Origin of the sequence: Roseospira visakhapatnamensis (assembly GCF_014197915.1) — a bacterium.
GTDB lineage: Bacteria > Pseudomonadota > Alphaproteobacteria > Rhodospirillales > Rhodospirillaceae > Rhodospira > Rhodospira visakhapatnamensis.
In genome coordinates this window covers 1-57,671 of the sequence record NZ_JACIGK010000008.1, presented here as the reverse complement: position 1 = coordinate 57,671, position 57,671 = coordinate 1, and the positions used below count along the sequence as shown (strand labels likewise).

Below are 57,671 nucleotides of genomic sequence, written 5' to 3'. Positions count from 1 at the left end.
CGCGCGAATCCTCGGACGGATCGGGCCGGTGCGCGCGGACCTGACCCGGCGGTCCGGCACCTTGCCGGCCGACGACCCGCGCCGCGCGGACCTGCGCGAGGTGCTGGAGACGGTCGACAAGGCCGAAGCCAATCTGCGCGCCGCCCTCGGTCAGTATGACGGCCTGCGCCGGCAACTCGACTGGGCGATCTCGATGCTGGAAAAGGGGCAGGAGACCGGCAGCCAGTGGTCGCCCCGCGACGCCTCCCGCCAGGCGATCGCCGCCAGCGTCCAGGCCCGCCAGGGCGTGACCGGACTCAAGCTGGCCATGGGCCAGTTCGAGCAGGTCATGGGCCTGCGATCGGGCGGCGTGCGAGTGAGCGAGTGATACCAGCGGCGGATGAGTGTGACTCATCCGCCGAGCGACCACGGACGGCAACGGTCATTCTCAAGGGCCGTTGGAAGACACGGGCCGTTATCGCGTGGGGACGGGCGCCTCGCCGGAGTAGTCGTAGAATCCGCGTCCGGTCTTGCGGCCCAGCCAGCCGGCCTCGACGTACTTCACCAGCAGGGGGCAAGGCCGGTACTTGGTGTCCGCCAGGCCGTCATGCAGCACCTGGACGATGGCCAGGACGGTGTCCAGGCCCACGAAGTCGGCCAGTTCCAGCGGCCCCATGGGATGGTTGGCGCCGAGGCGCATGGCGGCGTCGATGGACTCGACGCTGCCCACGCCTTCATAGAGCGTATAGACCGCCTCGTTGATCATCGGCATCAGAAGGCGGTTGACGATGAAGGCCGGGAAGTCCTCGGCGGGAACCGGAGTCTTATTCAGCTTCTCGGCCACCACGCGGACAAGCTGGTAGGTCTCCTCGTCGGTGGCGATGCCCCGGATCAGCTCCACCAGCTTCATCAGCGGCACCGGATTCATGAAGTGCATGCCGATGAACTTGCCCGGACGGTCGGTGACCGCGCCCAGGCGCGTGATGGAAATCGAAGAGGTGTTGGAAGCCACCACGCAGTGCGCGTTCAACTCCGGGCACAGCGCGACCAGGATCTTCTTCTTGACCGCCTCGTCCTCGGTGGCGGCCTCGATCACAAGGTCGCGGTCGGCGAACCGGGACACCCCCATGCCGGCCCGAATGCGCGCCAGCCCGGCGTCGCGATCCGCCTCGGTAATCCGGCCGCGCGTCACCTGGCGGTCCATGTTGCGGGCGATCACGGACATGCCCCGCTCCAGGGCGTCCTCGCTCACGTCCGTCAGCGTCACGTCAAAGCCGGCCAGGGCGAACACATGGCAGATTCCGGTCCCCATCTGGCCGGCGCCGATCACGCCGATCTTGCTGATCATCCCTGGATCCTTGTGATTTGCGGGGTGCTCGCGGGGTGGTTCGCGGCGTGGTGGAACCAGCGCGGCCACCCCCGCCGTGATGACCGGCCGGGGGTGGCGGCTGGAGCGGTTTCGGGCCTCGCCCCGTTACTTGGCCAGTTCCGCTTCCAGGTCCGGCACGGCCTGGAACAGGTCGGCCACCAGGCCATAGTCGGCGACCTGGAAGATGGGCGCCTCCTCGTCCTTGTTGATGGCGACGATGACCTTGGAGTCCTTCATGCCGGCCAGATGCTGGATGGCTCCGGAGATGCCGACGGCCACATACAGCTCGGGCGCCACGATCTTGCCGGTCTGGCCGACCTGGAAGTCGTTGGGCGCGTAGCCCGCGTCCACCGCCGCGCGGCTGGCGCCGACCGCGCCGCCCAGGGCATCGGCCAGGGTCTCGATATGGTGGAAGTTCTCGGACGACCCCATGCCGCGCCCGCCGGAGATCACCACCCGGGCACTGGTCAACTCGGGACGCTCGGACGTGCTCAGTTCCTGGCCGACGAACGACGACAGGCCCGGATCGGCGCCCGGAGCCAGATCCTCGACCGAGGCGGCACCGGAGCCATGCGCCACCTTGTCGAACGAGGCCCCGCGCACGGTGACGATCTTGGGTGTGTCCGCCGTCTTGACCGTGGCCATGGCGTTGCCGGCGTAGATCGGGCGCACGAAGGTTTCGGCGTCGACCACACCGGCGATGTCGGAGACCTGGGCCACGTCCAGCAGGGCGGCCACGCGCGGCAGCACGTTCTTTCCGGCGGTGGTGGCCGGGGCCAGGATATGCTGGAAGTCGCCGGCGATGCCGACGATCAGCGCGGCCATGGGCTCGGCCAGGTGATGGGCGTAGAGCGCGTTGTCGCAGCACAACACCTTGGACACGCCCTCGATCTTGGCGGCGTCCTCGGCGGCGGCGCGGCAGCCGTCCCCGGCCACCAGCACGGTCACGTCGCCTCCGATCTGGCGCGCGGCGGTCATGGTGGCCAGGGTGCCCTGCCGGATGGTGGCGTTGTCGTGGTCGGCAATGACGAGAATGGCCATGATTCAGATCACCTTCGCTTCGTTGCGCAGCTTGTCCACCAGGGTGGCCACGTCGGGCACCATGACCCCGGCCTGGCGGGCGGGCGGTTCCTCGACCGTGACCGTGGTCAGGCGCGGCGCGATGTCGACCCCCAGCGAGGCCGCCTCGATGGTCTCGATAGGCTTCTTCTTGGCCTTCATGATGTTGGGCAGCGAGGCATAGCGCGGCGTGTTCAGGCGCAGGTCCACGGTGCCAACGCATGGCATGGTGACCGCAATGGTCTCCAGGCCGCCGTCGATCTCGCGGGTCATGGTGGCCTTGCCCTCGCCGATCTCGACCTTGGACAGGAACGTCGCCTGCGACCAGCCGAGCAGACCGGCCAGCATCTGTCCGGTCTGGTTGCTGTCGTCGTCGATGGCCTGCTTGCCCAGCAACACCAGATCGGGGCTTTCCTTGTCCACCAGGGCCTTGAACAGCTTGGCGACGGCCAGCGGCTGCAACTCATCCTCGGCCGTGACGAGGATACCGCGATCGGCGCCCATCGCCAGCGCCGTGCGGATGGTCTCCTGGCAGGCCTGGGGCCCCATGGACACGGCCACCACCTCGGTGGCGGTACCGGCTTCCTTGAGTCTCACGGCCTCCTCGACGGCGATTTCGTCGAAGGGATTCATGGACATTTTCACGTTCGCGGTCTCGACGCCCGTGCCGTCCGCCTTGACGCGGATCTTCACGTTATAGTCGACGACGCGCTTGACGGCGACCAGGACCTTCATGGCACTCCCTGTACGTTTCTGCGCAAGCGATCCAGGGGCCGGTCGGGCGGACGTCTGAACGAACCACGCGGGGTCGGCCGGGGATCAGGCTCGCGGACCTTGGAAGAGGACACCGGGCACAGGCCACCCCGGGGAGGCCGGACTGGCGGCCGGGGCCGCGACGGTGCTCCGGGTTGTGTGACGTGGCACACCGGTCGCGTCAAGAAGAAGACGCGACACGGCCGTTCGTGACGCGGGACACCCGGGCGACGTCCCGCTATTGCACCGCAAAATAGGGGGTCTCGCCGACGCTGTCAAACGGTGGCGTATGGAACGGCCCACGCGTCGCACGCCGACTCCGTGTGGTGGAGACCCGCGGTGGGGCGTCACGCCTCTACCAAGCGTGCTGATCTATCGATTCTGATTATAGCTCTTGACGAGTTCCGTCAGGGTGACTCCGATTTTGTCGCCCTCGGTGATGACCACCTCGCCGCGCGCGACAAGGATATCGTTGGCGTAGATTTCCACCGGTTCGTTCGTTTTCTGCTCAAGCTCCACAACGGCGCCGCGTCCCAACTTGAGCAACTGATTGACGCGCAGGTTCGACTTGCCCAGTACGACGGCAATCTCCACCGGGACATTGTAGACGGCCTGCTGCTGGCCCTTGGGCGTCGGTTCGGCGGGCATGGTGCGGTGTCCTGTCACACAGACGGGTCTGGCGCGTAGCGGGTCCGGAAACCCACCCGCCGTCACACACGGGCGGCGCGCCCGACCTGGCCCGGCGCGGAGTCCCATCCCTTCTTATACAGCCAAACGGTTAAGGTGGCCTTATCGAATGCGGCGCCGGACCCGTCCGATCGGGGCGACGGGCCGTGCCATCCGGGTCCGCATCCGCCATCACGGTCTCGCGAGGGGTCTGTGTCGCGGACCCTGCCTCGGGTGGCGGCGCGATCGCCAGCGTGTCCGAGGCGAGCGGCAGGTAGACGTTGAAGGTGCTGCCCTCGCCGACCATGCTCTCCGGCACCAGGGCCCCCCGGTGCCGGGTCAGGACATGCTTGGCGATGGCCAGCCCCAACCCGGTGCCCCCCATCTGCCGGGAGCGTGCCCGATCCACCCGATAGAAGCGTTCGGTGAGGCGCGGCAGATGCTCGCGCGCGATGCCCTCGCCATGATCGCGGACGGCCACGTGCAGACAGGGCCCCCGGCGCGACCCGGGCATGGACGCCGGGCCCTGCGCGACCACGCCGCCGGTGACGGTGACCGGGGTGCCGGCGCGCCCATACTTGACGGCATTGTCCAACAGGTTCTGGAACACCTGGCTCAACTGGTCGGCGTCGCCCCACACCGGCGGCAGCGCCGGGTCCAGGTCCACCGCGAGCGTGCATCCCTTGGCCTCGGCCTTCAGTTCCAGGCCATTGGCGATGCGACGGACCAGGTCCGGAATCGGCACGACGTCGGTGGGCGCGGAATGCTCGTTCATCTCGATGCGTGACAACGACAGCAGGTCCTCCACCAGGCGCTGCATGCGCTGGCCCTGCTCCAGCATCACCGGCAAGAACCGCTCGCGCGCCTCGGCGTCGTCGCGGGCCGGTCCCATCAAGGTCTCCACGAAGCCGAGCAGGCTGGACAGGGGCGTGCGCAACTCGTGGCTGGCGTTGGCGACGAAATCCGCGCGCATCCGCTCCATGCGCACCAGCTTGGTGACGTCATGGATGGTCAGCAGGACCTCGGCGCCATCGGTGTCCCGCTGCGAGAGCGGTGTCACGCGCGCCTCGCACTCGCGCTCGATGGCCCCGGGCAGGGTGATCTGAACCATGCGCCCCGCGCCACCCGTCAGCACGCTTTCCACCGCCTCCAGCACCGACGGCTCGCGCAGCAGCGCGCTCAGGGGCCGCCCCGCGCCATCGCGCCCGAACAAGGCCCGGGCACCGGCATTCACCCGGGTCACCGTTCCATGGCTGTCGATCAACAGGATGGGATCGGTCAGCGCGTCGACCACCAGGGCATTGGACTCGGCCCGCGCCGTCTGGTCGGCCAGGCGGTGCTCCAGGGCGCGCCGCATGTCCTGGACCGCGGTCATCTGCGCGCGCGCCATGCTGGAGTAGATGATCTCCGGGGTGCCCAGCGGACGCCCCCGGTTGCCGGCCATGTCCCGCGTGGCCTGTTCGACCATGGCCAGGTCGAGCAGATGCGGCCGCACCACGAGCACCGCGCCCGCCAGCATGGCCAGCACGGCCAGCGCCGCCGGTCCCGGGGACACGGCTCCGGTCAGAACCAGGACTCCCATGGTCGCCAGCGCCGGCGCGGTGATCGCCAGCGCGACGGCCGGCACGCGGCCGCGGCGCGGCTTGAGGCGGGGGGAGGCGTGTCGGACCATGGGGATCCTCTCCTTGCCGCGCATCCTCGCCGCGCGCCGGGACCACCGGGGTCGCGGCAACACCCATGCCCTGGGGGCGGCGACCCCGACCGGCCCCGGGGACACCGGTCCCGAGACCGGATGCCTTGCGCCATCCTGTGACGGGATCGGCCATGCCCCGACGACATGGTCTTGTGCGTCGTCTTGTGCGTCCGCCGAGCCGCGCACGCATCACCGCCGCGGGCACCCGAACCAGGATCGGGACAGCACGGGGCACGGGTACGGGGGCCCGCAAGACGGTCGGGACGGCCTCAGGTCTCCAGGGCCTGGTGCGCCGCCATGACCGCCATGTGGACGATGTCGGAGACCGTCGCGTCCATGGCCGTCATCTGCACGGGCCGGGACAACCCCAACAGCATCGGACCAATAACCGTTCCGCCGCCAAGTTTCTGGAGAAGCTTGTATGAAATGTTGGCCGAGTGCAGACCCGGCATGATCAATACGTTGGCTGGCCCCGACAGCCGCTGGAAGGGATACAAGGACATGAGGTCGGGATCCAGCGCCACATGGGCGCCCATTTCACCCTCGTACTCAAAGTCGGGATGCTCCTCGTCGAGGAGACGGATCGCCTCACGCATCACCGCCGGGGTACGTCCCTTGGGCGCGCCGAAGGTGGAATAGGCCAGCAGCGCCACCCGTGGCTCGTGTCCCAACTGGCGCGCCTTTCGCGCCGCCTGGCGGGCGATGGTGGCCATCTCGCGCGCCGAGGGGGCCTCGTGCACCGTGGTGTCGGCGATGAACACGGTGCGCCCGCGCGCCACCACCATGGTCAGCCCCATGAGCCGTTCGCCCGGGGTGGGATCGATGCACATGCGGATCTGGTCCAGCACATGGTGCTGGTGGCGGGTCAGGCCAGTGACCATGGCGTCCGCGTCCCCGTTGGCCACCATGCAGGCGCCGAACACGTTGCGGTCCTGGTTCACCCAACGCTGGACATCCCGATACAGGGCGCCCTGACGTCCCATGCGGGCGTACAGGGTGTCCGTGTAGCTCTGGTTATGGATGGACACGCGCGCGTTGTAGATCTCGATGCCCTCCAGGGAGCCCAGGCCCATGGCCTGGGTGACCTCCTCGATGCGATCCTCGCGGCCGACCAGAATGGGGATGCCGTAGCCGCCGTTGCGGAAGGCGATCGCCGCGCGCACGGACTTCTCCTCCTCGCCCTCGGCAAACACCACCCGCTTGGGATGACTGGCCACGGTGGCATGGATGGCCTGCAAGGTGGAGGCGGTGGGATCCAGGCGCGCCGAAAGCTGTTGCCGGTAGGCCGCCATGTCGACGATCGGCATGGTGGCGACACCCGAGGACATGGCCGCCAGGGCCACCGCCGGCGGAATGGCGTAGATCAGGCGCGGGTCGAAGGGCACCGGAATGATGTACTCGGGGCCATAGCGCAGCCGGCGGCCGGCGTAGGCGCGATCCACCTCGTCGGGCACGTCCTCGCGCGCCAACTGGGCGACGGCGCGGGCGGCGGCCTCCTTCATGGCCATGTTGATGGACCGGGCGCGCACGTCCAGCGCCCCACGGAAGATATAGGGAAAGCCCAGGACGTTGTTGATCTGGTTGGGATAGTCCGACCGTCCCGTGGCCATGATGGCGTCGGTGCGCACGGTCGCCACCTGCTCGGGCGTGATCTCCGGATCGGGATTGGCCATGGCGAAGATGATCGGCCGGTCGGCCATGCCCGCCACCATCTCCGGCGTCACCGCGCCCTTGACCGACAAGCCCAGGAAGACGTCGGCGCCGGCCAGGGCGTCGGTCAGGCTGCGATCCTCCGTGTCCACCGCGTGGCCCGACTTCCATTGGTTCAGGTCTTGTCGTCCGGTGTGGATCACGCCCTTGGTGTCGCACAGCAGCACGTTGTTGTGCGGCACGCCCATGAACTTGACCAGTTCGGCGCAGGCGACGCCGGCGGCGCCGGCGCCGTTGATGACGATGCGGATGTCATCGAAGGTGCGCCGCGTCAGGTGGCAGGCGTTGATCAGGCCGGCGGCGACGATGATGGCGGTGCCGTGCTGGTCGTCGTGGAACACCGGAATGGGCATCAGTTCCTGGAGCCGCTGCTCGATGATGAAGCACTCCGGCGCCTTGATGTCCTCCAGATTGATACCGCCGAAGCTGGGTCCCAGGAAGCGGACGCAATTGATGATCTCGTCGACGTCGTTGGTGTCCAGTTCCAGATCGATGGCGTCCACGTCGGCGAACTTCTTGAACAGGACCGCCTTGCCCTCCATCACCGGCTTCGAGGCCAGAGCGCCCAGGTTGCCGAGCCCCAGGACCGCCGTCCCGTTGGACACCACGGCCACCAGATTGCCGCGCGCCGTGTAGTCGTAGGCCGTGGCCGGGTCGCGCGCGATCTCCAGGCAGGGCGCCGCCACGCCGGGCGAGTACGCGAGCGCCAGATCCCGCTGGGTGGTCAGCGGCTTGGACGGCGTGATCTCGATCTTTCCGGGGCGCCCGCTGGCGTGCATCAGCAGGGCTTCGCGATCGAGGGCAGTCAACGGTCTGTCATCCATGGGCATGATGTCGTCATATATCTTCGTGTTTGACGGGAAGGACAAAGCAGCATGCCGCGCGCGGCGGTGCTTGCCCAGGGATATTTCGACGACGGGGCCGGTCTCATTTTGGCCGCCCCGGACTTGGCGGGTTCGGGACCCCCCACGGCCCGCCACGCCGCCCGACCCCTTGCCGTCGAAACCGGAGGCGTCCGGCGCGCGCAGCCGAGACCGAGAACGACGGGCGGGCGGGAAGAGGGCTGGGAAAACGCCGAGTGCTCTGCTAGGGTGTCGCCATCCTGGAGGGGAGGCCCCCGGGTGCAACGGAGCCGCGCCCCGCGCGAGACCCGTCGCCGGCCTGGACACAGGCGTTCCGCCATGCGGGCATTGCCCCCGCCGTCGGCAGGGCGTCCCGGGTGACTGCTCCCCTGCCATCGCATCGGATCAACAACACAGACCGTCCCCTGGACCGTGTCGCGGAGGAGAAACCCGAATGGCTGTTCGTGTTGGCATTAACGGCTTTGGGCGTATTGGACGCCTGGTACTGCGCTCGCTGCTGGAGAATGGCCGCAGCGACGTCGAGGTGGTGTCGGTGAACGATCTGGGCTCGCCCGCCGCCAACGCCCATTTGTTGAAGTACGACACCGTGCACGGCACCCTGCCCATGGACGTGTCGGCCACCGACGACGCCATCATCGTCGACGGCCGTCCGATCAAGGTGACCGTCGAGCGTGATCCCACCAAGCTGCCCTGGGGCGATCTGGGTGTGGACATCGTCATGGAATGCACGGGCATCTTCACCGCCCGCGACAAGGCCGCGCTGCATCTGCAAGGCGGCGCGAAGCGGGTGCTGGTGTCGGCGCCGGCCAGCGGCGCGGACCTGACCGTGGTCTACGGCGTCAACCACCAGAAGCTGACCGCCGAGCACGTGGTGGTCTCCAACGCCTCCTGCACCACCAACTGCCTGGCCCCGGTGGCCCAGGTGCTCCACAAGGAGTTCGGTGTGGTGCGTGGCTTCATGACCACCATCCACAGCTACACCGGCGACCAGTGCACCGTCGACACCCTGCACAAGGACCTGCGTCGGGCGCGCGGCGCCGCCGACAACATCATTCCAACCTCCACCGGCGCCGCCAAGGCGGTCGGCCTGGTGCTGCCGGAGCTGTCGGGCAAGCTGGACGGCGTCGCCATCCGCGTGCCGACGCCGAACGTCTCCCTGGTCGACCTGAAGGTCGAACTGGCCAAGGACGTGGACGTCGAGGCGATCAACGCCGCCATGACCGCCGCCGCCCAGGGTCCGCTCAAGGGCGTGCTGGATGTCAACACCGCGCCGCTGGTGTCCAGTGACTTCAACCACAGTGCCTTCAGCTCGGTGTTCGATGCCACCGGCACCAAGGTGATCGACGGCAACTTCGTGCGCGTCGTCAGCTGGTACGACAACGAATGGGGCTTCTCCACCCGCATGGCCGATACGGCGGTGGAGATGGCCAAGACCCTGTAGGGGGCAAGCCTCCCGCAGCGATGTAAGGATATCGACCGTAGAGGATCATGACCTCACCCACCCGTGGGCGGGGCGTCCGGGCTGGCTCCGGGCGTCCCGCGCGGGTCCGACCGTGGACCGTCCGCCCGGCTTGTCCCGTTTCGTGGCCGCGTGCCGCGCCGGGCGGGGGTCCGGCGGGCGCTTGTCTGTGTGTGCCGATGTGATGCCCCGGAACGCGGACACCGGCCGGACCCCAGTCCACCGATCTGGAGAAGGCCACCATGCCCGACTTCAAGACCATTGATGACCTGGATGTCCACGGCAAGCGCGTGCTGGTGCGTGCCGACCTGAATGTTCCCGTGCGTGACGGTGTCGTCACGGACACAACCCGTATCGACCGCTCCGCCGAGACCATCAGGGACCTGATGGCCAAGGGCGCCTGCGTGGTGGTGATGTGCCACTTCGGCCGCCCCAAGGGCCAGCGCGTGCCCGACATGTCGTTGCGGCCGATCGTCGAGCCCCTGTCCAAGGCCCTGGGCGGCGCGCCCGTGGCCTTCGCCGACGACTGCGTCGGTCCCGGCGCCGAGACGCTGGTCAACGGCTTGGCGCCTGGCGACGTGGCGCTGCTGGAGAACCTGCGCTTCCACGCCGGCGAGGAAAAGAACGACCCCGGATTCGCCCGCCAGTTGGCGGACCTGGGCGACATCTATGTGAACGACGCGTTTTCGGCCGCGCACCGCGCCCACGCCTCCACCGAGTTCCTGGCGCAACTGCTGCCGTCGGCCGCTGGCCGCCTGATGCAGGCTGAGTTGGAGGCCCTGGGGGTCGCGCTGGAAAACCCGGCTCGTCCGGTGGCGGCCATCGTCGGCGGCGCCAAGGTATCCACCAAGCTGGAACTGCTGGGCAACATGGTGTCCAAGGTGGACATGCTGGTGATCGGCGGCGGCATGGCCAACACCTTCCTGTTCGCCCAGGGCATCGAGGTGGGCGCCAGCCTGTGCGAGAAGGACATGGCCGATACCGCCCGGACGATCCTGGACAAGGCCAAGGCCGAGGGCTGCGATATCGTCCTGCCGGTGGACGCGGTGATCGCCGCCGAGTTCAAGGAAGGGGCCGAGAATGCCGTGGTGCCGGTGGATCAGGTGCCGGCGGACCGCATGATCCTGGACGTCGGTCCGGACTCGGTGAAGACCGTGGTCGCGAAGCTGGCTGGCTGCAAGACGCTGGTGTGGAACGGCCCCATGGGTGCCTTCGAGATCAGGCCGTTCGACATGGCCACCAACGCCGTGGCCCAGGCGGCGGCGGCCCTGACCGGCGAGAGCAAGCTGGTGACCGTCGCCGGTGGCGGTGACACCGTCGCGGCGCTGATCAACGCGGGCGTGGAGGAGAAGTTCTCCTACGTCTCCACGGCCGGCGGCGCCTTCCTGGAGTGGCTGGAAGGCAAGACGCTGCCGGGCGTCGCGGCGCTGAAGGACTGATCTCATCGGCGGAACAGGGCGGCCCGAGTCCGGCGGGCCGCCCTTTCCTTGTGTACGCCTGGAGGCCGTGCGCGATAGCCGTCGGGGACATGTCGCCGCCACAACGCGGCACCGAACGAGGATGCCGCGCTATTGCGCCGTGCTGGCGGCGCGGACGCCGGTCGTGTCGCCGGACCCCGCTCTCGGGGGCGGGCATCGTTCTGGCGGGTCGGGGCCGTCTCCCCCGGCCTACAGCCTCGCCCGGATGCGCTCCAGCGGTTCCATGCCGTCGAGCGTTCCCAGCGCCGCCAGGGTCGGGGCGGTGGCGAAGATGCGGCCGGCGACGCGCAGCACGGCGGCCTCGTCCACCGCCTCCAGTCCGGCCAGCACCTCCTCGTTGGAGATCGGCCGGCCGTACACCAGCACCTGGCGGGCCAGTTGCTCGCACCGGCCGCCGGTGCTTTCCTGGCCCATCAGGATACCGGCGCGCAACTGGGCGCGGGCGCGGGCCACTTCGGCGGCGGCCACGCTGGCACGCACCTTGGCGATTTCGTCGCACAGCACCGGCGTGAGCGCCGCGACGTCCTCCGGTCCGGTGCCGGCGTAGAGCGTGAACAGGCCGCCGTCCACGTACGACGTGGCGTAGGCGCTGACGGTGTAGGCCAGACCGCGCTTTTCGCGCACCTCCTGGAACAGGCGGGACGACATGCCGCCGCCCAGCAGGGTGGCCAGGATGGCGGTCGCATAGTAGTCCGGGTCATCATAGGCCACGCCCTCGAAACCCAGCACCACGTGCACCTGCTCGACATCGCGGGCCTCCCGGTGTTCGCCCCCGGTGTAGCGCGCCGGCTGGCCGGAGTCCGGCGCCTGGGCGGTCAGGTCGACGAACTGTGCCGTCACCAGGTCCACCAGGGCGTCGTGATCGACCCGTCCGGCGGCGGTGACCACCAGCCGTTCCGGGCTGTAATGGGTGTGCTGGAAGCCGCCGACGATGCCTGAGTCCAGCCGCCGCACGCTGTCCACCGTACCCAGCACGGGCCGCCCCAGGGACTGCTCGCCATAGGCGGTGGCCTGGAAGTGGTCGAAGACGATGTCGTCGGGGGTGTCGAGGGACTGGCAGATCTCCTGCACCACCACGCCGCGCTCGCGCTCCAGTTCCTCCGGGTCGAACACCGAGTGCTGAAGGATGTCGGCCAGGATGTCCACGGCGAGCGGCAGGTCCTCGCGCAGCATCTTGGCATAGAAGGCCGTGTGTTCCCGAGACGTGTAGGCGTTCATGTGACCGCCCACGTCCTCCATCTCCACGGCAATGTCCAGCGCCGAGCGCCGCCGCGTGCCCTTGAAGGCCATGTGCTCCAGCATGTGACACACGCCGTTGATCTCGGCGGGCTCGTGGCGAGCGCCGACGTCGGCCCAGACACCGACGGACACGGTCTCCACGGTATCCATGGGGTCGGTGAGCACGCGCAGGCCGTTGGGCAGGCGGGTTTGGCGAATCTCCGACGGTGTCATGAACTCTCCCTGGCAACACGCGCGTGATCAAGACTCGGGTCATGGCGACACGGGGCCGCGGATCCGCCGGCCATGCCGGTGAACCACTGCGGGCGGTGGGGTGCCCTTATCCCCTGTCTGGGTCGAAAAGGCACGATCTTCAAGATGGGCTTCAAGACGGAGCGCTGCCTCGGATGACGGCGCGCCACACACGACGATCCGTTACCCCCGGTCCGGCGCGTCTTCCTCGACCGGAAGCCCCTTCAGCATGTCCCGTGCCCAGTCACAGCCCTGGATGGAGGAAAACTCGCGGAGGGCATGCTTCAGCTCCAGATGGTCGGCAAAACCGCAGCTCAGAAGGACGCCGAACACTTCCGCCGGTGTGGTGCCGTTCGGCTGCATCCAGTCCGCGCACGAGTTTCCCAGATTCGCCGTCCACGTCTTTCGCCATTGCGAATATCTCTGCTGCTTCTCAGGGTTCTTGAGGGCGTCGCGTGGTGCGAGGGCAACCTCTACATCACGGATCAGAAAATTTTCGTCGCGGCGCCAGAATATGTCCACGTGCTCGGCTGGATATAGCTTGGTATCCCCCAAATAAGCAGGATCAAAAACCGGATTCTCTTTCTCATACCGCATTGTCGTCTCCCGGAAAACAACACAAGCTCTCGACCGTTGTTTTGTGCCGGTCTTCCGCCAGTCCCACGGACCAACCCCTGGAACGATCGGTCTTCGTGTGGTCACGGATGATCATAGGCTAAACGTCATCGGCCCCTTGCGGCGGTCCGATGGCCGGGCTCGGGGGCCGCCGACCTCGCCCGCACGGCGCCGAGAGTCCTCGGCTCGTACACAACGATCGTACAGAATGTGGCCCTGGGTTGAGAGCGTCAACGTCCTCCGCGTCCCGCTTCCCGTTTTCCCGGGGCCGGTGTAGGCTGCGCGCCCATGAGCCCCATCGACCCGTCGCCCGCGCCGTCCCGACCGTCCGCCGTCCCGCCCCTGACGCCGGAGGCCGTCGACGCCCTCTACGCGCGCCTGGCCGCCGCCTTGCCGGAGCCCCGGAGCGAACTGGACTACGTCAATCCCTACACCCTGCTGGTCGCCGTGGTGTTGTCGGCCCAGGCCACCGACAAGGGCGTGAACAAGGCCACCAAGGGCCTGTTCGCGGCGGCCGACACGCCGGAGAGGATGCTGGCCCTGGGCGAGGACGGGGTGCGCCAGCACATCCGCACCATTGGGCTTTTCAATGCCAAGGCGCGGAACGTCATCGCCCTGTCCCGCGATCTGGTGGATCACCACGGGGGGCAGGTGCCCCAGGACCGGGCGGCGCTGGAGGCATTGGCCGGGGTCGGCCGCAAGACCGCCAATGTGGTGCTGAACGTGGCCTTCGGGCATCCGACCATCGCCGTGGACACGCACATCTTCCGCGTCGCCAATCGCACCGGCCTGGCCCCGGGCAAGACCGTGCGCGCGGTGGAGGACGGCCTGGAGCGCGTCACGCCGGATCGCTTCCGCCCTCACGCGCATCACTGGCTGATCCTCCACGGACGCTATGTGTGCAAGGCCCGCAAGCCGGCCTGCGCGACCTGCGCCATCGCCGATCTGTGCGGGTATCCGGACAAGGGGGCTGGCCCGGGGCGAGCGGGGGCGTGAGCCGCCGCGCCGGTGTTACGCCGTGGTCAGCGCCCGCAGGGCATCGATGGCCGCCTGGTGCAGCCGCGCGGCGCGTTCGTTGAAGCACACGAAGCGGACCGAGGTGATCCGGCCGTCGTTTTCCAGCCCCTTGGCCACGGCCAGCACCGCGACCCGGGCGGCGCGATCGGCGGGATAGCCGTAGGCCCCCGTGGAGATGGCCGGAAAGGCGATGCTGCGCGCGCCCACTTCGGCGGCCGATCGCAAGGCATTGAGGTAGGCGGCGCCTAACTCCCGGTCGCAGGCGTCGGCGCGGGTCTCGTCGTAGACAGGCCCGACCGCGTGCACCACCCAGCGCGCCGGCAGGTCGAAGCCCCCGGTGACCCGGGCCTCCCCCGTGGGGCACCCCCCCATCGCCCGGCAGGCCGCCAGCAGATCCGGCCCGGCGGCCTTGTGGATGGCCCCGTCGACACCGCCGCCGCCGAGCAGGCTTTCGTTGGCGGCGTTGACGATGGCGTCGGTGGTCTCGGTGGTAATGTCTCCCTCGACCACCTCAAGGCGGTCCAAGAGCGCGCTGTCCATGCTTCCTCCCCATCGACCTGGTCCCGCCTCGGGATGGGCGTGGACGGAGCAGGAAGCATACCCGCCCTATTCAGGCAATGATAGGGGAGGCCAAGCCCTGGACTGGGCAATCGTGGGAACGCGGGACGCGATCAGCCCGGGCTGGTCCGCGCGTCACGAGCTTGTCCCGGCGGCGGACGCATGTGACGACTGGGCCGGGCGGCCCCGGCGCGCGCCGCCGCCCACCCCCCTTCCCGCCCCCTCGCACGGGACCCGCGCGCCGTGCCGATAGGGGAGCATAGGCCCAGAGGATGGGGCGCGGGACACCCCGTCCTCTGGAGTCGTGCCCGTGCGGTCAGGGCTTGGCCTTCTGGGCGGCCTCGATGGAGTCGAGGACCACCTGGAAGGCGGCCTCCGGTCCCTCCCAGCCCAGCACCTTGGTCCACTTGCCTTCTTCAAGGTCCTTGTAGTGCACGAAGAAGTGCTCAATGCGATGCAGTTCGACCGGGCGCACGTCCTTATAGTGCATCACGTTGTCGTGGTACGGATGAAGCTTGGTGTGGGGCACGCCCAGCAGCTTCTCGTCCATGCCGGCCTCGTCCTCCATGCGCATCACGCCGATGGGGCGCACCCGCATGACACAGCCCACGGCGACCGGAATGCGGCCGATGACCATCACGTCCAGCGGGTCGCCGTCATCCGACAGGGTGTGCGGGATGAAGCCGTAGTTGACCGGATAATGCATCGCGGTATGCAGGAAGCGGTCCACGTACATGGCGCCCGAGTCCTTGTCGACCTCGTACTTCACGGGGTCGTGGCGCAGCGGGACCTCAATGATGACGTTGACATCCTCGGGCGGATTCTGGCCGACGGGGATCTTGTTCAGGTCCATGGAAAGGGGGTGTCCTTGTATGAAAAGAGGGAGCCCATCCGGGCCGTCCTGACGGGACCGGCGACCCTGCCCGCGGCGCGCGCCAAGGCGGTCCAAACACCGGCGTGGACATAAGTGCGCGAACCATAGCGTTTTCGGCGGCGCAGCAAAAGGGTGTTGCTGTTGCGGTTGGGTGACAGAGCGTTATGGCGCCGGGATGCCCCGGGCGTTCTGCATCGCCGTCATGGTCGCGTCCTTCATGGGGCTGCCGTTGTCGGCACGCAGGACCAGGGGGGTGGATCGTGCAGCCCTCCGCCAGGACCGCAACACGGCAGCATGGCGAATCTGGGCCGCATCACCCCTGCGGCAGCCCCTCGCTCCACGTTCTCAGTTCATCAAGGAACCCGAGCGCCGTCCGACCGAGGTCCGTGATCTCGTAGGTCACGGAAATCGGCGCGCTATCGATAACCTCGCGTCGGACCAGCCCATGCCCCTCAAGTTGACGCAGCCGCTCCGTAATCATCTTCTTGCTGGCGCCGCCGATCATGCGGGCCAGGTCGTTGAAGCGCACCGGGCCGTCCTTGAGATGCCACAGAATGGACCCCGTCCATTTGCCGCCGATGATCCGCATGCCCCGTTCGATCGGGCACGGTTCCAGGCAGGCATCACGGGCCTCGCGCCGCCCCCGATCGTCCTCCACGACTCGTGCGCGCATCCGACGCCTCCATCTGGGCCACGATCACAAGGTTACAAAAAGTATACTGGTTGATTTCCGTTTGCTCCATCCGCATCATCACGCCGCAGATCGGGCGCGTCAAGGCCCGCCACGCGGATCGCAGGAGACACCATGAGCAGGATCCTCATTCTGAACGGCCACCAGCCATATCCCTTCTCGAAGGGCGCCCTGAACGCCACGCTGGTCGAGCGCGCGCGCGACGCGCTCTCCGCCCTGGGCCACGAAGTCCGCGTGACGCGGGTTGCGGAGGGCTACGATGTCGAGCAGGAGATCGACACCCACGTCTGGGCGGACACCGTGATCCTCCAGTTCCCCGTCAACTGGATGGGCGTGCCTTGGCCCCTCAAGAGGTACATGGACGAGGTCTACACGACCGGCATGGACGGGCGGCTCGCCACCGGAGATGGCCGCCGCGCGGACGCGCCCACGGCCAACTACGGCATGGGCGGCGCGCTGGACGGGACGACCTACATGCTCTCGGTCACCTTCAACGCGCCCCGGGAGGCGTTCGACAATCCCGCCGAGCCCTTTTTCGCCGGCGGTGGCGTCGACGACCTGCTAAGACCGGTCCACCTGACCGCGCGCTTCCTCGCGATGGCGCCGCTGCCCACCTTCGCGGCCTTCGACGTGATGAAGAACCCCCGGATTGAGGCCGATTTGGCCCGCTTCGACGCGCACCTGACGGCGGTTTTCGCTACGGAGACCGGGCATGCCGCAGCCTGACATCCACCTCTACACCACCGCGACCATGAACGGCTACAAGTCGGTCCTATTCCTGGAAGAGGCCGGCGTGCCCTTATGACCTGAGCTGGTCCCGGCACCCTGGACAGGGGTGTCAGCAGGTTCGGTGTTCTTCATGCAGAGCCCCTCGTTTCTGGCGCACCAACAGGTGCTGGCCGCCGGGCCGGGCTCTCCGACGCCGATCCGCGCTACGTTGAGATCATCCGCCGTCGTCTCTCAGAGACCCCTGAGAGCCCCCTGAGCCCGCTTCCAGAAGGCGCCCACACATGATATCGAGTGCTGCAAGTCAAATGGCAGCTACTGCAAACTCAAGTGTCGCGCTTCAATGGCTCTCCCTCATCCCGCCTCAGGCACGCCCGCCAACATTGGCGGCAACGTCTACAACAAGTATGGGTCCGGGAACCCGATCGTGCGTATCCTGATGGCGGGCTTCTTTCGCGACCTGGACGCCCTGGTCCGGCGCGCCGCACCCCGGACCCTGATGGAGGCGGGCTGTGGCGAGGGAGAGATCTCGGCACGCCTGATGCATCGCGTCGAGCAGCTGACGGCGTTCGACGTGGATGCCGAATGCGTCGATCAGGCGCGGGCCCGACTGGTGCCCACGCCTGATGAGTCCCCGCCGGACGGCCCTCGCGTCGATGTCTTCGGGGCCGACCTTTTGGGTGACCTCGGCGACCGGACGGCGGATCTGGTCCTCTGTTGCGAGGTCCTGGAGCATGTGTCCGACCCCGTGGGCGCCCTGGACCGCCTCGCCCACCTCACGACCGGACACGTGATTCTGAGCGTTCCGCGAGAACCGCTCTGGCGGGTGCTGAACGTGGCGAGGCTGCGGTACCTGCGCGACCTGGGCAACACCCCCGGGCATGTCCAGCACTGGTCCTCCCGCGCTTTCGAAACCCTGGTCGCGCAGCGGTTCCGGATCGTCGAGACACGGCGGCCCATTCCCTGGACCATGGTCCTGGCGAAACCGCTCTGACACACGCGGTCATTGACCCGTGACCGTCCCTTGTCGGCGCTTTCGTCCCTGCGTTGTCCGCACGCACGGTCGCCGAAGCCAAGTGGACCAATCCGGTCACGCAAACCGTATACTTCAATAACCCACCAATAAAATTGGATAACACTGTAAATAAAAATTCCTTCAAAGGTTGATGGTTGGCGGCATTTTTCGGTGTAATTACAGGATCCCGTGTCTCACAGAATTGCTATTGCGACCAATTATCATAATTAATACTGTCCGTCCCCGTCGGAACCGGGACAGATGCCTCGTTGGCGTCGGTCACCCCCGGTGTCATCGGAGGGGAATGACGCATGATCAAGATCAAGACCAAAACGGGACTGGCCGCCCTGCTGTGGACGAGCACGGCCCTGGTCGGCACCGCCCAGGCGGACGCCGGCACGAAGCCGCTCACGTTGCGCGGCGCCTTGGCCCTGTTTCCGACCTTCGCCCAGCACGACGCGCGCAGCCCGATGGCGATCATGCCCATCTACGATGTCACGCGGATGCCCGGCGACTGGAAGTACAAGCGTGACGAGTGGGACCGGACCGCGGTGTCTCCACCGCTCGGCGCGCTGGACTCCGTCATCAACACCCCCCGCCCGGTGGTGGCCGGGTTCGGTTTCACCGACAACGGCGCGGCGCGCCAGGCGTTCGTCGACGTCAAGACGCGCGCCGGCGCCTTCCTGATGCGGGGTGTCGGCACCTACAAGTGGGGCGGCTCCTACGACGACGGCGATGGCGACCGGGTGCGGGCGGGTTATGGCCGAGACACGGAGCAGATCATTCTAGGCTATCTGCCGGATGCCGACACGGCGCTGAAGGCCATCGTCATCCGCGACGAGATTCGCGACGACAAGCAGGCCGCGACCACCGTCGAGGCTCCGAACAGCGCCCTCCAAAGCGGCACGGATTCCCTCAAGACCACGCGCTACATCGGCAAGCTGCTGTTCGACAAGACCCTGGAGGGCGCGCTGGAGGCGGTGCACGCCGAGACCACCGTCGTCTTCGCCGACCGGCGCAACAACAACTTCACGTTCCAGGACGGCCGGCAGCCCGGCCAGCGCCAGGAGGCGGACGTGGACCGGCGCAAGGTCGAGGGGCGTGTGCACGGCGACACACGCCTCGGCGACATCCCCTTCCGGCTCGGCGTGCGCGGCCTGTACGACAGTCATGATGCCGACCGGGCGACCGGGATCTCCCTGGAGACCTTCTCGGCCGTCCAGTACCCGGACGTCACGCGCCTGGAGGCCGAGGTGTTCGCCGAGTCCGCGCTGGACCTTGGCATGGCGCGACTGGACCTGGGACTGCGCTGGCAACACGCCATCACCGGCATCGGCCGCGCCGACGAGCCCGTGTCCTGGCTCAATCCCACCGGGACAAGCGTGGTCAGCACCACCACGCCCCGCGCGCTCTACCGCCAGTACGCCGGCACCGACGACACGGACACCAGCCTGCACGCCATCAGCGCCGTGGCGACCATGAGCCGGTCGTGGCTCGACAAGGCCCTGGACACGCATCTCAGCCTCGGCCGCATCGCCCGGCTCCCCGAGAATCAGGAGCTGTACTTCGCCCGCAATCATGCCCAGGCCCGGATGCGCGCCGTCGGCAATCCCGGCCTGGACCCCGAGGTGCACTATCGCGTCGAGGCGGGCGCCAGCTACGAGAGCGCGGGCTGGCTCGACTTCGGCCGCAAGGCCCCGTTGATGGACGCGGCATCGTACCGCCTGTCGGGATCCGTCTCCCACGATCACGTCGACAACTTCATCAGTCGGGACCGGGCCGGCGACCAGACCCTGATCTGGCGCAACATGGATGCCCGGTTCACCAGCCTGACCCTGTCGGCCGAGTGGAACCCCACCCGCACCCTGTCCGCCGGTGTCTACGGGCGCGCCACCTGGGCCGAGAACCTGGATGAAGACCGGGGCCTGTACGGCATCGCGCCGGCCGAGGCCGTCTTCCTGGTCGACTACCACGACCGGCTGGGCGTGCACGGCACCTGGAACGCCGGCCTGAAGGTGCGCGCGGTCGCCGGGCCGACCGATCCCGACGACGACCTCAATACCGGAACCGCCCTGGACCCGGAAGACATCGATGCCTTCGCCGTCCTGGACGTCTACGGCGGTGTGCAGGTTCATGACCGCGTGGGCGTGCGGCTCGGGATCTCGAACGTGCTGGACACCGAGTACGCCGAACTCGACCCCCATTACGTGACCGACACGCCCAATCCGGGGCCGATCAACGCGCCCGGACGCGCCTTCTTCCTGTGGACCGTCGTGAACTTCTGAGGGAGCCCCATCATGTTCCGTCCCGACCGCCGTTCCTTCCTTGCCCTGTCCCTGGCCGGTGCCGCCGCCACCGGCGGCGGTCTCGCGCCGCTGTGGCCATCGCGCGCGGCGGCCGGGTCCCCGGTCACCATCAGCGGCATGCCGTCCGCCCCCTCGGTGACTCTCGCCCATGCCGTCGAGAGCGGCGCCTTGAACGGGCTGGTCGACGCCGTCGACTTCACCATCTGGAAGACCCCGGACCAGATGCGGGCCGGCGCCATCTCCGGCGCCATGGACATCTTCGCCACGCCCAGCTACGCCTGCGCGAACCTGCACAACCGGGGCGTGCCGGTACGCATGCTGAACATCATGACCTGGGGCCTGCTGTATGTGGTCACCACCGACGACACGATCGACAGCCCCGAGGACCTCGCCGGCCGCAGCCTCGTCCTGGCGTTCAAGGACGACGCCCCGGACCTGATCTTCCGCCTGGTGGCCAGCAATGCCGGGCTGGACCCGCGCGGCGACATCGACGTGACCTATGCCGGCACGCCGATGGAGGTGGTGCAGTTGCTCCTGGCCGGGAAGACGGACATCGCCGTGGTGCCCGAGCCGGCCGCCACGGCGGCGATCCTGCGCGGCCGGCGGGCCGGCCGGACCGTGCGCCGCGCGGTGGACCTGACGGCGGAGCTCGGCCGCCAGACCGGGCGCCCGGCCCGCATCGCCCAGGCCGGACTGGGAGTCCAGGAAGACCTGGTGCAGCACCGTCCCGAGGTCGTGCAGGCGTTCCATGACGCCTGCGTGCGGGGTGGCCAGTGGGCCAACAACAACCCGGCCAGCGCGGGACGTCTCGGCCAGGATTATCTGGGCGTCAAGGCGCCGATCATCGAAAAATCGATTCCGCACTTCCGGGTGGACGTCACGCCGTCGCGCGAGGCCCGCGCCGACATCGAGTTCTACCTGAACAGCCTGATGCGCCTGAACCCGGACATCGTCGCCGGCCGCCTGCCCGGCGACGGCTACTACTGGCCGGCATGACGATGGCGACAACAGCCTGGATCGGGCGTGTGACGGCGGCGTTCCTGTGGCGCGGCTGGGCGGTGCTGGTCTCGCTGTGCCTGCTGGCCGCTCTCTGGCAGGTCGGACACGAGGTATACGGCGGTTTGGTGCTGCCCTCGCCCATGGACACGCTGCGGGCGCTGGGCGCCCTGGTGGCCGAGGGCGTGGCCCTGCCGGCGGCGCTGGAAACGGCGCGCGACGCGTTGATGGGGTTCGGTCTGGCCGCCGTGGCGGGCGTGCTGATCGGCGCGGCCGCCGGCCTGTCGGTGACCGTCGGACGCCTGCTGGAACCGCTGGTCCGCTTCTTCCTGGGCGTGCCGGCGATCGCCTGGGTGGTGCTGGCGCTGATCTGGTTCGCCGGTAGTGGCCTCGCCGCCGTGTTCACGGTGGTCGTCACGACGCTGCCCGTGGTGATCATCGGCGCGATGCAGGGCGCCCGCACGCTGGACGGCGAGGTGCTCGACATGGCGCGCGCCTTCCGGGCGCCGCTGGGCGTGCGCATCGTCGATATCTACGTCCCGCATATCCTGTCCTATGTCTTTCCGGCGCTGGCGACGGCCATGGGGCTGTCGTGGAAACTGGCGGTGATGGCCGAGGTCCTGGGGGGCACGGCCGGCATCGGCGAGGGGCTGTCGCTGGCCCGGGTCAACATCGACACCGCCGACGCCATGGCCTGGATCCTGCTGGCGCTGATCATGCTTCTGAGCCTGGAGGGGCTGGTCATGGACCCCCTGCGCCGTCGCCTGGAGCCCTGGCGCGCCACACGGGGTCAGGCCGCGCGGGAGCGGCGGTCATGACCCTGACGCCGACACCCGACGCGGCGGCCTCCGTGCTCGCGTGGCACGACGTGTCCGTCAGCATCGGCCGGACGGCCATCCTCGATCGCCTCACCCTGGCCGTCCCGGCCGGTGGCCTGCTGACCCTGGTCGGTCCGTCGGGCTGCGGCAAGACCACGCTTCTGAGCATCGCCGCCGGGTTGTTGAAGCCGGGGGCCGGGCGTGTCGAGACACGGGCCAGGCGCATCGCCCTCATGTTCCAGGACAGCCGCTTGCTGCCCTGGCGGCGGGCGCGGGACAACGCCGCCTTCGGCCTGCGCTGCCAGGGCATGCCGCGCCGGCAACGGCTGGACGCCGCGCAACGCCTGCTGGAGAGCCTGGGCCTCGCGCCGGAGGACGGCGACAAGTTCCCCCATCAGCTGTCCGGGGGCATGCGCCAGCGGGTGGCCCTGGCCCGCGCCCTGGCCATCGAGCCCGACCTGTTGTTGCTGGACGAGCCGTTCAACGCGCTCGACAGCGTGTTGCGGCGCGACCTCCAGGACCTGGTGCGCCAGACGGTGACCGCCCGGGGCGTGGCCGCCGTGTTCGTCACCCATGACCTGACGGAAGCCATCCGTGTCTGCGACCGCCTGGTGGTGATGGCGGGGCCGCCCGGCCGGGTCGCCTTCAGCACCGGGTTCGCCCAGCCCGCCGACGCCCGCGACGACGCCGCCGTGCTGGCCGGCCTGCAGGCGCTCTGGCGGGAACCGGCCGTGGCGGAGGCCCTGGGGGCCACCCCCGGCCGGCGGAGGGTGACGGCATGACCGGCGTGACCGGACCGCACCCCGTCACGACGGCGAAGTCCGCGCGGCCGTGCTGGTCACAGCCCTTCCGGATCTTCTTTCCGTCGGCCGCGCTGGTCGGCGCGGGGCTCATCGTGCCATGGCTGGTGGCCTATCTGGCCGGCTGGGACGGACCGATCCCGGGCGGCGCGATCGTCTGGCACATCCACGAAATGGTGTTCGGCCTGGGCATGGCCGCCGTGGGCGGCTTCCTGCTCACCGCCCTGCCCGCCTGGTCCGGCGCGCCGATGGTGCGCGGTCGCGGGCTGGCCGGCCTGTGGGCGGCGTGGGCCGTCGCCCGGGGGGCCGCGCTTCTGACCGGTGTCCTGCCGCCGACCCTGGCGGCGGCTCTTCTGGTGGTGCCGACGCTGGCCTTCGGAACCCTGATCGCCGTGGCGGTCCTGCGCCACGCCCAGGGTCGCCATGCCGTCTTCGCGGTCGCCGCGCTGGGCATGATGGGCACGCACGGGCTGTTCGTGGTGCTGTGGCTTGACCTGCCGCCGGCCGGCCTGATCGGGATCATGATCGAGGGCCGGGTCGGCCATCCGCTGCGCTGGCTGGGGGACCTGGGCGTCCTGCTGCTGGTGTGGATCCACGCCTGCGTCATCTCCCGCGTGGCGCCGGTCCTGGGACCCGAGGCCCTGCGCCTGAGCGGGCGCCCCCCGATGCCGCCACCGGACCCGTCACGCAACCGTCTGGTCGCCCTGACCCTGGGCGCGACCGTCCTGGCCTACGCGGTCGCGCCACTCTCCCCGGTCACGGCCTGGATGGCCTGGGCGGCGGCGGCGGCGCAGATGGACCGCCTGGGCGCGATATGGATCGGCCGCGCCGCCCGGCACAGCTTCTTTCACGGCTTCGTGCTGTCCACCCTGTTCCTGGTGACCGCCCTGGCGCTGTTCGGCGCCGCCCGCCTGCTTCACCTGCCATGGCTGGACGCCGCCTGGCATGCCGCCGGCGCCGGCACCCTGGCGGTGGGATGCCTGACGGTGTTCGGCGTCGCCTCCCGCCGGCACATGGGCGGGACCCTGCCCTTGAGCCGCCCGGCCACCGCCGCCATCTGGCTCGCCGCCGCCGGCGCCGGCCTGCGTGTCGCCGCGCCTTTTACCTGGGCTCTTGGCTGGGCACCGGGGCTGCTGTGGGGGTCCACCCTGCTGTGGAGCGGCGCCTTCCTCGTCTTCCTGATCGGGCACGCCCGGCTGTTGCTGGGGCGGACACCGGTCTCCCATCCCCCAACCAGAGGACCCTCCGCATGATCCCCCTGACCGTCACCGATGCCATGGGTGCCAAGACCCTGACCTGCGCGCAGGCCCAGGACTACCACGCCGCCCGTCACGGCCCCGGCGTCGCCCTGGCCTGGCGGTTCTTCGAACTGGCGTACCAGGCGCTCGACCTGCGGGCGCCCGCGCGGGAGGCCATGGCCGTCGACCTGAGCGTGACGCCCCCCGGCCTGACCGACGCGGTCGAGTTTCTCACGCGCGCCGTCAGCCGCCGCCGGATCCGCGTGATGCCACGCCAGCCGACCGGCGCGACCGGCTGCGGCGACATCGTGCTCGGCCTGACGGTGGGCACAGCCCGCGTGCGGGCCACGGTGCGTCCGGATGTCGTGCCGGCCGGGTTTCCCGAGGCCCAGACACGGGACGAAGCCGGCTTCGTCCCCGAGGACGACCAGGCCGACCTGTGGGCCCGGCGCGCCGCCTTGACCGACGCGGTGAGCGCGTCCGCCCTGGACGACCTGTTCGAGGTGGACGTGGGTCCGGGCGCGCCGGCCCCCTCCGCCACACCGACCGGTCCCACCCCGGTCCTGCGCGATCCGACCCCGGTGATCGTGCGCGATCTGGCTGGCGAGCACGCCATGACCATGGACCATGCCCTCGCCTTCCATGACGGCGACCACTTTGGCGGCGTGGTGCTGGCGCACAAGCTGCTCAGGCTGGCCGCCGGGGACCGCCCCCTCGACCGCAACGGCCTGGTGATCCTGACCGGCCTCACCCCGCCCGGGCTTCTCGACACGCTGGAGGTCGGGGTCCGCGCCCTGACCCGCCAGCGCCTCGCCCGGCTGCCGAGCCCGCCGGACGCGCCTCCGTCGCCGTTCGGCGTGTTCGCCTTCCGCATCCTGACCGGCGACCGCGCCGAGACGTGGCGGCTCAAGGACGGCCTGCTGCCCGACGACTTCGCGGACATGGGCCGCCTGAGTCTGGCCGGCCTCGCCACGCCCGCGCAGGACGCCCGCTGGGCCGGTTACAAGCGCGACGTGGCCACGGCGATCGTCGATCTCGCGCCCACCGATCTGCTGGAGCGCGTGGACCCATGACCGCCGGGACCGCCGGCATCGCCACCCCCCAACACTCACCAGGACAGAGCACCATGATGGCCTTCTCTCCGCCAGGACTCCGCCGGCGCCTCACGACGCTGGCGGCCCTCACGCTGGCGCTGGTCACCGCCGTGACCGCCACGACCGCCGCGGCCAAGCCCGGGACTCCGCCGCCGGAGCGCCAGGACGTGATCATGATCGGCGACCGGCTGGTCAACGTCGCCTATCACCTCGGCGTGGTGCCGCGCGCCATGTCCATTCGCGGGGATGCATGGTCCTTCGGCCGCACGCTCGCCAAGACCTCGACCATGATCCTCGGGTGTCCGCAGTACATCGTGGCGCGGGATCCGGAGATCGTGCCCCGGACCCTGCGGGAGACCGGCATCCGCCGCGTGCTGATCGAACACACGCCGGGGTTCGACCGGCTGAAGCCCGTCCGCGACCCGATGAAGGCGGTGTCGATGCTGAGGGAGTCGGGGGTGCTCGACGACCTGGACGTGTCGGTGGAGGTGGTCGCCTTCGGGGACGGACTGGATGCCGCCATCCGCCGGGTCGGCGCCCTTCTGGACCGGACCGAGCAGGCCGAAGCCCTGATCTCGCGGCGCGCGGCGGCGCTGGAGGCCGCCCTGGCCCGCCTGCCCACCGCCGAGCCGGGAACCACGGTGGTGATCCTCAATGGCGTGCACCAGGACGCCAACGGCAAGGGATTCGTTCGGGTGGAGGTGCCCGGCGGCTATTCCGATGCCTTCCTGCTGGAGCCCATGGGCCTGACCAACGCCGGTGGTGCGTTTGTTGAGGCCGGCGCCACCGTGCGGCACGGCTTCGCAACGGTGGGGTCGCTGGCGCCGTTGACGGCGATCCGGCCCGACGTGCTGGTGCTGACCGGCGATGCCGACGCCGTGCAGCGCAAGCTGCTCGCGGCCCGGCGGCAGGACCCGGCCCTCGCCGAGATCCCCGCCATCGCCTCGGGGCACGTGTTCGCCCTGCCGGCCTATGTCGATTCCAGCGTCATCGAGTACCCCACCGTATTGCGGCGCTGGGCCTCGACCCTGGGTCCCGCGCTTCATCCCGCGCACCGCGCGAAGTAACAGCGGCCACGCGGGAGTCATCCGCCCCGGGGCGCCTTCCAGGCGCCCCCTCCAACGTCCCGGGGCGCCTTACAGGCGCCCCCCAACAAAAAAAACGGATACCGTGCAACGGTGCCTGGGCCGCACCGGTCATGGTCCGTGACCACTGGGACGGGACCCGGCCTGCGTCACCGTCAGCCAGTGCGCCACGCGCAAGAACGCCTCCACGGGCAACTGCTCGGCGCGAAGCATCGGATCGATCCCGCAGGCGTCACAGATCACCGCCGGATCGCCCAGCGTCTTCAGCGGCGCCCGCACCATCTTGCGGCGCTGGCCGAACAGGGTGGCGGTCACCCGCTCCACCGTCGCGAACGGCACGTCCATCAACGGCGCCTCGCGCGGGGTCAGCCGCACCACGGCCGAAGTCACCTTGGGTGGCGGCGTGAAGGCGCGTGGATTGACGTCGAACACGGGATTGACCGCGCACAACCACTGGGTCAGCACCGAGAGGCGACTGAATCCCCGCCCCCCCGGCCGCGCCCACAGGCGGTCCGCGACCTCTTTCTGGAACATCAGCACCAGGGTGTCGAAGGCGCGGATATCACGCAGCCAGCCGATCAGCAGGGGCGTGGACACATTGTACGGCAGGTTGGCCACCACCCGGCGCGGGGACGTGCCGAGGGCGGCCATGTCCTGGTCGAGCGCATCGCCCTCGATCACCGTCAGGCGCCCCGGGAAAGCCGCGCCCACCTCCGCCAGCGCGGCGCGGCAGCGGGCGTCCTTCTCGATGGCGATCACCCGGGCGCCCTGCTCCAGCAACGCCCGGGTCAGGCCGCCGGGGCCGGGACCGACCTCGATCACCGTGCCCTCGGACAGGTCGCCGGCGGCGCGGGCGATGCGCCGGGTCAGGTTCAGGTCGAGCAGGAAGTGCTGCCCCAGCGCCTTGCGCGCGTCCAGTCCATGGCGGGCGATCACCTCGCGCAAGGGGGGCAGGTCCACGGCCGCGTCGTTCACGGGCGATCCTCCCAGGGGAGCGCGCGGACCGCCGCCATGTCTGCCGCCAGCCGCAGCGCGGCCACCAGACTGGTCGGATCGGCGCGTCCCGTGCCGGCGATGTCGAAGGCCGTGCCGTGGTCGGGCGAGGTGCGCACGAAGGGCAGGCCCAGGGTAACGTTGACGCCTCCGGCGAAGTCGATGGTCTTCAGCGGGATCAGCGCCTGATCGTGATACATGCACAGCACGGCGTCATAGGTGGCCCGGGCCTCGGCGTGGAACAGCGTGTCGGCCGGGCGGGGATCGAAGACGGCCAGGCCCGCGGCCCGCAGCCGCTCGACGGCCGGGACGATGACGCGCGCCTCCTCGTCGCCCATGCGACCGTTCTCGCCGGCATGCGGGTTGAGCCCGGCCACCGCCAGGCGCGGCGTGGACAGGCCGAAATCACGGACCAGCGCCCGCGCCGTCACCCGGCCGGCGGCGACGATGGCCTCGGTGGTCAGCACCCGGGGCACCTGGGCCAGCGCCACATGGATGGTCACCGGCACCACCCGCAGGCCCGGGCAGGCGAGCATCATGGCCACCGTCGCCGGCCCCTGCCCGGCCAGATGGGCCAGGTATTCGGTGTGGCCGGGGAAGGCAAAGCCGGCGGCCTGCATCACGTCCTTGTTGAGGGGATTGGTGACCACGCCCGCCACCCGGCCCTGACGGATCAGGGCCACGGCATCGTCGATCGCCGCGCGCACCGCCGGCCCGTGGACCGGGTCCGGACGGCCCGCATGGGCGGGCGCCGCCAGCGGCCGGTGCAGGACCGGCAGCCCCTGGCCAAAGGCCGCCGGAGCCTCGTCCGGCCGCGTCACGCGCAGGATGGGCACCGGCCAGCCCAGTGTCGCGGCCAGCGCCGCCAGGCGCCGGGCGTCGTCCAGCACCACGAACGGCGGCACCGGCCCGAGCCCCCCCCGGTCCCGCCACACCCGCAAGGCCAGGTCACCGCCGATGCCCGCCGGATCCCCCATGGTCAGGGCCAGGGGCGGCGCCGACGCCGGGCGTGCCGGTGAGGGGCGTGCCGGTGACGGCGACGGTGAAGAGGGGGGAGTCATGGCAAGCCAACCGTCCGTTCAGGGGCGCGCGGGGACCGGACCGAGGGTCGGACAGGATCCCGCGAGACCTCCCGGTTAGATGCGCAGGTCGATGACGGCCTGCTGACGCAAGGTGCGGAGGTAGCGGTTGGAGACCAGTTCCAGGCGCTGCTGATACAGGCGATCCCGAATGGCCTCGCGGCTGGGCATGCCGCCCGGCACCGACCGGTCGCAGAGCATGAGGATCAGCTTGCCCCCCCGCACATCGACGGGGTCGGAGACCTCGCCCACCTCCATGCCCATCAGAACGCCCCGCACGGGCTGATCGACCGACGCCACCGCCAGGGTCCCCACCGGCCCGGAGTTCGGCAGGTCGCGCGACGTGGCAATGGCGTTGAACGCCTCGCAGGAGTCCACGCCCGCCGCCACCTCGGCCGCGATGGCCGCCTGGTCGGACGCCGACATCGCATTCGGACCACCGGAGGGCATCACGATCTGGCTGATCGTCAGGCGGGCCTTGTCCGGCTGCGGTTGGGCGGTGCGGCGCCGCTCGGCCAGGTACAGGATATGATAGCCGCTGACCGTGCGCACGGGATCCGAAAGCGTCTTGGGCTGCATGCCCAGCAGGGCCTGTTCCAGGGCCGGGTCCAGTTCCCCCGCGCGCACCCACCCCAGGCTGCCCCCGTTGGCCGCTGTCGGGCTGCGGGAGAACTGGCGGGCGACGGCGGCGAAGGAGGCTCCGCGCCTCAGTTCGGCCAGCAGCTGTTCGGCGTTGGCCCGCACCCGCGCCTCGTCGGCCGGATTGTCCACCGGCAGGAAAATTTCGCGGGCCAGGTGCTCGGGCTTGCCCTGGGCGGCCTCAAGTTGGCCGAGGACGATGTCCACCTGATCATCGGAAATGTCCACCTGATTGCGGAACCGTGCCCGCACGGCCTTGATCCAGGCCACCTCGGCCTCGATCTGACGCAAGGCCGACTCCCTGTCCAGGCCGGTGACCTGAATGAAGTCCTCGAAGCCACCGGGCGGAATGCCGTTCTGCGCTTCCACCTGGCCGATGGCGGTGCGCATGTCGTCCTCGGTGACCTCCTGGCCCAGGCGCTCGGCGGCCTGAATCTTTAGGGTCTCGTCGATCAGCGATCGCAGCACTTGATCCCGGATCTGCGCCTTCACCTCGGGTGTGTCGGGGATGCCGGACGAGGCGATCAGAATGCGTGTCCGGGCCTCGATGTCGTAGACGGAGATCACCTCGTCATTCACCACTGCGGCAATCCGCATGACCATGCCGCCGGAGACGTCCCCCGCCTGCTGCGCCCGGGCCGGGTGCGGGGTCAGGGATGCCGTCGCCACGACCGACAGCGCGACCAGGAAAACGGCGGCGAAGCGGACCTTCGGTCGGCGCCGGGGATGATGAGCTGTCACGGAGTCCCTCCACGTCCAGGGTTGGCGCCACGTCGGGCGGGCGGTCGGGCGCAAAACGCCCGGCGCGACGCGGCGGCCATCAGGGGGCATCTAGAAGCTGATCTCGCCCAGGGTCTTCAGGGTCAGACGCAACAGCACGCTCTGGCCCACCCTCTCGCCACTGACTTCGTTGTAATTTGTGGTGTAATTCAGGCCCAGGCCCAGGCACTCGTCGTCATAGGAAAGGCCGGCCCAGGCGTCCACCACGCGAGACTGGCGCACATCGTACCGGGCGCCGCCCCACGTCGTCCAGAATCGGTCGAAGGTGATGCCGACGCCGCCCACCAGTTCCTCCCGGGCCGTAATGTCGGTGCCACCGTCCTCGGCATAGGCCGGGACCGAAAGGTAGGTCCCGCTGACGTTGAACACCGGCGGCCCGGCGCGGAAGCCCACCACGGTGCTGTTGGGCGACAGGTCGTCGCGGTCCAGGCGGAAGCGGTAGAACAGGTCCAGGTAGGGATGGGGCACGGCGTCGATCTGCCCCACATAGTCGGACAGACCATCGCCGTAGCCGGCATTCTCGGGAAAGAAGGCGCTGGCGTCGAACACCCGGTAGACCTGCCCGAACTGCGCCGACAGCCGCCGCCCCTCGCTCCCCAGCCAGGTCCAGCGCGCGCCGTAATTGACGGTCACGCCATCATCGACGCGATCCCGGCCGGCGTACCGATCGCCCGAGAACAGCGTACCGCCGTGGAGGGTGGCGTCGCGGCTGTCCTCGTTGGGGATATGCCGGGTGTTCAGGTCCGGCGGCGCCAGGCCCAGGCTGACGATCGGCTCCACGATCTGGGTTCCCTCCGCGCCGCTCCGCATCAGGGGATAGCGCATCGTCACGAGGGCGCTGGGATAGATCCGCGCCACCGTGCCGTCGAACCCGGAGGTGGTGTCGCCGTCCACGACGTTGGCGTCCTCCACCCAGTAGAGGTCGGTGTTGAGATCGGTGGCCACCTCGTAGGCCAGCCCCCAGCCCGTGGTTCCCGGCAGGGTCCAGCCCAGCGAGCCCGACAGGCGCTGGCTGCGCGTCCCCTCCTCCCGGAAGATGCTCTGGAAGCCGCCCCACAGGCGGGTCGTGTCCCCCCAGGCACCCGGGTCGCTGACATAGTCGTAGGTCATCAACGGCAGGACGCGAGGATTATCGTCGTCGTCGCGGTTCGCCCGGTTGTCGGTGTAACTGAGGGCTTCCACGGCGGCGTAGCTGCGTCCCTGGAACGCCTCTAACCAGGCGTGATTGGTCAGCCAGGTGGGGTTGCCGAAGTCGTAGCGGTCCCGATAGGTGTCGGAGGAGGCGTACTGGCTGTCGAATCCGGCCCGCCAGATCTCGTTGATGTGCCACTGCCCCCGGGCGTTCAGGTGCCCGGCCAGGCCCTCCTCGCCGTCGTCGGTCAAGCTGCCCTCGACGAACAGCTCGCCGTCGCCGAACCGGCGCCGGTACTCCGGCCGCAGCAACCATCCCTCGTCGCTCATGCCCCGCACGGCGACGGTCGCGTCCTGATGGTCATCGATGATGTAGTAGTAGGGAACCTCGGTCCAGAATCCCAACTGATCGTCAACCCCGAAGGTCGGCGTCAGGAGGCCACTGCGGCGATAGACGGTGGGGTCGGGCTGCGACAGATAGGGCGTATAGGCCACCGGGATCCCGAACACCTCCAGGACGGCGTCGCGGTAGATGATGTCGCGCTCGACCTCGTCGTGGGTCACATGCGCCGCGCGGACTTGCCATAGCGGACGCTGGCGCTCCCGCCCGCCCGAGGCGTTGTTGCCGCTCAGGGTGGGCCAGGGGCTCCCCTCGGCGGTGGGACAGGTGTCGCAGGGGCTGTAGATCCCCTTCCAGAAGTCCTTGCGCGTCCCGCCGGTCCGGGTGGCGTAGACGGCGGTGATGCGGGAGCGATCCTCCAACAGCACCGCCATGTCGCGCACGAAGCCGTCCCGGAAGTCGCTGGACAGCTCCACGTAGTTGGCGAAGTAGGTGGTGCCGTCGGCCTCGACGACGCGCACATTGCCGTTGGCGGTGACGAGGTCGGCGCGTTCGTTGTAGGTGACCGTGTCGGCCATAACCATCCGCCCGCCGTTGGTCAGTTCCACGTTGCCGCGCGCCGAGTAGGTTCCCAGGTCGGCATCGCGGCTCAACTCGTCGGCGCGGATCAGTGTCGGCTCATCGCCGCTCTCGGTCGACGCGGGAACGGGCGCCGCGCCGCCGGCCCCCGGCGTCGCCGTGGAGGCCGGGGCCGGCTCCACCGTGGTCGTGGATGCGGGCGCGGAGACGGTCGTGGGTCGCGCGGCCGGCGCGGACACGGGCGGCAGGGTGGTGGGAACCGGCCGCAGGCGTACGTCGGGCACCGCCACGGGTGCCACCGTCACCACGCCCGGGGACGCGGGCCCCGATCGCGCGGGCGCGGCCGCGCCCGCCGTCGCCATCCCGCCCGGCAGGCGGTCCGGCACGGTTTGCATCCGGAACCCCCGCCCCGCCGCGCCCGACGCTGCCGGCGCGGCGCCCGACAGGCTGCCCAGGATGCCGAGACCGGCGGCGCCGCTGCCGCTCCCCACGTCCGGCCCCATGTCGACGGACATCTCGCGGAAGCCCGCGCCCGGTCCCGCCAGATCCCCCGGATCAAGGGACTGGGCGGCCAACGGCTCGATCGCCACCACCAGGCCGCCCACCGCCAGAACAGCCACGCGGGTCACCGCCATCAGAACACCCATCGCCTGTTTTTTCCCTGTCCCGCCGCGTTCGTCGGGGACCATCTCTCCCACGCGGCCTTGGACGCCGCGATGCCAGGCCCGAAGACCGAACAATCACCCCGCCTTTTTCGACAACAGCTTGGCGCGGGTCAAGGCTCCCGAGTCGACCGGTCGGCGGTCAACCCGGGATAACGCCCCCCCCGACCGAGTCGCGGATCACGACGGCCATCCCGCTTGACGAGAGTCAAGCGGGATCGACAACCCGTGCCCTGCAAGGCCCGATTCTTGGCGCCTATTCCGGAGTCGCCAACGAATTCCTTCGACGAGGGGGTGGACGTGGCGCGGCGGCAATCATGACCCCATAGTCAATTCCGCAAACTCTTCGTGCTATACAGAATAATTCTTGTTGATAACAATATGAAGACGGAGATAACAGCAGGGAAAAAGTATATACTTCCACTAAACATCATCTATTTTTCAGAGTTTTTTGGCTTGAGAATCTGAGGGATATTCGGTTGACAGGCTACGCTCGTGTGCCTACGATTCTCCTCATCCCAAAACGCCATACGATTTATTACCGACAAGGATACATGAACTTGAGCGGCAGCGAAAAGCTCGTCGTCCGAAACCTGTACAAGGTGTTCGGCGACGACCCTGCGGAGGCCATCGCCCTACAGCGTCAGGGGATGACCAAGGACGAGGTCTTCGAGAAGACCGGCATGACCATCGGTGTATGCGACGCCTCGTTCTCTGTGCGCGAGGGCGAGATTTTTGTCGTCATGGGGTTGTCCGGATCGGGCAAGTCCACCCTGGTGCGGATGCTCAATCGGCTGATCGATCCGTCCGCCGGAGAGATCATCGTCGACGGCTCCGACATTGCCCAGATGTCGGCAAACCAACTGATCGACTTCCGGCGCCAGCACATCAGCATGGTGTTCCAGTCGTTCGCCCTGATGCCGCATCTGACCGTGCTCGCCAACACCGCCTTCGGGCTGGAACTGTCGGCCGTGAGCAAGGCGGACCGCGAAGCGCGCGCCATGACCGCCCTGGAACAGGTGGGCCTGGCGGCCTGGGCCAACAGCTATCCCAACGAGTTGTCGGGGGGCATGCAGCAGCGCGTCGGCTTGGCCCGGGCGCTGGCCAACGATCCGTCGATCATGCTGATGGACGAGGCGTTCAGCGCCCTCGACCCGCTGATCCGCTGCGAGATGCAGGACGAACTGGTGGCCCTCCAGGAGGAGCAGAAGCGCACCATCGTCTTCATCTCCCACGATCTGGACGAGGCCATGCGCATCGGCGACCGCATCGCCATCATGGAAGGCGGCCGCGTGGTGCAGGTGGGTACGCCAGACGAGATTCTGAACAACCCGGCCGACGACTACGTGAAGTCGTTCTTCCGGGGCGTGAATGTGTCAAACGTGCTGACCGCCGGCGACATCGCCGTGAAGCAGCAGGTCACCATGATGGACCGCGAGGGCACGGTGCGCGCCGCCCTGCAACGCATCGCCAAGCACGACCGGGACTTCGCCTACGTGGTCTGCAAGCGCCAGCATTACCATGGCGTCGTCTCGGTGGCCTCCCTGGAGGCCGAAGCCAAGACCGCCAAACCGCAACTGCACAACGCCTTCCTGGCGGACATCACACCGGTCACGGCCGATACCAGCATTGGCGAGATCATCGGCCCCGTCGCCCAGGCCCCCTGCGGTCTGCCCGTGGTGGACGACACGGGCCGTTACGTGGGCGTGGTCTCGCGCGCCATGCTGCTGGAAGCCTTGAACAGGGAGGGCGCCGACGATGCCTGACGACACCGCCACCACCGCGACCAATCCCTGGGCCACCGGCTCCGGCGCCGCACCCGAGGCCCCCGCCGAGCCCTCGTCCGCGTCGGCCGCCAATCCCTGGGGGGGATCGGCCGGAAGCGAGGCGCCGCAGTCCGGCGGCGGCGACTGGCTCAGCCAGGCCGCGCCAGCCCCGGACCAGACCTTCGACCTGCTGCACCCCTTCGAGACGACGGTCATTCCGCTCGATAGCTGGGTGGAGCAACTCCTCAACTGGGTCGTGGCCAACTTCCGCCCGGTGTTCCAGGCCATCCGCTGGCCCGTCGACGGCGTGCTGACGACCATCGAGGGCACGCTTCTGGGCGTGCCGGCGATCGTCATGCTGGTGCTGATCGGCTTGCTGGCCTGGCAGGCGTCCGGGTGGCGCCTGGGTCTCGGCGCCCTGTTGTCGCTGACCTTCGTCGGCCTGATCGGTGCCTGGGACCAGGCCATGGTCACCCTGGCCCTGGTGTTCACCTCGGTGTTCTTCTGTGTCCTCCTGGGGTTGCCCAGCGGAATCTGGCTGGCGCGCAGCGACCGGGCGGGGCAGATCGTGCGGCCGATCCTGGATGCCATGCAGACCACGCCGGCCTTCGTCTACCTGGTGCCCATCGTCATGCTGTTCGGCATCGGCAACGTGCCCGGCGTGGTGGTGACCATCATCTTCGCGCTGCCACCCTTGATCCGCCTCACCAACCTGGGCATCCGTCAGGTCCCCGGCGACCTGATCGAGGCGGCGCGCAGTTTCGGCGCCTCCGACCGCCAGTTGCTGTTCAAGGTTCAGTTGCCACTGGCCATGCCCACCATCATGGCCGGCGTCAACCAGACCCTCATGCTGGCCCTGTCCATGGTGGTGATCGCCTCCATGATCGCCGTCGGCGGGCTGGGGCAGATGGTGCTGCGGGGCATCGGCCGTCTCGACATGGGCCTGGCGACCGTGGGCGGTGTCGGGATCGTCCTTCTGGCCATCATCATCGACCGCATGACCCAGGCCCTGGGAGTCTCGCGCCGTGACCGGGGCAACGTACCCTGGTACGACACCGGACCGACGGGTCTGGTCCGCCGGCGCCTGATGGGTCTGGCCGGACCCCAGGCCAACACGAACGGCCGTGCATGAGACCGGCCGAAGGACCAGGGTTGGCCGCCCCGTCCCGGCGGGCGCGGCCCCATCCCGGCCCCACAAACACAGTGAAGGGAGACCACACCATGACCCACGTGACCGATTTGAAGACCCTGCGCGGTCTGGCGACGACCGCCGGCCTGGCCCTTGCCCTGGCCTCCGCCCCGGCGCTGGCCGCCGACATGCCCGGCGAGGGCGTCACCGTCGTGCCGTTGAAGAGCTCCATCGCCGAGGAGACCTTCCAGACCGTGCTGGTGATGAAGGCCCTGGAAGAGCTGGGCTACACCGTCGAGCCCATCAAGGAACTGGAGTACGCGGCCGCGCATGTCGCCATCGCCAATGGCGACGGGACCTTCCTGGCCGACCACTGGGACCCGCTGCACATCGACTTCTTCAATCAGGCCGGCGGTGAGGACAAGATCTATCGCGAAGGTGTCTACGCCCCCCAGGGTCTGCAGGGCTACCTGATCGACAAGAAGACCGCCGACGAACACGGCATCACCAACCTGGGCCAACTCAAGGACCCGGAGATCGCCGCCCTGTTCGATAACAACGGCGATGGCAAGGCCGACCTGTCCGGCTGCACGCCCGGCTGGGGCTGCGAGAAGGTGATCGAGCATCATCTGGATGCCTATGAGCTGCGGGATACCGTGACCCACAATCAGGGATCCTATTCGGCCATCATCGCCGACACCATCACCCGATACGAGCAGGGCGAGTCCATCCTGTACTACACCTGGACCCCGTACTGGATCTCCGGCGTCCTGGTGCCGGGCGAGGATGTGGTGTGGCTGAACGTGCCGTTCTCCTCCCTGCCGGGTGCCCGCGAGGACGTCGACACCAGCCTGCCGGATGGCTCCAACTACGGCTTCCAGGCGAACGACCAGCGCATCGTCGCCAATCGCGCGTTCGCCGAGGCCAACCCGGCCGCCGCCAAGCTGTTCGCCGTCATGCAGATCTCCAGCAACGACATCAGCGCGCAGAACCTGAAGATGCGCGAGGGCGAGGACAGCGAGGCGGACATCGCGCGGCATGCCGATGCCTGGATCGCCGCCCACCAGGATACCTGGAACGCGTGGCTCGACGAGGCCCGCGCCGCCGCCGAGTAACATCCGTGACGACGCCGTCGCCCCACCGGGCGGCGGCCCCTCCCTTCCCGCCTGGCGCCATCGGCGACGGCCATGGGTTCCATGACCGCTCCCCGGGGCGCCAGCGGTTTTTTGGGGGTGTCCAGATCCAACCCTCCAGACCAGGACGGCGCCGGACACACCGCCGGGTCCCGCCCGGCACCCCCACACGCTTCAGGATGAACAGAGAAAGAGGCCCTGGCATGAGACGCAATACCGCCCACCGTCGCCCGCTGCGCGATATCCTGGCCGCCGGCCTGATCGCGATCATCACCGCGACACCGGCGCTGGCGTCCGACCGGCCCGGCGCGGGCGTGACCGTCATTCCGCTGAAGTCCTCCATCGCCGAGGAAACCTTCCAGACCATCCTGGTCATGAAGGCGCTGGAAGACCTGGGGTACACGGTGGAGCCCATCCGGGAGGTGGAGTATGCGGCCGCCTTCATCGCCATCGCCAACGGCGACGCCACGGTCATGGCGGACAACTGGGACCCGCAGCAGGCCGGCTTCTTCGAAAATGCCGGCGGCCGCGACACCCTCTATCGTGAGGGAGTGTATGCCCCCAACGGCCTGCAGGGCTACCTGATCGACAAGAAGACCGCCGACGAACACGGCATCACCAACCTGGGCCAGTTCAAGGATCCGGAGATCGCCGCCCTGTTCGACCACACCGGCGACGGCAAGGCCGACCTGACCGGTTGCAACCCCGGCTGGGCCTGCGAACAGGTGATCGAGCACCAGATCGAGGTCTTCGGACTGCGCGACACGGTGGCGCAGAACAGCGGGTCCTACTCCGCCATCATCGCCGACACCATCACCCGCTTCAAACAGGGTGAGCCGGTTCTGTACTACGGCTGGACGCCCTACTGGATCTCGGGCGTGCTGGTCCCGGGCGAGGACGTGGTGTGGCTGAACGTCCCCTTCTCGGCCTTGCCAGACGACCCGAACGCGGATACCAGCCAGCCGGACGGCTCCAACTACGGGTTCGAGGTCAACAATCAGCGCATCGTGGCCAACCGGGCCTGGGCGGAGAACAACCCGGCGGCGGCCCGTCTGTTCGCCATCATGCAGATCTCCAGCAACGATATCAGCGCCCAGAACCTGCTGATGCGGGACGGCGAGGACAGCGAGGCGGACATCAAGCGGCACGCCGAGGCCTGGATCGCCACCCACCAGGACACCTGGACCGCCTGGTTGGAGGAGGCCCGCGCGGCGGCCAGGCCGTAGCGACCCGCCGCCATCCGACCGGCCGGCTCGCGTCGCGGTCGCGAGTGATCGGATCGCCTTGAAACCGCCCCCCTGGACGAGGCAGGCTCGACCGAGCCGCCTTTTCCAGGGATACCGTGCACCCATGACCCAGACACGGTCTCGCCCGTTCCTGTCGCGCGCGCGCCGTCTGCTGCTGGCCGGCATCGTGGCGCTGGCCGCCGGTGGCGCGGCGGCAGCGGTGGTCCTGGATGCCCTGTGTCCGCCCGACCTGTCGCGACTGGCGCCCACCTGGACGGTCACCGACCGCCACGGCCGGGTGCTGCGCGCCTTCCTGAGCCCGGACGAAACCTGGCGCCTGCCGACGACGGCCGCCGAGGTGGACCCCCTCTATCTGCGCATGCTGCTGGCCTTCGAGGACCGGCGCTTCGGCTGGCACCCGGGCGTGGACCCGTTGGCGGTGCTGCGCGCCACCGGGCAGGCGATGGCGCACGGCCGCGTGGTCTCGGGAGCGTCCACGCTGACCATGCAGGCGGCCCGCCTTCTGGAGCCGCGCCCGCGCACCCTGCCCTCGAAGCTGATCGAGATGGCGCGCGCCCTGCAACTGACCGCCCACCTCGGCCGGGACGGGGTGCTCGACGCCTATCTGACACTGGCCCCGTTCGGTGGCAACCTGGAGGGCGTGCGCGCCGCCACCTGGGCCTGGTGGGGCAAGGAACCGCGCCGGCTGACCCCCGGCCAGGCGGCCTTGCTGGTGGCGCTGCCCCAGACCCCCAACAGGCTGCGTCCGGACCGCCATCCCGAGGCCGCCCGCGCCGCCCGCGCCAAGGTGCTGGCGCGCATGGTGGACGCCGGCGTGCTGACCGCCGATCAGGCCCGCGAGGCGGCGGCCGAACCCCTGCCGGCCACGCGGCGCCCCCTGCCCGTCCTGGCGCCGCACCTGACCGGACGGCTGGTCCGTGCCGCGGCCCCCGACGCCGGACCGGTCCTGGCGACCACCCTCGACGCCACCCTGCAAGCCCGGGTCGAGGCCCTGGTCAGAGTCCATGCGGCGCGGCTTGACGACGCCCGCCTGTCGGTGGCGGCACTGGTGGTGGAGTCCGAGACCGGCGCCGCGCGGGCCTGGGTGGGATCCCCGGGCCTGCTGGAGACCGCCCGCCAGGGGGCGGTGGACATGACGCGGGCGCCGCGCTCGCCGGGCTCGGCCCTGAAGCCCCTGATCTACGGCATGGCCTTCGAGGACGGCGTGCTCCACCCGCGCACGGAGATCGACGATCGGCCCACCCGGTTCGGCGGTGGCTACACCCCCGGCAACTTCGGCTTCGCCCATCACGGCGAGGTGACCGCCGCCGAGGCCCTGCGCCGGTCGCTCAACGTGCCGGCGGTGGCGGTGCTGGATCGCGTCGGGCCGATGCGCTTCGCCGCCCGCCTGCGAGCCGCCGGCGTCGAGCCGCGCCGTCGCGGCGGGCTGGGGCGGCCGGGCCTGCCCCTGGCCCTGGGTGGGCTGGGGGTGACCCTGGAGGAGATGGTGGGGCTGTACGCAACCCTGGCCAGCGGCGGTCAACGGCGCGCGGTGCGGGCGGTGGAACCGCCGTCCCCGACGCCGGCGCCGGTCCGCATCCTGTCGGCGACCGCCGCCTGGCAGGTCGTGGAGATCCTCGCCCAGGCCCCCCCGGCGACCGGATTCGCCCCCGACAGCGCCACCCGCGACGGCCGCGCCGTGGCCTTCAAGACTGGGACCTCCTATGGCTTCCGCGACGCCTGGGCACTGGGAATGGACGGTGACCACGTGGTGGGCGTGTGGGTGGGGCGCGCCGACGGGACCCCCGTGCCCGGCCGCATCGGCCGCGACACCGCCGCGCCGCTGATGCGCCGGCTGTTCGACCTGCTGCCGCCGCCCGCCCGGCCTGTCCCCGGCCCCCCCCCTCCGGGGATCCTTCAGGCGCCGCGCACGGCCAACCTGCCGCCGCCCCTGCGCCGGCTGCGGCCGGTCGGCGCCGGCCCTGCGGCCGCATCGGGCCGGGACGGCCTGCCACCCTTGATCTTGCGTTTTCCACCCGACAGGGCCACCATGGATTGGGCTCAGGCGGGCCAGGGACTGACCCTGGAGGCCAGCGGCGGGCGCCGGCCCTATGCCTGGCTGGTGAACGGCCGGCCGCTGCCGAGCCTGCCCTGGCATCGGGGCGCGCAGTGGACGCCCGATGGGCGCGGCGCGGCCCGGGTCACGGTGATCGACGCCGAGGGGCGCGCCGAAACGGTGGACATCTGGCTTAAGTAGGCGGACCCGGCACTCTCCGGCGTCTCGCGGATGGAGGACGGTGGCATGCGCGGCGTCCCGATCGGAACACGAGGTCTGCTGGCCCTGACCCTGGCCGTGACCCTGGCCGTGACCCTGCTGGGCGCGGCGGCGCCGATGCCGGAGCACAAGCCCGAGACACCGGTCAAGGCCGCGCCGGACGCGGCCTGGGCCCGGGTCACGACGCCGGCCCCCGGCCAGGCCAGGGTGATCGGCGGCTATACCCGTGGCTGCATCGCGGGCGCCGTGAGCCTGCCCCTGGACGGCCCGGGGTACACCGTGCTGCGGCCCCAACGTCTGCGCACCTTCGGCCACCCCCTGCTGATCCAGGTGGTCCAGGATCTGGGCGCCTGGACCGATGCCCATGGCTGGGGCACGCTGTTGGTGGGGGACCTGTCCCAGCCGCGCGGCGGTCCCATGAGCTACGGCCATGCCAGCCACGAGGCCGGCCTGGACGCCGACATCTGGTTGCGCCTGCTGCCGCCGGGCCAGCGCCTGACGGAGGCCGAGCGCCGCGCGCCCACCGCCGTGTCCTATGTGCGCGCCGGGGCCGGCACCGCCGACCCGGCCCTGTGGCGACCGGCCCACGACGCCCTGGTGCGCGCCGCCGCCCTGGACCCCCGGGTGTCGCGCCTGTTCGTCAATCCGGCCATCAAGGCCAGCCTGTGTGCCGCCTTCCCGCCCGACCAGGACGGCAACGCCGCCTGGTTGCGCAAGGTGCGCCCGTGGTACGGGCACGACTCGCACATGCACATCCGTCTGCACTGTCCCCTGGACAGTCCGGCGTGCAGACCCCAGAAACCGACGCCGCCAGGCGCCGGCTGCGACACCGAGACGTTTGTCTGGTGGAGCGAAGAGACCGCCCGTTGGCTCGCGGAAAAGGCGCGACGCGCGGCCATTGGTGGCAATTCCGCATCGCCAAGTGTTGCGCGAACACCCCAACCCCTGCCCGACGCCTGCCAAGCGATTCTGATCGCTCGATAAATCAGGGTCGACTCGGTACCATTCCAACATCAGTTCGAGTCTCGGAGCCGCCTGTCGTGTGCTCCGGGTGGCGACATGTGGTGCCTGGGCCTTGAGGCGGATCGCGAACGCGGCGGAAACGAGTCGCCGCGCCGGATGACCCGTTCCCGGACGCCCGGTGGCATCGGACGGGGCGACCCGAAGAGGGGTCGAAACAGGTGTCGGGGCGTCGGTGAACCGCACGAGTCGCGGCCCCCGCGCGGGCAAGGGCAGAATGACCATGACAAGGGGTGGGACGACAGCGGGTCGGACGGCGCCGTCCCGGCGACGCAAGGACCGGACTGGACGGACGGCGGCGTGGCGATCGGCGGGGACGGGCTTGGCCGTGGTGGTGGCCGGCGCGCTGCTGGCCGGATGCGTGACCGCCGGAGGGGGGGGCGGCGCGTCGATGGGCGCGGCGCTCGGCGGCTCGGCGTCGCACGCCATGGCCGATGGCGCGGCGCGGTCGTCCGTGGAAGAGGTGTTGCGCCAGGATCCGGCCACGCTCGGCGCACGGACGGCGACCGCCGTGCGCGCGTTCTACCAGCAGCGCCAGAACACCCCCGCCTGGACCGACGCCCGGGGGCTCACCGCCCTCGGCCGGCAGGTGCGCGCCGTGCTCGACACCGCCTGGGTGGACGGCGTGACCGGGGCGGCGCCCCTGCCCCCCGTGGCGCGGGAGACCCCGGCCGAGGCCCGCACGCGCGACGCGGGCACGCTGGCCCGCCTGGACGTGGCCCTGACCACCGCGCTGACCGACTATGTCCAGCGGGCGACGACCGCCCGCCGCACCGCCGCCGCCGGTGGCGTGGCGGCCACGCTGGCCCAGATCGCTCGTGACGATGCCGACGCCGAACGGCCCGGGACCCTGTTCCGCGTGGTCAGCGCCGAGGACCGCCAGGCCCGGCTGCGCCGCGCGGTGCTGGACTACGAGGCGCTGGCGCGCGCCGGTGGATGGCCAACCCCGCCGGCCACCGGTGTCAAGCTGGAGCCGGGCGCGGTCCATCCCGACATCGCCCTGGTGCGCGCGCAACTCATCGTCACCGGCGACCACGCCGGAGCCACGCCCCCCAACCCGGCGCTGTACGATGCCGCCCTGGCGGCCTCGGTGCGGCGCTTCCAGGCGCGCCACGGCCTGAGCGAGGACGCCAAGATCGGCAAGCGCACCCGTGAGGCGCTGTCCAGGCCGGTCGAGCACCGGCTCCAGCAGATGGCGCTGAACCTGAAGCGGCTTCGCGACATACCGGCGGCCCCGGTCGGCCGCTCGGTGGAGGTCAACATCGCCGGGTCCCACCTGGAAGGCCGAGACAACGGCATCACCACCTTCCAGACCGACGTCATCGTCGGTCGCCGCGACCGCCCGACGCCGGAACTGAGCAGCGCCATCAACAGAATGGTCCTGAACCCCACGTGGACGGTGCCGACCACCATCGCCGAGAAGGACATCCTGCCCAAGGTGCGCCGGGACCCGAGCTACCTGACGCGGGCCGGCTTCACCGTCTACAGCGGCTGGGACGGCGAGTCCGAGGTGCTGGACCCGACCACCATCGACTGGAGCGCCGAGGACGTGGACATCCGCGCGTTGCGCCTGCGGCAGGCGCCGGGCGGCGGCAACGCGCTGGGCAATATCAAGTTCATGTTCCCCAACCGCCATGATGTCTACCTGCACAGCACCCCCAGCCGGGGCCTGTTCGCCCGCTCGCAGCGGACGTTCAGCTCGGGTTGCGTGCGGGTGCGCGATCCCATGGATTTCGCCGCCTTCCTGATGAACACCACGGGACACACGGCAGAAAGCGTGGCGGCCCGCATCCGCAAGGGCGGGACCCAGACGGTGCGTCCGCCAAGCGCGGTGCCGCTGTCGATCGTCTATGTGACCGCCTGGGTGGATACCACCAACACCGTGCACTTCCGCCGTGACATTTATGGCCACGATGCCCGGCAGATGCCCCGCATCGCCCAGCGGCCGCCGACGCCGGTGGCGGCCCCGCCGCGCGTGATCCCGACGCTGACCGCGTCGGAGACGCCGGTGCCGGTTTCGGCGCCCGGCCCAGCCTTGGTCACGGAAACCGCCGAGGGATCGATTTAGGCGGCGTGCCCTCGCCGGGATCCCGCGTCCGGCGATGGAGGCGCGGGATCGACCGGCGGCGTGTCCCGCGTCGCGGACGGCGGCAGCGCCACCCAACCGGGCCGCGCGCCGGCTGATGACGTGGAGGGGGACGGCGGCGCGGATCGAGGCACGGCAGTCGCCTCCCCCACATCCGGATCACGCAGGATCAGGCCCCGGCGGTCCACCACCAGGTCAGCCAGGGTGGCGCCCACCCACATACAGAACAGCGCCACCCAGGCGGTCAGCGCGAACACCGCGCCCCCGGTGACACCGGCCCCCACGGCGCAGCCGCCGGCCAGCATGCCGCCCGCGCCCATGAGCACCGCGCCGGCGATGTAGCGGCGCATCGCGAAGCCGCCGGCGAAGCCTTCCAGCTTCAGGTCGCGGGCCAGCCAAGCGGCCAGGAACGACCCCAGGAACACGCCCGGGATCAGGCCGATGTCGAAGTCCAGCGGCGCGCCGGGCGGCGCCAGCAGCAGCATGAGGGTCTCGGCGGAGGGACCGGTGAAGCTGATGCCCTCCACCTGCACCGGATCGAACGCCTGCCACGACAGGGTATAGGTCACCCACCAGGCGGCGGCGACCGTCGCCCCCACCCCGAGGCCACCGACCCAGACCCAGGCCGACAGGCGGTTGCGCAGCGCCACCAGGATCGCCCCGGCCATGAACACGCCGCCCAGCACCACGCCCGCGCCGGCATCCAGGCCCAGCAGGGTGAGCCCGTCCCGCACCGAGGCATCCCGGACCACCCACCAGCCGGCCACCGCGTCCCGCGCGGGCGCCAGGGCGCCGTTCAGCGTCGCCTGGGCGGTGACCGCGAACAGTAGGCCGGACACCAGCGCCCGCAGATTGCCGCCGGCCGCCAGCACCAGGAGCCGGCTGGGGCAACCGCGCGTGAGGACCATGCCGACACCGAAGATCAGGCCGCCGACGATGGCACCGGACAGGCTGCCGGTGCCGGCGAGTTGCCGTGCCTCGGAGACATCCAGGCGCCCGAGAGCCATCAGCCCCTGTGTGAAGAGCACGGCCGCCGCGAAGGCGATCAGCCACAGGGCGACCTTGGAGCCAAGGGAGCCGCGCGCGAACTCCACGACGGCGGCGCGCAGGCAGAAGCGGCTGCGCTGGGCGAACACACCGAACAGCAAGCCCACCATCAGGCCGGCCAGCGCCGTGGTGGCGGGCGCCCCGAGGGCGTCCAGAACACCGGTCAAATCCATGAGCGTGACGTTTCCTTGCGGGCGGCAGGGTCTGTGCCGAAGCCTCTCAGTCGAGCATATCAGACCAGATAGGTACGAATTCCCGGCGTACCAACAAGAGCCGCCGACGACGGTCGCGACCGTACCCGTTTCGCCCCTGCAAGGGAAAGCCCCCTCCGACGCCGGAGGGGGCACATTTTAAACACTCAAAAGGAGTGCAATACCGATTCTATAGCCTTAGCACGATTTAGCCAACCTGACCGAGGCTTGGGAACGCGTCGATCATCCATTGGGCGACATCGGCCATGCCACCCGTCATGATGAGAATACCCGTGAGCACCAACAGCCCCCCGATGCCCTTCTCCACCACCCCCATGTAACGACGGAACCGCGCCATGAAGCGCAGGAACGGCCCGATCGCCAGGGCGGCGAGCAGGAACGGCACGCCGATGCCCACCGCGTAGGCCCCCAGCAATGACGCGCCGGTCCAGGGACTGGGGCTGGAGCCGGCCACCATCAAGATCGCCGCCAGCACCGGGCCGACACAGGGCGTCCAGCCGAAGGCGAAGGCCAGGCCCACCAGATAGGCGCCGATCAGGCCGACCGGCTTGGACTCCACATGGAAGCGGGCTTCCCGGTAGAGCATGGAAATCCGAAACAGGCCCAGGAAGTGCAGGCCCAGCAGGATGATGATGCCCCCGGCGATGGGCGCCAGGATGTGCATGTTCTCGGAGACCACATTGCCGGCCATCGCGGCGCCCGCCCCCAGGGCCACGAACACGGTGCCGAAGCCCAGCACGAAGGCCAGGGCCGCCCAGAACACGCGCATCCGGGCGGTGCGCACCTCGGCGTCCTGGCCTTCCAGCTGGTCCAGGCTGACACCGCCGATGAAGCACAGATAGGGCGGCACGATGGGCAGGATGCACGGCGATAAAAAGCTGAGAACGCCGGCGGTCAGCGCCCCCAGGTAGGTCACGTCAAGCCCATCCATGGTCGGTCACGCTCCCGTATCAAATGGTGTTTGGTCGCCGTGGCGGGCATCACCCTCCTCCCGGCATCCATGACATCACGACGACCGCTCACCCCCGAATGGTGATGGACGTGTTCTCGGGAACCGTGACCACCTTTTCCCGCGTGATGTAGTCCGCCACCAGATCGTAGACCGGCGGCCCCTCGGTGCCCTCGTTCACCGACGCCCAACCGGAGACCACGTAGCTCTTGGCGGGGTCGATGGGTTCGCCGGTCTCCAGCAGCGTCAGGCCGGAGATGCGCTCGCCCATGGGCTTGGCGATGTCGATGGCGTAGGCCATGCCGCCCACCCGGACCATGTCGCCGCCCTGCTGGTAGAAGGGATCGGGGTTGAAGATGTTGTCGGCCACGTCCTCCAGCACCGTCTTGATCATGGCGCCGTCCATCTCGGTCCGGTAGGCGGCCGGGTAGGTGATCGAGGTCATGGAATGGACGTCGTCCACGGTGATGTCCTGCCCCGGCAGCAGGGTCGCCCCCCAGCGGAAGCCGGGCGACAGGGCGATTTGCGCGTCCCGCTCCGCCAGCAGCGCCTGGCAGATCAGGTCGTCGAAGCTGCCGTTGAAGTTGCCGCGCCGGTACAGCAGGTCGTCGGTCTTGCCCAGCACCCGGGTGCACTCCGCTTCGTACGGAGCGCGGACATCGGTGATCAGCTGGGCCATCTCCGGGTCGGGCGTGATGACGTCGGAGAACACCGGGATCAGGCGATAGCGGAAGTCGGCCACCTTGCCCCCCTGGACGTCCAGATCCAGCCGCGACAGGAACTTCCCGTGGGAGCCGGAGGCCACCAGCAGCGTTCCGCTCTCGGTGACCACGCGCGGCAGGGCGTCATGGGTGTGGCCGGTCAGGATGACGTCCAGGCCGGAGACCCGCGCGGCCAACTTGCGGTCCACATCGAAGCCGTTGTGGGACAGCAGGACCACCAGCCCGGCCCCGGCGGCGCGAGCGTCATCCACGTGCGCCTGGACCATCTCCGGGCGGATGCCGAAGGACCAGTCGGGGATCAGGTGGCGCGGGTTGGCGATGGGGGTGTAGGGGAAGGCCTGGCCGATCACCGCCACCCGGACGCCGCCACGCTCGAACATCTGGGTGGCTTCGAACACCGGCTCGTCCCAGGAGGTGTCCAGCACGTTCCCGCACAGGAAGGGAAACGCCAGCATGCCCTCGACCAGCTCTTGCACCCGGTCCTGGCCATAGGTGAACTCCCAGTGGGCGGTCATGGCGTCGGTCTTGAGGGCGTTGAAGGCCCGCACCATGTCCTCGCCCCGGGTCATCAGCGAGGTATAGGATCCCTGCCAGGTGTCGCCCCCGTCCAGGAACAGGGTGTTGTCCGGGCGCTCGGCGCGGATCGCCTTGATCAGCGTCGCCAGCCGGTCGAGCCCGCCGACCCGCCCATAGGTGGCCGCCAGGTTGGCGAAGTCCACGTTGGTCAGGGCGTAGCACTCGGGCGAGTCGCGGGGGATGTCGAACATCGACAGGAAGTCGGTGCCGGTCACATGCGGCGGCAGCCCCTCGACGGCGCCCACGCCCAGATTGATGGACGGTTCCCGGAAGTAGATGGGCTTCAATTGGGCGTGCACGTCGGTGACATGCAACAGCGTCACCTGCCCCAAGGGATCGAAGCGCAGCAGGTCGTCCTGGGTCAGGGTCTGGGCGGCGGCCGCGCGGCACAGGCCGGCCGGTCCCCCCATCAGGATGGCGGTCGCCGCCGCCGTGCGCAGGAAGTCACGCCTGGTGAACATGATGTCTCTCTTTTTTGGTTTGGTCACACGCCAGGGGGCGGAGGGTCTGCGCGCACGCGGCGCCGCCGGGAGGGGCACAGGCCGTCACTCCGGCGGCCGGTCACCGGCCCGCGCGACGATCCCGCCTACTTGCGCACGGACGGCGTTTCGATGGGCAGGCCATTGCTGCGCCAGGTGGTGTACAGCTCCAGATTGACGTACTCGTCGGAGCCGTACGCGTAGGGTTCGGCGCGGATGTTCTTGTTGCAGCCCCGGAAGCGACGATGCAGGGAGCCGAGCGTCTGCCACTTCAGGCGATAGGTGGGAAAGCCGTTCACCTGGCCCTGGCTCAGGGTCTCGGCGCGGATCATGGTGCCGGCGTGGTCCACGTGACAGTGGGTGCAGGCCATGTCCAGTTGGCCCCGGCGCTGTTCATAGAACGCCTTGCCCTGCTCCCAGAAGGGTCGGGCCGGACCGTCGATGGACACGGCGACCGGCATGCCCTTCGACTGATTCTTGACGAAGGCGGTGATGCCCAGCAGATCCTCGGACTCCCACTTGAAGGGCGCGGCGCCCATCTGCTCCTCGCGGCACCAGTTGATGCGCTGTTCGATGTTCATCAGCTTGCCCCGCGCCTCGTCATGGATCGGGTAGCGGGTGGCGACGCCGGCCAGGGCTTCCTCGGCCTCGCCATGACAGTCGGCGCACGCCTTGCCGGCCTCTCCGGCGGCGGTTTCCCAGATGTCGGCCCCGCGCTCCAGCCACAGGAAGGCGGGATTCTGGAAGTCGTCGTCCTGCATGGCGCGGGTCTGGGCCCCCGCGTACGTATAGCCAGAGCGTTTGTCGCCGACCTTGTACGGGCCCCAGTGGATGCGGGTGCCATCGTCGGAGCCGATGGCCGCGCCCGCCGTCAGCACCGCGCCAGCGGCAAGCAGCCCCAGTGCGCCTCTTGCCAGCGCCTTGGTTGTCATGGTCATGGTTCCTCCCTGGTTCCCGAGCATGTTTTGGATCTGCCCCGGTTTTTATGTATTTTCCTTACGTTATTGATCCACTTGCTTGTCTTTTCCTTGCCAGCGGGCGGTCTCATCGCCCTGGGTATCGTGACATGACGATCGGCGGGTCCGCGCCGAACGGTCCCGGGGCACACGACGGCGGCGGGTCTTCGCCGTCGAGCGCCGCCGCGTGTCCCGGGCCGGGTCCGGATCAGGCCACCTCAATCGACTTGGTGTCCTCGTAAACGGACCCGTCGTCATCGTGCCAGGTGAACGTCAGGTCACCGCTTTCCTCGGCCTTGAGGAAGAAGGCCACGTAGGGATTGGCCGAAACCGAGGGGAACAGGTCGGTGGAGAACACCTCGCGACCGTTCAGGGTCACCACGAAGCGGTTGATGATCTGCCGGGGAATCGTGTTGCCGCCGCTGTCCTTGCGCTGCCCCGATTCCATGGCATGGTTGATGAGGGTCTTGATCTCGATGATCTCGCCCATGGCCGCCTTCTTGGGGGCCTTCACGCGCGGCCGAATCTTCGCCATCGCCGGTCTCTCCTAAGGTCTTGCGTCGTCGTGACTGGGTGCGTCAGGGGGGGTGCCGGCGTCAGCCGCCGCACCCGCCGATGGTTACCTTGACCAGCTTGCGGCCGACCATGGTGCTGCCGTCGTTCATCTGCGCGGCGGCGATGATGGTCTGGGTGCCGGCCAGGCGCATGCGGGTCGAGGCGGATGCGGTGCCGCAGGCGGGCGTGAAGTTGAAGCGGGCCACCTCCGCCTGGGGATTGCCGTCGGCCATCACCATGACCGTCTTCACGTAGGAGTCGGCGGTCATCGGCGCGTCCACGGTAACGGTCACCGGCACCGTGTTGCCGTTCTCGGCGATCTCCGGCAAGTCCAGTTCCACGCCGCCGTCGACGGGCGTGCCCTCGGCCATCTGGTCGATGATCGCCTGCACCTCGGCCTCACCGGCCAGGGACAGGCCCGGCACCAGCGTCATCGCGGTGGTCACGGCGGCACCGCCGCCCAGGCTGACCATCAGCGTCCGTCGGCTGACGCCTCCAGTTTCAAGCTCGTCCTTCATCGTCCTGTCTCTCCTTGGATTTCCTGTCGTCATGATGGGACTCGGGGCGGAGGCGGGGCCATGGCCGCCGGCGTCCTCCCCGAGGGGCCCGCCTGCCCCCCGCGCGTCGCGCGCCTTACCGGCGCTTGCTGGTGTCGCGCAGGGTCATCAGGTAGGCGATCACATCCTCGACCTGCTGGGCCGAGAGGATGGGCTTGCCCTCGAACCCGCTCAGCACCCGATGGAGGCCGTCGACCTTGTGGAAGGACGGCATCATCGAATAGGGGTTCAGCGCCTTGGGATCGACGAGGCGGAGCCGCAACTCGCCCTCGTCATAGACATCGGCCACCCCGTACAGCGCCGGACCGGTCTGGCCATGGAACTGTTCCTCGGGGATGGGCATCTCGTGGCAACTCAGACAGTTGCCCAGCTTGCGATTGATGACCCACTTGCGGCCGCGCTCCGGATCGCCCGGGGTCTCGGTCAGCGAGTCCGGCACGGTGTAGCCGTCCACGATGGTAAAGGGGGTGACGGGATCACCGGCAAGGGCACCCGGCGTCCCGCTCAGCAGGCCCAGCCCGAGGGCCAGACCGGCGGAGATGATCCTCGGCGTTGTCCGTCCGATCGACATCATGGTCCCGGTTTCCTCCCTGTTCATGGCGTCCCGGTCTTGGTGCCGGTGACATGACGGTCTTGGATCTCGACATCAGGCCAGCGGCGCCAACGGCCGTCCGGACGATCATCGGGCACGGCCGGGATCCACGGGTGACTCACCCGCGCGTCGACGATGTCGTCGCCGCCCCTCCCTGGCCGATCCGGTCCGAACCGCGCGGATCCGCGCCCTCCGGCGGTGGGACACCGGCCGAGAAACAACCCCGACGGAACTGTATGGTTTATGCCCGACGATCCCCTGGATCGCGGTGTTGAGCGGACACGACCATGATCCACGCCGCCCGTGGCCGCTGGTCGATGCACCGCACAAAAACTCCTCCCTTCGGCGAGCCCGGTTTTCGCCCCCAGAGATGGCTGGCGCCTGGCTCATTAGATTTCTATAATGGAAGCATGACGGATCGTTTCTCCCATGGCAAGGCTCAGTTTTTAGTGTGCCGAGGATCGGCCCTGCGGCGTACCGTCCGTCCAACAGGCGCCCGTGGGGCGCGACGGCGACCCGCCGGTGACGTCAAGCGGGTCCATCCTGGGAGGACGACATGACACACGTGATACCCCGTGCTGGTGCGGCGGCGTGCCCGCCGGCCGGGATCCGGCGGATCCCCCCGGCGACCACCCGGGTGATCGCCGGGGTCTGGATCGGGGTCCTCGTGCTGGCCTGGGCGGGCGCGACCGGCGCGGCCCGCGCGGCCGAACTGGTGATGTTCGAATCGGCCGGGTGTTCCTGGTGCAAGCAGTGGCACGCGGACCTGGGATCCATTTATCCCAAGACGGCGGAATCGCGGATGGCCCCGTTGCGCCGGGTGAACCTTCATGACCCCTGGCCCACCGACCTGAAGGCCGTGCGCGGCGTTTCGTTCACGCCGACCTTCGTGCTGGTGCACGACGGTGCGGAGGTAGGACGCATCACCGGCTACGCCGGCGATGAGTTCTTCTGGTTCCAGCTCGGCTCGCTTTTGGAGAAACTGCCGAAGATCCTTCGCGAAAGCGGATCGTAGGCGCCCCCGCCCCTGCCCCCGTCATTCAAAGAACACAATCCACAGGGAGGATCTCACCCATGACCATGTTTTCGTGGCGCTTATGGCGTGCCCTGGCCGTGCTGACCCTTGGAGCCGCCACCCTGGCCGCCGCCCCCGGCCGCGCCGCCGAGGGCGAGATGATCGCCCCCACCCTGGGCGAGGACGGCCTCTATCACCACGACTTCTTCCTGCAGTCGTTCCTGGACCTACCGGAGGATCTGGCCGACAGCCACGCCGACGGTAAACGCCTGGTGGTGGTGTTCGAGCAGCGCGGCTGCATCTACTGCAAGCAGGTCAATACGGAACTGCTGGGCGATCCGGCCATCCATGCCTACGTGAAGGAGAACTACAATGTCGTGCAGCTCAACCTGTTCGGCGACCGCTCGGTCACCGACCTGGACGGCGAGGTGATGACGGAAAAGGCCCTGGCGCGCCGCTGGGGCATCCTGTTCACGCCCACCTTCGTGTTCATGCCCGAGGACCCGGCCGACGCCGCGGGCCTGACCGGCAAGGACGCCGCCGTGTTCACCATGCAGGGCGCCTTCGGCAAGCATACCTTCACCGCCGCCTTCGAGTGGGTGAAGCAGAAGGGCTACGAGGGCGACGCCCACTTCCAGAGCTACGTGGCCGAGACCCTGGCCGCTCGCGAGGCCGCCGCCCAGTGATGCCAACGGTCACTGAGAATGACCGTTGCAGTCGGTGACCGGCACGGTCCCCCTCCCCGGGCGCCCTGCGGGCGCCCGGGCTTGTTGACCCTGGGCGCCTCGCGGGCGCCCGGGCCTGAATATAAATCCGGCGCCGTGACGGTGACGCCGGGCCCGCATCCTGTTGGCCCGCCGAGCCGGTCGCGTTCACGGTGGCCCCAAACGCTGTCAGGACTTAGCATGGTCCTGACCCTCGATGGGCGCGATCGGCCCTCGGGGCTGAGGTTCACACAAGACGGGTCTACTGATGACGATCCTGGACGACCTGCTGGCACGCCGGCTTTACTTGGGGGTAACGGGCTTGTCCCGCTCGGGCAAGACGGTGTTCATCACCTCGCTGATCCACACCCTGTTGCGGGCCGATACCGCCGCCACCATCAGCCCCTTGCGCAACTTCGATCCCTTCGACGACGGCCGCCTGATCGGCGCCGTGCTGCGCCATGACGCCAACGCCACCATTCCCGAGTTCCCCTATGCCCAGGCGGTCAAGGCCCTGACCGGCGAACAGCCCCACTGGCCCGAGCCGACCCGGGGCATCTCGCGCATCCGCGTGGACATCCGCTACCGCCGCACCGGCGACGGCCTGCGCAGCGCCGCCGCCACCCGCCTGGGCCTGACCGAGGGCGTGCTCCAGTTGGAGATCGTGGACTACCCCGGGGAGTGGCTGGTGGACCTGCCCATGCTCTCACAGACGTTCGAGAGCTGGTCGGACGCCATGCTCACGCAGGCCCGCGCGGGGTCGCGGGCCGCGCTGTCGGGCGACTGGCTGACCTTCATGGACGCCCGCGCCCCCGGCGATCCGCACGACGAGGACTGGGCCGAGCAGGCGGCCAGCCTGTACACCGACTACCTCCGCGCCTGCGCCGACACGGGCTTGCGCTACCTGCAACCCGGCCGGTTCCTGAACCCGGCCGACCTGCGCGGCGCGGCGGTGCTGCGCTTTTGCCCCATGCCGGGGCTCGGCGGCGCGACACCGGCCGCCGGCTCCCTGCACGAGGCGTTCCGCGCCAAGTTCCGCGACTATCAGGACAAGGTGGTGCGGACGTTCTTCCGCCGCCACTTCGCCGGACTGGACCGCCAGATCGTGCTGGTGGACACGCTGACCGCGCTTAACGAGGGACGGGAAGTCTTCGCCGACATGAGCGCGGCGCTGTCCTCGGCGCTGCACAGCTTCCGGCACGGCCACAATACGCCCTTGTCGTGGCTCACCGGACGGCGCATCTCCAAGGTACTGTTCGCCGCCACCAAGGCCGACCACGTGATCCGCGGCGACCGCCTGCACCTGGAGAACCTGACCCGGCGGATGCTCCATGTGCTGGATGAAGACAACGCCATCAAGGTCGCGGCCGGGATCGACGTGGCGGCCGTCGCCGCCATCCGCTGCACCGAGGACACCCGGCGCGCCGACAACGGGCGCGAGATCCTGCTCGGCCGCCGGCCCGGCGATGACACCGATACGCCCCTGGAACCCGGCGCCATCCCGCTTGACTTCCCGCCGGACTGGGAGGCGTTCCGCTATCGGTACTGGGACTTCCAGCCGCGCCCCGATCCCTCCTGGCGGCATGGCGGCTTTCCCAACATCCGCATGCCGGAGGTGCTTAACTACTTGATCGGCGAGGACATGCGATGAATGCCCATGATCCCCTACGGCCGGTACCGCGCCAGCCCGGCGTGGTCGACCCCGCCCTGGTCATGTCGACCGCCAAGCCCCAGCGCGCGCCCCTCGGGGCAATGCCCGGCGCGGTAACCACGCCGATGCCGGCCAGTCTCGGTCCGGTTCCGCACACCGCCCGCACTCCCCCGCCGGCCGACACCTCCGCCGGGGACGAGGCCAAGGCCGCCCGCGCGACCAAGGTCGCCGGCTCCTCCCGATGGGGACGGGCGATCTGGCTGCTGGTGGCGCTGATGGGCGCCCTGCTGGTCTACGACACCGTCATCTCGCTGATCGACGTATGGTCCCGCGACCCCATCGGCGGCGGCCTGCTGACGGCCCTTGCGCTGGCCTTCCTCGGGGCGCTCGGCGTATCCGTGGAAGCGGAACTGCGCACCGTGCGACGCCTGCGCGACGTCGCCCGCTTCCGCAAGGAGATGGAGACGGCGCTGGAGCAGGACTCGGCCCGGCGGCTGTCCAAGGCGCTGGCGCCCCTGCTGTCCATGGTGCACGAGCGCCGCCCCGATCTGGTGCGCGACTTCCGCCACCGGGTCCAGGGGCAGACCGAATGCGCGGCCATCCTCAAGCAGTTCCGGGGCGCCGTGCTGGTGCCGCTGGACCAGGAGGCGCGCCGCGCCGTGCGCGGCAACGCCATGACCGTGCTCGGGGCCACGGCCATCAGTCCGCATCCCGCCCTGGACATGGCCATCGTCGTCTGGAGGGGTGTCGTCATGGTGCGCAAGGTGGCCGAGATCTACGGCCTGCGCCCCGGCGGTCTGGCGACCCTGTACCTGACCCGCTCGGTGGTCGTCAGCGCCGCCCTGGCGATGGCGGCCGATCCGGCCGGCGAGGCCGTGGCCAACGCGTTGGGCGGCAGCCTGGCCGAGAAGGTCTCCGCCCGCTTCGCGGAAGGCTCCATCTCCGGCCTGCGGGCCTTGCGCCTGGGGGTGCGGTCCATCGAGATCTGCCGGCCCCTGCCCTTCGAGCCCGCGGAGCGCAACGGCATGCTCCACACCCTCATGCAGGGATAGGAGAGCCGATGCCCGCCTTCGATACGCTGCCCCTCGACGGTCCCGCCCTGCCCCCGGCCAGCGGCGGCCCGCCGCGCCATCTGGTGGTTCTGCTGCATGGCTATGGCGCCGACGGCCATGACCTGATCGGTCTGGCGCCGCACCTGGCGCCGGCCCTGCCCCACGCCCTGTTCGTGGCTCCGAACGCGCCGGAGCCCTGCGAGATGGCGCCCTTCGGCCGGCAGTGGTTCAGTCTCGCCCGCTATGATCCGGAGATGGCCCGGCGCGACCCGGCCACCCTGGCGACGGCCCTCGACGCCCTGGATGCCGGCGCCGCCGCCGCGCAACCGCGGCTGGACGCGTTTCTGGATGCGCTGCTGGAGGCCCAGGCGCTGACCGCCGACCGGCTGGCCCTGGTGGGGTTTTCCCAGGGCACGATGATGGCGCTGCGCTGCGCCCTGCGGCGCCCGCGCGCGGTGGCGACCGTGGTGGGTTTTTCCGGCGCGCTGACCGGCGCCGCCACCCTGGCCGATGCCGTCACCGCGCGGCCACCGATCACGCTGATCCATGGCGAGGACGACCCCGTGGTCCCGTTCCCGGCGATGGCCCTGGCCGAGGCCGGGTTGCGCGCGGCCGGTTTGGCGGTGACAACCCATGGCTGCCCCGGCCTCGAACATGGTATCGATCCCCAGGGTCTGGCCGTGGCCCGGGACGCCCTGACCCGGGCCCTGGCCCCCTGATCTCGCCGACCGGTAAGCCGGGGGGCGATCGGCAACACCCCCTGGCCCGGGCCGCCTGGGCACACCCTTGAGGTCGAAACCGGGCGCTCCGCTCGTGACCCGAGACGACAGTCTGGTCCGTCCCAGGTCACGAGAGCCGTTATTTGGTTGATTGTTCACCTTTCATGGATGTGTGGCACGGCCTATACTGACGCCGGCTTCAGTCGGCGAGGCCGGCGTCATGAAACTGCGGGTGTAATGAAACGGTATTCTTTTTCACCAGAAGAATGAGCGCGGGTAAGCCACATGAACATTTTTCTTCGCTTGATCGTGGCTCTTGGCGGTGTCGCCTTGATCACAGCCTTGGTGATCTCCCTGGTGTTCACGTCGTTCATGAACCGAATCACGTCCGAGTCCCAGGTCCGCCAGTTGGCGAATCTGTTCGACGTGCTTGAATACCGACTGGAGCAAGAGGGCGACAGCTCGCTCGCGCTGGCGAATCTGGTGGCCAAGGCACCGCTGACCGGACGCGCCATGGCCGAACAGGACCGCGAGGCCCTGCTTGACCACTACGGACCGGCCTTCCAGTCCCTGCACGACGAGCATGGCGTCCGCCAGTTCCAGTTCCATCTGCCGCCCGCCACCTCGTTCCTGCGGGTCCACAAGCCCGAGACGTTCGGGGACGACCTGTCGGCCTTCCGCGCCACGGTGGTCGAGGCCAACACCCGCCGCGCCTCCATCCGGGGGCTGGAGCACGGCGTGGCCGGCCTGGGCATGCGCGGGGTGATGCCGGTCAGCCACGAGGGCATCCATGTGGGCACCGTGGAGTTCGGCCTGTCCTTCGACCAGTCCTTCTTCCAGGCGTTCGACGACGACAACGATGTCCGGGTGGCCCTCTACCTGCCGGCGGCGAACGGCACGTTCGAGGCCTTCGCCAACACCGGGGACACGGTCCTGATCGGCACGGACGCCATGGAGTCCGTCATGCAGGGCGACACGGTGATCGAGACCGTGCGCCTGGACGACCTGGCGATGGCGGTGATGGCCGAGCCGGTGGTGGACTTCTCCGGCCGCACCATCGGCGTGGCCACCATCGCCCTGGACATCGCCCCCTATCTGGCGCGCATGGACACGGCCCGCTGGCTGGCCGTGGGCGCCACCGCCGGCACCCTGATCCTGGCGCTGGTCATCGGCAGTTGGATCGCCATCAGCATCTCCAGTCCCGTACGCCAGGTGACGGAGACCCTGCGGCGTCTGGCGGCGCGGGACTTCTCCACCTCCATACCGGAGGCCAAGGGAAAGTGGGAGATCCCGCGCATGCTGCGGTCGATGCGCGAGTTCAGCGATGTCGCCGCGGGGTTGCACGAGACCGAGCAGACCTTGAAGACCGAACTGGCCGAGGTCCAGGTCCGTCAGAAAACGCTGGCCACCGCCGCCCGCGCCAACCTGCGCGGTGTGGTCGCCGCCGCCGTTCAGGCCAACGAGGCCATCGTCATCATGGCCCATGTCACCCGCAACGTGAACGCCGCCAACGTCCAGTCGCAGGCCATGGCCTCGGCCGTCGAGGAGATGGTCGCCTCGACGCAGGAAATCTCGGCGTCCTCCGACCATGCCGCCCACGAGGCCGAGGACACGCGCGGCACCGCCGACCAGGGCGTCAGCGGGGCCGGCGCGGCGGTCAACACCATGGAGGGGATTCACAACGCGGTGCGCGACGCCGCCGACCGCGTCGATACCCTGGCCCAGGCGTCGGCCCAGATCGGCGAGATCGTGCAGCAGATCGAGGACATCGCCGACCAGACCAACCTGCTGGCGCTGAACGCCACCATCGAGGCGGCGCGCGCCGGCGACGCCGGCAAGGGCTTCGCCGTGGTGGCCAACGAGGTCAAGTCGCTCGCCAGCCAGACCGCCCGCGCCACCGAGGACATCCGCAACCGCATCGACACCCTGCGCGGCGAGATGGACAGCATCGTCTCGGCCATGGAAAAGGGCGCCAAGGCCGTGGAGGAAGGCCGTGGCGTGGTCACCAACCTGGGCGGCCATCTGGGCTCGATCGCGGACGGCATCGGCTCGGTCACCGACCGCATGCGCGACATCGCCTCCATCCTCACCCAGCAGACCCAGGCGGCCAACGAGATCGCCCAGGGCACCAGCGCCATCGCCGATCTGGCCCGCCGCAACAACGACGAGCTTCAGCAGTCCCTGCAGTCCATGGACAACGCCACCGGCACCCTGAACGAGCAGGTGGCGCGGATCTCCAAGACCGGCGGCTCCATGGTGCTGGTGGAGGTCGCCAAGAACGATCACGTGGTCTTCAAGAAGCGCATCGTGGACGCCGTGATCGGCCGCGACACCTGGCGCGAGCACGATATTCCCGACCACCACAGCTGCCGCCTCGGCAAATGGGTCAAGGGGGTGACCGACCCCACCATCCGCAACCACGCGGCCTTCAAGGCGCTGGACAAGCCGCACGCGGACGTGCATCGCCTGGGCGTGCAAGCGGTGCGCGCCGCCGCCATGGATGATCTGGACAGCGCGATGGAAGCGGTGGACGGCCTGCATCGCGCCAGCGCCGAGGTGGTCAAGCTGCTGTCGGAGCTGTCCATCGCGGTCGAAAAGGTGGAGGGCCTGGAGGTTACCGGCTAGAGTGCTCTGGGGTCGGGTTGAGTCGCCAGGGATTCCCATGGGATCGATTTTATGATTCAACGGACTGACCGTTAGGAGGTCGGTCCGCAT

The 57,671-nt window shown here is 69.3% G+C and carries 48 protein-coding genes (1 of these 48 running past the window's edge); 26 read left to right on the top strand and 22 right to left on the bottom strand.

Features of this window, described 5'->3' with window-relative positions:
- Positions 1-367, top strand: the final stretch of a protein-coding gene (locus GGD89_RS06770) for a hypothetical protein (RefSeq protein WP_184043422.1). It extends 1,499 nt beyond the left edge of the window; the window shows 367 of its 1,866 coding nt (coding positions 1,500-1,866); its start codon lies beyond the left edge, outside the window; the stop codon is at positions 365-367.
- 87 nt (positions 368-454) lie between these two features.
- On the opposite strand, the gene GGD89_RS06765 is transcribed toward GGD89_RS06770, so the two are convergent.
- From GGD89_RS06765 to GGD89_RS06740, 6 genes are all read right to left on the bottom strand, one after another.
- A complete protein-coding gene (locus GGD89_RS06765; protein ID WP_184043420.1) occupies positions 455-1,327 on the bottom strand; it encodes a 3-hydroxybutyryl-CoA dehydrogenase in 873 nt (290 codons plus the stop codon).
- Between the two features lie 126 nt (positions 1,328-1,453).
- Complete coding sequence (locus GGD89_RS06760; RefSeq protein WP_184043418.1) at positions 1,454-2,389, bottom strand: electron transfer flavoprotein subunit alpha/FixB family protein; 936 nt, start codon at positions 2,387-2,389, stop codon at positions 1,454-1,456.
- Between the two features lie 3 nt (positions 2,390-2,392).
- Positions 2,393-3,142: an electron transfer flavoprotein subunit beta/FixA family protein gene (locus tag GGD89_RS06755; protein ID WP_184043416.1), complete on the bottom strand. Its 750-nt coding sequence runs from the start codon at positions 3,140-3,142 to the stop codon at positions 2,393-2,395.
- 390 nt (positions 3,143-3,532) lie between these two features.
- Positions 3,533-3,808 (bottom strand): flagellar motor switch protein FliN, encoded by a 276-nt coding sequence (gene fliN, locus GGD89_RS06750; protein ID WP_184043414.1) that lies wholly within the window; start codon positions 3,806-3,808, stop codon positions 3,533-3,535.
- Between the two features lie 130 nt (positions 3,809-3,938).
- On the bottom strand, positions 3,939-5,498 hold the full coding sequence (locus GGD89_RS06745) for an ATP-binding protein (RefSeq protein WP_184043412.1): 1,560 nt from the start codon (positions 5,496-5,498) through the stop codon (positions 3,939-3,941).
- A 290-nt stretch (positions 5,499-5,788) separates the two neighbouring features.
- Positions 5,789-8,053 (bottom strand): NADP-dependent malic enzyme, encoded by a 2,265-nt coding sequence (locus GGD89_RS06740; RefSeq protein WP_184043410.1) that lies wholly within the window; start codon positions 8,051-8,053, stop codon positions 5,789-5,791.
- Between the two features lie 472 nt (positions 8,054-8,525).
- Here GGD89_RS06740 and gap point away from each other — a divergent pair, with 472 nt between their 5' ends.
- Positions 8,526-9,533, top strand: coding sequence for a type I glyceraldehyde-3-phosphate dehydrogenase (gene gap / locus GGD89_RS06735; protein ID WP_184043408.1), 1,008 nt, complete (start codon positions 8,526-8,528; stop codon positions 9,531-9,533).
- A 260-nt stretch (positions 9,534-9,793) separates the two neighbouring features.
- Positions 9,794-10,990, top strand: a complete 1,197-nt coding sequence (locus GGD89_RS06730; protein ID WP_184043406.1) for a phosphoglycerate kinase — start codon at positions 9,794-9,796, stop codon at positions 10,988-10,990.
- Positions 10,991-11,218: 228 nt separating this feature from the next.
- Here GGD89_RS06730 and GGD89_RS06725 read toward each other — a convergent pair whose 3' ends face one another.
- Positions 11,219-12,481: a M16 family metallopeptidase gene (locus GGD89_RS06725; RefSeq protein WP_184043404.1), complete on the bottom strand. Its 1,263-nt coding sequence runs from the start codon at positions 12,479-12,481 to the stop codon at positions 11,219-11,221.
- A gap of 201 nt (positions 12,482-12,682) precedes the next feature.
- Positions 12,683-13,096, bottom strand: a complete 414-nt coding sequence (locus tag GGD89_RS06720; RefSeq protein ID WP_184043402.1) for a hypothetical protein — start codon at positions 13,094-13,096, stop codon at positions 12,683-12,685.
- Positions 13,097-13,402: 306 nt separating this feature from the next.
- Here GGD89_RS06720 and nth point away from each other — a divergent pair, with 306 nt between their 5' ends.
- Positions 13,403-14,110, top strand: coding sequence for an endonuclease III (gene nth / locus GGD89_RS06715; protein ID WP_184043400.1), 708 nt, complete (start codon positions 13,403-13,405; stop codon positions 14,108-14,110).
- A 15-nt stretch (positions 14,111-14,125) separates the two neighbouring features.
- On the opposite strand, the gene GGD89_RS06710 is transcribed toward nth, so the two are convergent.
- The 3 genes from GGD89_RS06710 to GGD89_RS06700 all read right to left on the bottom strand — a co-directional run bounded on the left by GGD89_RS06710 (position 14,126) and on the right by GGD89_RS06700 (position 16,236).
- The gene (locus tag GGD89_RS06710; RefSeq protein ID WP_184043398.1) at positions 14,126-14,671 is read right to left on the bottom strand and encodes an O-acetyl-ADP-ribose deacetylase; all 546 of its coding nucleotides are present in this window, start codon (positions 14,669-14,671) and stop codon (positions 14,126-14,128) included.
- A 334-nt stretch (positions 14,672-15,005) separates the two neighbouring features.
- The gene (gene ppa, locus GGD89_RS06705; protein WP_184043396.1) at positions 15,006-15,542 is read right to left on the bottom strand and encodes an inorganic diphosphatase; all 537 of its coding nucleotides are present in this window, start codon (positions 15,540-15,542) and stop codon (positions 15,006-15,008) included.
- A 334-nt stretch (positions 15,543-15,876) separates the two neighbouring features.
- Positions 15,877-16,236, bottom strand: coding sequence for a winged helix-turn-helix transcriptional regulator (locus tag GGD89_RS06700; RefSeq protein ID WP_184043394.1), 360 nt, complete (start codon positions 16,234-16,236; stop codon positions 15,877-15,879).
- 132 nt (positions 16,237-16,368) lie between these two features.
- Here GGD89_RS06700 and GGD89_RS06695 point away from each other — a divergent pair, with 132 nt between their 5' ends.
- The 9 genes from GGD89_RS06695 (at position 16,369) to GGD89_RS06650 (ending at position 26,314) form a co-directional block, all read left to right on the top strand.
- Positions 16,369-16,980 carry an NAD(P)H-dependent oxidoreductase gene (locus tag GGD89_RS06695; RefSeq protein ID WP_184043392.1) on the top strand — a complete coding sequence of 204 codons (612 nt, stop codon included), beginning with the start codon at positions 16,369-16,371 and terminating at the stop codon, positions 16,978-16,980.
- A gap of 343 nt (positions 16,981-17,323) precedes the next feature.
- A complete protein-coding gene (locus GGD89_RS06685) occupies positions 17,324-17,974 on the top strand; it encodes a class I SAM-dependent methyltransferase (protein ID WP_221238350.1) in 651 nt (216 codons plus the stop codon).
- A gap of 332 nt (positions 17,975-18,306) precedes the next feature.
- Positions 18,307-20,280, top strand: a complete 1,974-nt coding sequence (locus GGD89_RS06680; RefSeq protein WP_184043388.1) for a TonB-dependent receptor domain-containing protein — start codon at positions 18,307-18,309, stop codon at positions 20,278-20,280.
- 12 nt (positions 20,281-20,292) lie between these two features.
- Positions 20,293-21,297 carry an ABC transporter substrate-binding protein gene (locus tag GGD89_RS06675; RefSeq protein ID WP_184043563.1) on the top strand — a complete coding sequence of 335 codons (1,005 nt, stop codon included), beginning with the start codon at positions 20,293-20,295 and terminating at the stop codon, positions 21,295-21,297.
- Between the two features lie 29 nt (positions 21,298-21,326).
- Complete coding sequence (locus GGD89_RS06670) at positions 21,327-22,115, top strand: ABC transporter permease (protein ID WP_343058549.1); 789 nt, start codon at positions 21,327-21,329, stop codon at positions 22,113-22,115.
- Positions 22,112-22,897: an ABC transporter ATP-binding protein gene (locus GGD89_RS06665; RefSeq protein WP_184043384.1), complete on the top strand. Its 786-nt coding sequence runs from the start codon at positions 22,112-22,114 to the stop codon at positions 22,895-22,897. Before GGD89_RS06670 ends, GGD89_RS06665 begins: the two co-directional genes overlap by 4 nt.
- Positions 22,894-24,168 carry an NnrS family protein gene (locus tag GGD89_RS06660; protein WP_184043382.1) on the top strand — a complete coding sequence of 425 codons (1,275 nt, stop codon included), beginning with the start codon at positions 22,894-22,896 and terminating at the stop codon, positions 24,166-24,168. The genes GGD89_RS06665 and GGD89_RS06660 overlap by 4 nt, the downstream gene beginning before the upstream one ends.
- The gene (locus GGD89_RS06655) at positions 24,165-25,226 is read left to right on the top strand and encodes a hypothetical protein (RefSeq protein WP_184043380.1); all 1,062 of its coding nucleotides are present in this window, start codon (positions 24,165-24,167) and stop codon (positions 25,224-25,226) included. The genes GGD89_RS06660 and GGD89_RS06655 overlap by 4 nt, the downstream gene beginning before the upstream one ends.
- Positions 25,223-26,314: an ABC transporter substrate-binding protein gene (locus GGD89_RS06650; RefSeq protein WP_184043378.1), complete on the top strand. Its 1,092-nt coding sequence runs from the start codon at positions 25,223-25,225 to the stop codon at positions 26,312-26,314. The genes GGD89_RS06655 and GGD89_RS06650 overlap by 4 nt, the downstream gene beginning before the upstream one ends.
- Positions 26,315-26,443: 129 nt before the next feature.
- On the opposite strand, the gene rsmA is transcribed toward GGD89_RS06650, so the two are convergent.
- From rsmA to GGD89_RS20360, 4 genes are all read right to left on the bottom strand, one after another.
- Positions 26,444-27,307 (bottom strand): 16S rRNA (adenine(1518)-N(6)/adenine(1519)-N(6))-dimethyltransferase RsmA, encoded by an 864-nt coding sequence (rsmA, locus tag GGD89_RS06645; RefSeq protein ID WP_184043376.1) that lies wholly within the window; start codon positions 27,305-27,307, stop codon positions 26,444-26,446.
- Positions 27,304-28,386: a 4-hydroxythreonine-4-phosphate dehydrogenase PdxA gene (pdxA, locus tag GGD89_RS06640; protein WP_184043374.1), complete on the bottom strand. Its 1,083-nt coding sequence runs from the start codon at positions 28,384-28,386 to the stop codon at positions 27,304-27,306. The genes rsmA and pdxA overlap by 4 nt, the downstream gene beginning before the upstream one ends.
- Positions 28,387-28,461: 75 nt before the next feature.
- Positions 28,462-29,784, bottom strand: a complete 1,323-nt coding sequence (locus GGD89_RS06635; RefSeq protein ID WP_184043372.1) for a peptidylprolyl isomerase — start codon at positions 29,782-29,784, stop codon at positions 28,462-28,464.
- A gap of 90 nt (positions 29,785-29,874) precedes the next feature.
- Positions 29,875-32,520: an LPS-assembly protein LptD gene (locus GGD89_RS20360; RefSeq protein WP_184043370.1), complete on the bottom strand. Its 2,646-nt coding sequence runs from the start codon at positions 32,518-32,520 to the stop codon at positions 29,875-29,877.
- 575 nt (positions 32,521-33,095) lie between these two features.
- On the opposite strand from GGD89_RS20360, the gene proV reads away from it, so the two are divergent.
- The 7 genes from proV to GGD89_RS06595 all read left to right on the top strand — a co-directional run bounded on the left by proV (position 33,096) and on the right by GGD89_RS06595 (position 43,152).
- Positions 33,096-34,301: a glycine betaine/L-proline ABC transporter ATP-binding protein ProV gene (gene proV, locus GGD89_RS06625; RefSeq protein WP_246422799.1), complete on the top strand. Its 1,206-nt coding sequence runs from the start codon at positions 33,096-33,098 to the stop codon at positions 34,299-34,301.
- Complete coding sequence (gene proW, locus GGD89_RS06620) at positions 34,294-35,433, top strand: glycine betaine/L-proline ABC transporter permease ProW (RefSeq protein ID WP_184043366.1); 1,140 nt, start codon at positions 34,294-34,296, stop codon at positions 35,431-35,433. Before proV ends, proW begins: the two co-directional genes overlap by 8 nt.
- Before the next feature lie 89 nt (positions 35,434-35,522).
- A complete protein-coding gene (proX, locus tag GGD89_RS06615) occupies positions 35,523-36,545 on the top strand; it encodes a glycine betaine/L-proline ABC transporter substrate-binding protein ProX (RefSeq protein ID WP_184043364.1) in 1,023 nt (340 codons plus the stop codon).
- Between the two features lie 221 nt (positions 36,546-36,766).
- Positions 36,767-37,789 carry a glycine betaine/L-proline ABC transporter substrate-binding protein ProX gene (gene proX / locus GGD89_RS06610; protein ID WP_184043361.1) on the top strand — a complete coding sequence of 341 codons (1,023 nt, stop codon included), beginning with the start codon at positions 36,767-36,769 and terminating at the stop codon, positions 37,787-37,789.
- A gap of 124 nt (positions 37,790-37,913) precedes the next feature.
- On the top strand, positions 37,914-40,046 hold the full coding sequence (pbpC, locus tag GGD89_RS06605) for a penicillin-binding protein 1C (protein WP_184043359.1): 2,133 nt from the start codon (positions 37,914-37,916) through the stop codon (positions 40,044-40,046).
- 45 nt (positions 40,047-40,091) lie between these two features.
- The gene (mepA, locus tag GGD89_RS06600; RefSeq protein WP_184043357.1) at positions 40,092-41,048 is read left to right on the top strand and encodes a penicillin-insensitive murein endopeptidase; all 957 of its coding nucleotides are present in this window, start codon (positions 40,092-40,094) and stop codon (positions 41,046-41,048) included.
- Between the two features lie 364 nt (positions 41,049-41,412).
- A complete protein-coding gene (locus GGD89_RS06595) occupies positions 41,413-43,152 on the top strand; it encodes a L,D-transpeptidase family protein (protein ID WP_343058551.1) in 1,740 nt (579 codons plus the stop codon).
- Here the strand turns inward: GGD89_RS06595 and GGD89_RS06590 are convergent.
- The 7 genes from GGD89_RS06590 to soxX all read right to left on the bottom strand — a co-directional run bounded on the left by GGD89_RS06590 (position 43,149) and on the right by soxX (position 49,797).
- A complete protein-coding gene (locus tag GGD89_RS06590; RefSeq protein WP_184043353.1) occupies positions 43,149-44,390 on the bottom strand; it encodes a YeeE/YedE family protein in 1,242 nt (413 codons plus the stop codon). The genes GGD89_RS06595 and GGD89_RS06590 overlap by 4 nt on opposite strands.
- A gap of 226 nt (positions 44,391-44,616) precedes the next feature.
- Positions 44,617-45,360 (bottom strand): cytochrome c biogenesis CcdA family protein, encoded by a 744-nt coding sequence (locus GGD89_RS06585; protein WP_184043351.1) that lies wholly within the window; start codon positions 45,358-45,360, stop codon positions 44,617-44,619.
- A gap of 88 nt (positions 45,361-45,448) precedes the next feature.
- The gene (soxB, locus tag GGD89_RS06580) at positions 45,449-47,137 is read right to left on the bottom strand and encodes a thiosulfohydrolase SoxB (protein WP_184043349.1); all 1,689 of its coding nucleotides are present in this window, start codon (positions 47,135-47,137) and stop codon (positions 45,449-45,451) included.
- 125 nt (positions 47,138-47,262) lie between these two features.
- Complete coding sequence (soxA, locus tag GGD89_RS06575) at positions 47,263-48,093, bottom strand: sulfur oxidation c-type cytochrome SoxA (RefSeq protein WP_184043347.1); 831 nt, start codon at positions 48,091-48,093, stop codon at positions 47,263-47,265.
- 226 nt (positions 48,094-48,319) lie between these two features.
- Positions 48,320-48,646: a thiosulfate oxidation carrier complex protein SoxZ gene (gene soxZ / locus GGD89_RS06570; RefSeq protein WP_184043345.1), complete on the bottom strand. Its 327-nt coding sequence runs from the start codon at positions 48,644-48,646 to the stop codon at positions 48,320-48,322.
- A 61-nt stretch (positions 48,647-48,707) separates the two neighbouring features.
- Positions 48,708-49,184, bottom strand: coding sequence for a thiosulfate oxidation carrier protein SoxY (soxY, locus tag GGD89_RS06565; RefSeq protein ID WP_246422796.1), 477 nt, complete (start codon positions 49,182-49,184; stop codon positions 48,708-48,710).
- Between the two features lie 115 nt (positions 49,185-49,299).
- A complete protein-coding gene (gene soxX, locus GGD89_RS06560) occupies positions 49,300-49,797 on the bottom strand; it encodes a sulfur oxidation c-type cytochrome SoxX (protein WP_246422791.1) in 498 nt (165 codons plus the stop codon).
- A 574-nt stretch (positions 49,798-50,371) separates the two neighbouring features.
- On the opposite strand from soxX, the gene GGD89_RS20015 reads away from it, so the two are divergent.
- The 6 genes from GGD89_RS20015 (at position 50,372) to GGD89_RS06530 (ending at position 57,581) form a co-directional block, all read left to right on the top strand.
- Positions 50,372-50,830: a thioredoxin family protein gene (locus tag GGD89_RS20015; protein ID WP_246422785.1), complete on the top strand. Its 459-nt coding sequence runs from the start codon at positions 50,372-50,374 to the stop codon at positions 50,828-50,830.
- Between the two features lie 59 nt (positions 50,831-50,889).
- Entirely contained in the window at positions 50,890-51,516 is a 627-nt protein-coding gene (locus GGD89_RS06550) for a SoxW family protein (RefSeq protein WP_221238349.1), read from the top strand.
- A gap of 286 nt (positions 51,517-51,802) precedes the next feature.
- Positions 51,803-53,185 carry a YcjX family GTP-binding protein gene (locus GGD89_RS06545; RefSeq protein WP_184043343.1) on the top strand — a complete coding sequence of 461 codons (1,383 nt, stop codon included), beginning with the start codon at positions 51,803-51,805 and terminating at the stop codon, positions 53,183-53,185.
- Positions 53,182-54,237, top strand: a complete 1,056-nt coding sequence (locus tag GGD89_RS06540) for a TIGR01620 family protein (protein WP_184043341.1) — start codon at positions 53,182-53,184, stop codon at positions 54,235-54,237. The genes GGD89_RS06545 and GGD89_RS06540 overlap by 4 nt, the downstream gene beginning before the upstream one ends.
- 8 nt (positions 54,238-54,245) lie before the next feature.
- Positions 54,246-54,956 carry an alpha/beta hydrolase gene (locus tag GGD89_RS06535; RefSeq protein ID WP_184043339.1) on the top strand — a complete coding sequence of 237 codons (711 nt, stop codon included), beginning with the start codon at positions 54,246-54,248 and terminating at the stop codon, positions 54,954-54,956.
- 285 nt (positions 54,957-55,241) lie between these two features.
- Positions 55,242-57,581 (top strand): methyl-accepting chemotaxis protein, encoded by a 2,340-nt coding sequence (locus tag GGD89_RS06530; RefSeq protein WP_184043337.1) that lies wholly within the window; start codon positions 55,242-55,244, stop codon positions 57,579-57,581.
- Positions 57,582-57,671: the final 90 nt, after the last annotated feature.

What these genes read in the sequence shown, in the direction of transcription:
- GGD89_RS06765 (WP_184043420.1), bottom strand. Translation starts at nt 1,327, where the DNA reads ATGATCAGCAAGATCGGCGTGATCGGCGCCGGCCAGATGGGGACCGGA.
- GGD89_RS06760 (WP_184043418.1), bottom strand. Translation starts at nt 2,389, where the DNA reads ATGGCCATTCTCGTCATTGCCGACCACGACAACGCCACCATCCGGCAG.
- GGD89_RS06755 (WP_184043416.1), bottom strand. Translation starts at nt 3,142, where the DNA reads ATGAAGGTCCTGGTCGCCGTCAAGCGCGTCGTCGACTATAACGTGAAG.
- fliN (WP_184043414.1), bottom strand. Translation starts at nt 3,808, where the DNA reads ATGCCCGCCGAACCGACGCCCAAGGGCCAGCAGCAGGCCGTCTACAAT.
- GGD89_RS06745 (WP_184043412.1), bottom strand. Translation starts at nt 5,498, where the DNA reads ATGGTCCGACACGCCTCCCCCCGCCTCAAGCCGCGCCGCGGCCGCGTG.
- GGD89_RS06740 (WP_184043410.1), bottom strand. Translation starts at nt 8,053, where the DNA reads ATGGATGACAGACCGTTGACTGCCCTCGATCGCGAAGCCCTGCTGATG.
- gap (WP_184043408.1), top strand. Translation starts at nt 8,526, where the DNA reads ATGGCTGTTCGTGTTGGCATTAACGGCTTTGGGCGTATTGGACGCCTG.
- GGD89_RS06730 (WP_184043406.1), top strand. Translation starts at nt 9,794, where the DNA reads ATGCCCGACTTCAAGACCATTGATGACCTGGATGTCCACGGCAAGCGC.
- GGD89_RS06725 (WP_184043404.1), bottom strand. Translation starts at nt 12,481, where the DNA reads ATGACACCGTCGGAGATTCGCCAAACCCGCCTGCCCAACGGCCTGCGC.
- GGD89_RS06720 (WP_184043402.1), bottom strand. Translation starts at nt 13,096, where the DNA reads ATGCGGTATGAGAAAGAGAATCCGGTTTTTGATCCTGCTTATTTGGGG.
- nth (WP_184043400.1), top strand. Translation starts at nt 13,403, where the DNA reads ATGAGCCCCATCGACCCGTCGCCCGCGCCGTCCCGACCGTCCGCCGTC.
- GGD89_RS06710 (WP_184043398.1), bottom strand. Translation starts at nt 14,671, where the DNA reads ATGGACAGCGCGCTCTTGGACCGCCTTGAGGTGGTCGAGGGAGACATT.
- ppa (WP_184043396.1), bottom strand. Translation starts at nt 15,542, where the DNA reads ATGGACCTGAACAAGATCCCCGTCGGCCAGAATCCGCCCGAGGATGTC.
- GGD89_RS06700 (WP_184043394.1), bottom strand. Translation starts at nt 16,236, where the DNA reads ATGCGCGCACGAGTCGTGGAGGACGATCGGGGGCGGCGCGAGGCCCGT.
- GGD89_RS06695 (WP_184043392.1), top strand. Translation starts at nt 16,369, where the DNA reads ATGAGCAGGATCCTCATTCTGAACGGCCACCAGCCATATCCCTTCTCG.
- GGD89_RS06685 (WP_221238350.1), top strand. Translation starts at nt 17,324, where the DNA reads ATGGCTCTCCCTCATCCCGCCTCAGGCACGCCCGCCAACATTGGCGGC.
- GGD89_RS06680 (WP_184043388.1), top strand. Translation starts at nt 18,307, where the DNA reads ATGATCAAGATCAAGACCAAAACGGGACTGGCCGCCCTGCTGTGGACG.
- GGD89_RS06675 (WP_184043563.1), top strand. Translation starts at nt 20,293, where the DNA reads ATGTTCCGTCCCGACCGCCGTTCCTTCCTTGCCCTGTCCCTGGCCGGT.
- GGD89_RS06665 (WP_184043384.1), top strand. Translation starts at nt 22,112, where the DNA reads ATGACCCTGACGCCGACACCCGACGCGGCGGCCTCCGTGCTCGCGTGG.
- GGD89_RS06660 (WP_184043382.1), top strand. Translation starts at nt 22,894, where the DNA reads ATGACCGGCGTGACCGGACCGCACCCCGTCACGACGGCGAAGTCCGCG.
- GGD89_RS06655 (WP_184043380.1), top strand. Translation starts at nt 24,165, where the DNA reads ATGATCCCCCTGACCGTCACCGATGCCATGGGTGCCAAGACCCTGACC.
- GGD89_RS06650 (WP_184043378.1), top strand. Translation starts at nt 25,223, where the DNA reads ATGACCGCCGGGACCGCCGGCATCGCCACCCCCCAACACTCACCAGGA.
- pdxA (WP_184043374.1), bottom strand. Translation starts at nt 28,386, where the DNA reads ATGACTCCCCCCTCTTCACCGTCGCCGTCACCGGCACGCCCCTCACCG.
- GGD89_RS20360 (WP_184043370.1), bottom strand. Translation starts at nt 32,520, where the DNA reads ATGGGTGTTCTGATGGCGGTGACCCGCGTGGCTGTTCTGGCGGTGGGC.
- proW (WP_184043366.1), top strand. Translation starts at nt 34,294, where the DNA reads ATGCCTGACGACACCGCCACCACCGCGACCAATCCCTGGGCCACCGGC.
- proX (WP_184043364.1), top strand. Translation starts at nt 35,523, where the DNA reads ATGACCCACGTGACCGATTTGAAGACCCTGCGCGGTCTGGCGACGACC.
- proX (WP_184043361.1), top strand. Translation starts at nt 36,767, where the DNA reads ATGAGACGCAATACCGCCCACCGTCGCCCGCTGCGCGATATCCTGGCC.
- pbpC (WP_184043359.1), top strand. Translation starts at nt 37,914, where the DNA reads ATGACCCAGACACGGTCTCGCCCGTTCCTGTCGCGCGCGCGCCGTCTG.
- mepA (WP_184043357.1), top strand. Translation starts at nt 40,092, where the DNA reads ATGCGCGGCGTCCCGATCGGAACACGAGGTCTGCTGGCCCTGACCCTG.
- GGD89_RS06590 (WP_184043353.1), bottom strand. Translation starts at nt 44,390, where the DNA reads ATGGATTTGACCGGTGTTCTGGACGCCCTCGGGGCGCCCGCCACCACG.
- GGD89_RS06585 (WP_184043351.1), bottom strand. Translation starts at nt 45,360, where the DNA reads ATGGATGGGCTTGACGTGACCTACCTGGGGGCGCTGACCGCCGGCGTT.
- soxB (WP_184043349.1), bottom strand. Translation starts at nt 47,137, where the DNA reads ATGTTCACCAGGCGTGACTTCCTGCGCACGGCGGCGGCGACCGCCATC.
- soxA (WP_184043347.1), bottom strand. Translation starts at nt 48,093, where the DNA reads ATGACCATGACAACCAAGGCGCTGGCAAGAGGCGCACTGGGGCTGCTT.
- soxZ (WP_184043345.1), bottom strand. Translation starts at nt 48,646, where the DNA reads ATGGCGAAGATTCGGCCGCGCGTGAAGGCCCCCAAGAAGGCGGCCATG.
- soxY (WP_246422796.1), bottom strand. Translation starts at nt 49,184, where the DNA reads ATGAAGGACGAGCTTGAAACTGGAGGCGTCAGCCGACGGACGCTGATG.
- soxX (WP_246422791.1), bottom strand. Translation starts at nt 49,797, where the DNA reads ATGATGTCGATCGGACGGACAACGCCGAGGATCATCTCCGCCGGTCTG.
- GGD89_RS20015 (WP_246422785.1), top strand. Translation starts at nt 50,372, where the DNA reads ATGACACACGTGATACCCCGTGCTGGTGCGGCGGCGTGCCCGCCGGCC.
- GGD89_RS06550 (WP_221238349.1), top strand. Translation starts at nt 50,890, where the DNA reads ATGACCATGTTTTCGTGGCGCTTATGGCGTGCCCTGGCCGTGCTGACC.
- GGD89_RS06545 (WP_184043343.1), top strand. Translation starts at nt 51,803, where the DNA reads ATGACGATCCTGGACGACCTGCTGGCACGCCGGCTTTACTTGGGGGTA.
- GGD89_RS06540 (WP_184043341.1), top strand. Translation starts at nt 53,182, where the DNA reads ATGAATGCCCATGATCCCCTACGGCCGGTACCGCGCCAGCCCGGCGTG.
- GGD89_RS06535 (WP_184043339.1), top strand. Translation starts at nt 54,246, where the DNA reads ATGCCCGCCTTCGATACGCTGCCCCTCGACGGTCCCGCCCTGCCCCCG.
- GGD89_RS06530 (WP_184043337.1), top strand. Translation starts at nt 55,242, where the DNA reads ATGAACATTTTTCTTCGCTTGATCGTGGCTCTTGGCGGTGTCGCCTTG.